The organism is Sphingobium phenoxybenzoativorans (assembly GCF_018286635.1).
Taxonomy (GTDB): Bacteria; Pseudomonadota; Alphaproteobacteria; order Sphingomonadales; family Sphingomonadaceae; genus Sphingobium; species Sphingobium phenoxybenzoativorans.
The window spans coordinates 3108945-3165454 of record NZ_CP073910.1 but is presented as its reverse complement, the minus strand read 5'-3'; the positions used below and the strand labels follow the sequence as shown (position 1 = coordinate 3165454).

Annotated in this window: 55 protein-coding genes and 1 riboswitch (2 of these 56 cut by a window edge); of the genes, 40 read left to right on the top strand and 15 right to left on the bottom strand. The window is 63.8% G+C overall.

The window, feature by feature from the left end; all coding sequences use genetic code 11:
* The 9 genes from KFK14_RS15640 to tatC all read left to right on the top strand — a co-directional run.
* On the top strand, positions 1–314 hold the end of the coding sequence (locus KFK14_RS15640; protein WP_246524659.1) for a hypothetical protein. 328 nt of this gene lie to the left of the window's left edge; only the last 314 of its 642 coding nucleotides appear in the window; its start codon lies beyond the left edge, outside the window; its stop codon occupies positions 312–314.
* A gap of 128 nt (positions 315–442) precedes the next feature.
* On the top strand, positions 443–2170 hold the full coding sequence (argS, locus tag KFK14_RS15635) for an arginine--tRNA ligase (protein ID WP_212608290.1): 1728 nt from the start codon (positions 443–445) through the stop codon (positions 2168–2170).
* Complete coding sequence (locus tag KFK14_RS15630) at positions 2170–2898, top strand: SPOR domain-containing protein (RefSeq protein ID WP_212611181.1); 729 nt, start codon at positions 2170–2172, stop codon at positions 2896–2898. Before argS ends, KFK14_RS15630 begins: the two co-directional genes overlap by 1 nt.
* 575 nt (positions 2899–3473) lie before the next feature.
* The gene (gene nagZ / locus KFK14_RS15625; protein ID WP_212608289.1) at positions 3474–4481 is read left to right on the top strand and encodes a beta-N-acetylhexosaminidase; all 1008 of its coding nucleotides are present in this window, start codon (positions 3474–3476) and stop codon (positions 4479–4481) included.
* A 20-nt stretch (positions 4482–4501) separates the two neighbouring features.
* Positions 4502–5266: a segregation and condensation protein A gene (locus KFK14_RS15620; RefSeq protein WP_212608288.1), complete on the top strand. Its 765-nt coding sequence runs from the start codon at positions 4502–4504 to the stop codon at positions 5264–5266.
* A gap of 53 nt (positions 5267–5319) precedes the next feature.
* Complete coding sequence (gene scpB, locus KFK14_RS15615; protein ID WP_212611180.1) at positions 5320–5916, top strand: SMC-Scp complex subunit ScpB; 597 nt, start codon at positions 5320–5322, stop codon at positions 5914–5916.
* 28 nt (positions 5917–5944) lie between these two features.
* Positions 5945–6193 carry a twin-arginine translocase TatA/TatE family subunit gene (locus tag KFK14_RS15610; protein WP_212608287.1) on the top strand — a complete coding sequence of 83 codons (249 nt, stop codon included), beginning with the start codon at positions 5945–5947 and terminating at the stop codon, positions 6191–6193.
* 25 nt (positions 6194–6218) lie between these two features.
* Positions 6219–6593, top strand: a complete 375-nt coding sequence (gene tatB, locus KFK14_RS15605; RefSeq protein WP_212608286.1) for a Sec-independent protein translocase protein TatB — start codon at positions 6219–6221, stop codon at positions 6591–6593.
* Entirely contained in the window at positions 6590–7372 is a 783-nt protein-coding gene (gene tatC, locus KFK14_RS15600; RefSeq protein ID WP_212608285.1) for a twin-arginine translocase subunit TatC, read from the top strand. Before tatB ends, tatC begins: the two co-directional genes overlap by 4 nt.
* A 50-nt stretch (positions 7373–7422) precedes the next feature.
* On the opposite strand, the gene KFK14_RS15595 is transcribed toward tatC, so the two are convergent.
* Positions 7423–7551, bottom strand: coding sequence for an entericidin A/B family lipoprotein (locus KFK14_RS15595; RefSeq protein WP_070155310.1), 129 nt, complete (start codon positions 7549–7551; stop codon positions 7423–7425).
* Positions 7552–7907: 356 nt separating this feature from the next.
* Positions 7908–8840, bottom strand: a complete 933-nt coding sequence (locus tag KFK14_RS15590; protein WP_425516628.1) for a cell wall hydrolase — start codon at positions 8838–8840, stop codon at positions 7908–7910.
* A 180-nt stretch (positions 8841–9020) separates the two neighbouring features.
* Here KFK14_RS15590 and KFK14_RS15585 point away from each other — a divergent pair, with 180 nt between their 5' ends.
* The 27 genes from KFK14_RS15585 (at position 9021) to KFK14_RS15455 (ending at position 39093) form a co-directional block, all read left to right on the top strand.
* On the top strand, positions 9021–10016 hold the full coding sequence (locus KFK14_RS15585; protein WP_212608283.1) for a cysteine synthase A: 996 nt from the start codon (positions 9021–9023) through the stop codon (positions 10014–10016).
* Positions 10017–10056: 40 nt separating this feature from the next.
* Complete coding sequence (locus KFK14_RS15580) at positions 10057–10377, top strand: hypothetical protein (RefSeq protein ID WP_070155317.1); 321 nt, start codon at positions 10057–10059, stop codon at positions 10375–10377.
* A 12-nt stretch (positions 10378–10389) separates the two neighbouring features.
* Positions 10390–11619 (top strand): Gldg family protein, encoded by a 1230-nt coding sequence (locus tag KFK14_RS24350; protein WP_425516627.1) that lies wholly within the window; start codon positions 10390–10392, stop codon positions 11617–11619.
* 281 nt (positions 11620–11900) lie between these two features.
* Entirely contained in the window at positions 11901–12395 is a 495-nt protein-coding gene (locus tag KFK14_RS15570; protein WP_212608281.1) for a division/cell wall cluster transcriptional repressor MraZ, read from the top strand.
* Complete coding sequence (rsmH, locus tag KFK14_RS15565; RefSeq protein WP_212608280.1) at positions 12392–13339, top strand: 16S rRNA (cytosine(1402)-N(4))-methyltransferase RsmH; 948 nt, start codon at positions 12392–12394, stop codon at positions 13337–13339. The genes KFK14_RS15570 and rsmH overlap by 4 nt, the downstream gene beginning before the upstream one ends.
* A complete protein-coding gene (locus KFK14_RS15560) occupies positions 13336–14031 on the top strand; it encodes a colicin transporter (protein ID WP_212608279.1) in 696 nt (231 codons plus the stop codon). The genes rsmH and KFK14_RS15560 overlap by 4 nt, the downstream gene beginning before the upstream one ends.
* Positions 14031–15728: a peptidoglycan D,D-transpeptidase FtsI family protein gene (locus KFK14_RS15555; RefSeq protein ID WP_212608278.1), complete on the top strand. Its 1698-nt coding sequence runs from the start codon at positions 14031–14033 to the stop codon at positions 15726–15728. Before KFK14_RS15560 ends, KFK14_RS15555 begins: the two co-directional genes overlap by 1 nt.
* Positions 15725–17140, top strand: a complete 1416-nt coding sequence (locus KFK14_RS15550) for a UDP-N-acetylmuramoyl-L-alanyl-D-glutamate--2,6-diaminopimelate ligase (protein ID WP_212608277.1) — start codon at positions 15725–15727, stop codon at positions 17138–17140. The genes KFK14_RS15555 and KFK14_RS15550 overlap by 4 nt, the downstream gene beginning before the upstream one ends.
* A complete protein-coding gene (locus KFK14_RS15545; RefSeq protein WP_212608276.1) occupies positions 17137–18513 on the top strand; it encodes a UDP-N-acetylmuramoyl-tripeptide--D-alanyl-D-alanine ligase in 1377 nt (458 codons plus the stop codon). The genes KFK14_RS15550 and KFK14_RS15545 overlap by 4 nt, the downstream gene beginning before the upstream one ends.
* Positions 18513–19583: a phospho-N-acetylmuramoyl-pentapeptide-transferase gene (gene mraY, locus KFK14_RS15540; protein ID WP_070155333.1), complete on the top strand. Its 1071-nt coding sequence runs from the start codon at positions 18513–18515 to the stop codon at positions 19581–19583. The genes KFK14_RS15545 and mraY overlap by 1 nt, the downstream gene beginning before the upstream one ends.
* The gene (gene murD / locus KFK14_RS15535; RefSeq protein ID WP_212608275.1) at positions 19580–20893 is read left to right on the top strand and encodes a UDP-N-acetylmuramoyl-L-alanine--D-glutamate ligase; all 1314 of its coding nucleotides are present in this window, start codon (positions 19580–19582) and stop codon (positions 20891–20893) included. The genes mraY and murD overlap by 4 nt, the downstream gene beginning before the upstream one ends.
* A 13-nt stretch (positions 20894–20906) precedes the next feature.
* Positions 20907–22136 (top strand): FtsW/RodA/SpoVE family cell cycle protein, encoded by a 1230-nt coding sequence (locus KFK14_RS15530; protein ID WP_425516626.1) that lies wholly within the window; start codon positions 20907–20909, stop codon positions 22134–22136.
* Entirely contained in the window at positions 22133–23302 is a 1170-nt protein-coding gene (gene murG / locus KFK14_RS15525) for an undecaprenyldiphospho-muramoylpentapeptide beta-N-acetylglucosaminyltransferase (protein ID WP_070155337.1), read from the top strand. Before KFK14_RS15530 ends, murG begins: the two co-directional genes overlap by 4 nt.
* On the top strand, positions 23299–24726 hold the full coding sequence (murC, locus tag KFK14_RS15520) for a UDP-N-acetylmuramate--L-alanine ligase (protein ID WP_212608274.1): 1428 nt from the start codon (positions 23299–23301) through the stop codon (positions 24724–24726). Before murG ends, murC begins: the two co-directional genes overlap by 4 nt.
* A complete protein-coding gene (locus KFK14_RS15515) occupies positions 24726–24923 on the top strand; it encodes a hypothetical protein (protein WP_070155341.1) in 198 nt (65 codons plus the stop codon). Before murC ends, KFK14_RS15515 begins: the two co-directional genes overlap by 1 nt.
* Positions 24920–25822, top strand: a complete 903-nt coding sequence (murB, locus tag KFK14_RS15510) for a UDP-N-acetylmuramate dehydrogenase (RefSeq protein ID WP_212611179.1) — start codon at positions 24920–24922, stop codon at positions 25820–25822. Before KFK14_RS15515 ends, murB begins: the two co-directional genes overlap by 4 nt.
* On the top strand, positions 25789–26739 hold the full coding sequence (locus KFK14_RS15505; RefSeq protein ID WP_212608273.1) for a D-alanine--D-alanine ligase: 951 nt from the start codon (positions 25789–25791) through the stop codon (positions 26737–26739). The genes murB and KFK14_RS15505 overlap by 34 nt, the downstream gene beginning before the upstream one ends.
* The gene (locus KFK14_RS15500; protein ID WP_212608272.1) at positions 26736–27692 is read left to right on the top strand and encodes a cell division protein FtsQ/DivIB; all 957 of its coding nucleotides are present in this window, start codon (positions 26736–26738) and stop codon (positions 27690–27692) included. Before KFK14_RS15505 ends, KFK14_RS15500 begins: the two co-directional genes overlap by 4 nt.
* Before the next feature lie 5 nt (positions 27693–27697).
* Positions 27698–28960, top strand: a complete 1263-nt coding sequence (ftsA, locus tag KFK14_RS15495; protein ID WP_212608271.1) for a cell division protein FtsA — start codon at positions 27698–27700, stop codon at positions 28958–28960.
* A gap of 122 nt (positions 28961–29082) precedes the next feature.
* A complete protein-coding gene (ftsZ, locus tag KFK14_RS15490; protein ID WP_212608270.1) occupies positions 29083–30525 on the top strand; it encodes a cell division protein FtsZ in 1443 nt (480 codons plus the stop codon).
* A 67-nt stretch (positions 30526–30592) separates the two neighbouring features.
* A complete protein-coding gene (locus KFK14_RS15485) occupies positions 30593–32380 on the top strand; it encodes an SPOR domain-containing protein (RefSeq protein ID WP_246524658.1) in 1788 nt (595 codons plus the stop codon).
* 58 nt (positions 32381–32438) lie between these two features.
* Positions 32439–33608 (top strand): deoxyguanosinetriphosphate triphosphohydrolase, encoded by a 1170-nt coding sequence (locus tag KFK14_RS15480; protein ID WP_212608269.1) that lies wholly within the window; start codon positions 32439–32441, stop codon positions 33606–33608.
* 55 nt (positions 33609–33663) lie between these two features.
* Positions 33664–33762, top strand: a riboswitch (glycine riboswitch).
* A gap of 184 nt (positions 33763–33946) precedes the next feature.
* Positions 33947–35080, top strand: coding sequence for a glycine cleavage system aminomethyltransferase GcvT (gcvT, locus tag KFK14_RS15475; protein ID WP_212611177.1), 1134 nt, complete (start codon positions 33947–33949; stop codon positions 35078–35080).
* Positions 35081–35093: 13 nt separating this feature from the next.
* Complete coding sequence (gcvH, locus tag KFK14_RS15470) at positions 35094–35465, top strand: glycine cleavage system protein GcvH (protein ID WP_070155355.1); 372 nt, start codon at positions 35094–35096, stop codon at positions 35463–35465.
* A gap of 45 nt (positions 35466–35510) precedes the next feature.
* Entirely contained in the window at positions 35511–36869 is a 1359-nt protein-coding gene (gene gcvPA / locus KFK14_RS15465; RefSeq protein ID WP_070155358.1) for an aminomethyl-transferring glycine dehydrogenase subunit GcvPA, read from the top strand.
* Complete coding sequence (gene gcvPB, locus KFK14_RS15460) at positions 36866–38440, top strand: aminomethyl-transferring glycine dehydrogenase subunit GcvPB (protein WP_212608268.1); 1575 nt, start codon at positions 36866–36868, stop codon at positions 38438–38440. The genes gcvPA and gcvPB overlap by 4 nt, the downstream gene beginning before the upstream one ends.
* Complete coding sequence (locus KFK14_RS15455) at positions 38437–39093, top strand: DUF938 domain-containing protein (protein WP_425516624.1); 657 nt, start codon at positions 38437–38439, stop codon at positions 39091–39093. The genes gcvPB and KFK14_RS15455 overlap by 4 nt, the downstream gene beginning before the upstream one ends.
* 48 nt (positions 39094–39141) lie before the next feature.
* On the opposite strand, the gene KFK14_RS15450 is transcribed toward KFK14_RS15455, so the two are convergent.
* The 4 genes from KFK14_RS15450 to KFK14_RS15435 form a co-directional block, all read right to left on the bottom strand.
* Complete coding sequence (locus KFK14_RS15450; protein WP_212608267.1) at positions 39142–39558, bottom strand: Rap1a/Tai family immunity protein; 417 nt, start codon at positions 39556–39558, stop codon at positions 39142–39144.
* 106 nt (positions 39559–39664) lie between these two features.
* Positions 39665–39868: a hypothetical protein gene (locus tag KFK14_RS15445; RefSeq protein ID WP_212608266.1), complete on the bottom strand. Its 204-nt coding sequence runs from the start codon at positions 39866–39868 to the stop codon at positions 39665–39667.
* 118 nt (positions 39869–39986) lie between these two features.
* Positions 39987–40928 (bottom strand): DMT family transporter, encoded by a 942-nt coding sequence (locus tag KFK14_RS15440; protein ID WP_246524657.1) that lies wholly within the window; start codon positions 40926–40928, stop codon positions 39987–39989.
* A gap of 71 nt (positions 40929–40999) precedes the next feature.
* On the bottom strand, positions 41000–41815 hold the full coding sequence (locus tag KFK14_RS15435; RefSeq protein ID WP_212608265.1) for a class I SAM-dependent methyltransferase: 816 nt from the start codon (positions 41813–41815) through the stop codon (positions 41000–41002).
* A 53-nt stretch (positions 41816–41868) separates the two neighbouring features.
* Here KFK14_RS15435 and KFK14_RS15430 point away from each other — a divergent pair, with 53 nt between their 5' ends.
* Both KFK14_RS15430 and KFK14_RS15425 read left to right on the top strand, forming a co-directional pair.
* Positions 41869–42057 (top strand): hypothetical protein, encoded by a 189-nt coding sequence (locus KFK14_RS15430; RefSeq protein ID WP_070155370.1) that lies wholly within the window; start codon positions 41869–41871, stop codon positions 42055–42057.
* A 712-nt stretch (positions 42058–42769) separates the two neighbouring features.
* A complete protein-coding gene (locus KFK14_RS15425) occupies positions 42770–43273 on the top strand; it encodes a hypothetical protein (RefSeq protein WP_212608264.1) in 504 nt (167 codons plus the stop codon).
* 522 nt (positions 43274–43795) lie between these two features.
* Here the strand turns inward: KFK14_RS15425 and KFK14_RS15420 are convergent.
* The 3 genes from KFK14_RS15420 to KFK14_RS15410 all read right to left on the bottom strand — a co-directional run bounded on the left by KFK14_RS15420 (position 43796) and on the right by KFK14_RS15410 (position 48465).
* On the bottom strand, positions 43796–45322 hold the full coding sequence (locus KFK14_RS15420) for a TadA family conjugal transfer-associated ATPase (RefSeq protein WP_212608263.1): 1527 nt from the start codon (positions 45320–45322) through the stop codon (positions 43796–43798).
* 103 nt (positions 45323–45425) lie between these two features.
* Positions 45426–46943 (bottom strand): integral membrane-like protein, encoded by a 1518-nt coding sequence (locus tag KFK14_RS15415; RefSeq protein WP_212608262.1) that lies wholly within the window; start codon positions 46941–46943, stop codon positions 45426–45428.
* A 1-nt stretch (position 46944) separates the two neighbouring features.
* Positions 46945–48465, bottom strand: coding sequence for a glycosyltransferase family protein (locus KFK14_RS15410; protein WP_212608261.1), 1521 nt, complete (start codon positions 48463–48465; stop codon positions 46945–46947).
* Positions 48466–48663: 198 nt separating this feature from the next.
* Between KFK14_RS15410 and KFK14_RS15405 the strand changes: the two genes are divergently transcribed.
* Together KFK14_RS15405 and KFK14_RS15400 are read left to right on the top strand one after the other, a co-directional pair.
* On the top strand, positions 48664–49668 hold the full coding sequence (locus KFK14_RS15405) for a glycosyltransferase family 2 protein (RefSeq protein WP_212608260.1): 1005 nt from the start codon (positions 48664–48666) through the stop codon (positions 49666–49668).
* Positions 49641–50378, top strand: a complete 738-nt coding sequence (locus KFK14_RS15400; protein WP_212608259.1) for a class I SAM-dependent methyltransferase — start codon at positions 49641–49643, stop codon at positions 50376–50378. The genes KFK14_RS15405 and KFK14_RS15400 overlap by 28 nt, the downstream gene beginning before the upstream one ends.
* Before the next feature lie 123 nt (positions 50379–50501).
* On the opposite strand, the gene KFK14_RS15395 is transcribed toward KFK14_RS15400, so the two are convergent.
* From KFK14_RS15395 to atpA, 6 genes are all read right to left on the bottom strand, one after another.
* Entirely contained in the window at positions 50502–51995 is a 1494-nt protein-coding gene (locus KFK14_RS15395) for a hypothetical protein (RefSeq protein WP_212608258.1), read from the bottom strand.
* Between the two features lie 28 nt (positions 51996–52023).
* The gene (locus KFK14_RS15390; RefSeq protein WP_070155385.1) at positions 52024–52278 is read right to left on the bottom strand and encodes an ATP synthase F1 subunit epsilon; all 255 of its coding nucleotides are present in this window, start codon (positions 52276–52278) and stop codon (positions 52024–52026) included.
* 179 nt (positions 52279–52457) lie between these two features.
* Positions 52458–53918 carry a F0F1 ATP synthase subunit beta gene (atpD, locus tag KFK14_RS15385; protein WP_070155387.1) on the bottom strand — a complete coding sequence of 487 codons (1461 nt, stop codon included), beginning with the start codon at positions 53916–53918 and terminating at the stop codon, positions 52458–52460.
* Between the two features lie 34 nt (positions 53919–53952).
* Positions 53953–54825, bottom strand: a complete 873-nt coding sequence (locus tag KFK14_RS15380; protein ID WP_212608257.1) for a F0F1 ATP synthase subunit gamma — start codon at positions 54823–54825, stop codon at positions 53953–53955.
* Entirely contained in the window at positions 54826–55449 is a 624-nt protein-coding gene (locus KFK14_RS15375; protein WP_212608256.1) for a LysE family translocator, read from the bottom strand.
* A gap of 135 nt (positions 55450–55584) precedes the next feature.
* On the bottom strand, positions 55585–56510 hold the 3' portion of the coding sequence (gene atpA / locus KFK14_RS15370) for a F0F1 ATP synthase subunit alpha (protein WP_070155393.1). Its footprint extends 604 nt past the window's final position; 926 of the gene's 1530 nt are visible here — the last part of the coding sequence; its start codon lies off the right edge, out of view; it ends in the stop codon at positions 55585–55587.

The following is a 56510-nucleotide window of genomic DNA, read 5'->3' as shown; positions in this document are numbered from 1 at the left end:
TCTCGACGATCGTGCGCGGCGGCAACGCAGTGGTGTCGAAGCGGGTCGGGCAGGTGACGCTTAACTTCGCGCCCGGCGAATATCGCGCGTCGGCGAGCGCCAAGGCCGGTTCCTATGTCGACAAGGATGTGGCGACGCTTCCCGCCGACATCCAGAAGCGAATCACGAGCAAGCGCAAGGCGGGCGACGCCGACGCGGCGCTGGACCCGCTGTCGCAGCCTGACGTCAAGGCGGCGCTGGCGCGCACGACCTTCGAACTGCTGATCGGCTTCAATCTTACCCAGGATCAGTTCAAATATAACGTCACCCGATGACGCGCTGAACCCTTGAGCATCCGTACCGCCGAGCCTATCGAAAAGCTGCGCTTTCGCTAAAGAGCGCGTAAGGGGCATCGACCTGGTCGGCTCCGCATAGCTGAATTTCGATAGACTTAGGATTTGCCGTGACCCTTTACGCGCGTTTCGCGACCTATCTCGATACCGTCCTCGACGCGCTGGTCGAGGCGGGGGATCTGCCCGCCGGACTTGACCGCAAGGCCGTGACGGTGGAGCCGCCCCGCGATCCCAGCCATGGCGATCTTGCGACGAACGCCGCAATGGTGCTGGCGAAGCCCGCCGGAACCAATCCCCGCGCCCTGGCGGAGAAGATCGTCGCCGGTCTTGGCGCGCTGGCGGAAGTCTCGGAGGCGGGCATCGCCGGCCCCGGCTTCATCAACCTGCGGCTGACGGACGATACCTGGCGGGCGGAACTGGCGGCGATCCATGCCGATGGCGCGGATTATGGCCGGTCCGACATGGGCAAGGGCCTGCGCGTCAATGTCGAATATGTCTCCGCCAATCCCACAGGTCCGATGCATATGGGACATTGCCGGGGGGCGGTGGTGGGCGATGCGCTGGCGACGCTGCTGGAATATGCCGGGCACCGGGTCACCCGCGAATATTATATCAACGATGCGGGCGGGCAGGTGGATGTGCTCGCCCGGTCCGCGCACCTGCGGTATCGCGAGGCGCTGGGCGAGGATGTCGGCGAGGTTCCGGAGGGTCTATACCCCGGCGATTATCTGGTCCCGGTCGGGCAGGCGCTGGCAAAGGAATATGGCGACCGCTTCGTCGGCGCGCCGGAGAGCGAGTGGCTGGCGACGTTCCGCGCCTTCGCCGTCGATGCGATGATGGAGATGATCCGCGCCGACCTGGCGCTGCTCGGCATTCATCACGACCTGTTTTCGTCGGAGGCGGAATTGCAGGCGGCGGGCAAACCCGAAGCCGCCGAGGCATGGCTGCGCGAACGCGACCTCATTTATGACGGCGTGCTGGAAGCGCCCAAGGGCGAAACGCCGGAGGACTGGGAACCGGTGGAGCTTCCCTTGTTCCGCTCGACGAAATTCGGCGACGATCAGGACCGGCCGATTCGCAAATCGAGCGGCGCCTGGACCTATTTCGGCGCTGACCTCGCCTATCATTTCCAGAAGGCGCAGCTTGCCGACCAGTTGATCGATATCTGGGGCGCGGACCATGCTGGCACCGTCAAGCGCATCCAGGCGGCCGTCGCCGCGCTGACGGAGGGCAAGACGCGCTTTGACGTGAAGCTGATCCAGATGGTCCGCCTGCTGCGCGATGGCGAACCGGTGAAAATGTCGAAGCGGGCGGGCAATTTCGTCACGCTGGCCGACGTCGTGCGGGAAGTCGGCAAGGATGTCGTCCGCTTCACCATGCTGACCCGCAAGGCCGACGCGCAGATGGATTTCGACTTCGCCAAAGTGGTCGAGGCGTCGAAGGATAATCCGGTTTTCTACGTCCAATATGCCCATGCGCGCATAGCCTCGCTGCAGCGGCGGGCGGAGGAGGCCGGGATTGTCCTGCCTGATCCCGATATGTCCCAACTTGGGACAGAGGAGCTGGAGCTGGTCAAGCGCGCAGCCCAGTTTCCACGGGTAGTGGAGGGGGCCGCGCAGGCCCGCGAGCCGCATAGAATTGCATTCTATCTCAATGATTTGGCTGCCGATTTTCACGCATGGTGGAATCTCGGCAATGACCGGCCCGAACGCCGTGTGATCGTGACCGGCGATCCGGCCGCTACATCCGCGAGACTGTTCTTGAGCAGGGGAATCGGGCAGATTATCCGCAACGGGCTGGCGCTGATGGGCGTGGCGGCGCTTACGGAGATGCAATGATGGGTGACTATGTGCGGGACGGTCTCGATCTGGATGACGATGACCGCCTGCCGTGGCTTGAACCCGCCGACGACGATGGCGCCGATGACGGCATTTCGACGCTAAAATTGCTGACCTTCATCATTGCCGGCCTCGCCTTTGTCGGGGCCGTGGTTTTCGGCATCTGGTATGTGAAAAACCGGGAAGCGGCCTCCGGCGGCGAAGGCGCGCTGATCGCTGCGCCCAAGGGCGATTATAAGGTCGCCGCCAAGGAAGCCGATGCCAAGGCGTTCCAAGGAGAGGGCGACGCCAGCTTCCCGGTCAGCGAAGGCGAAGATCGCGGCAGCCGCATCGATCCGTCGCGTATGCCGGAAGTGCCCGTCAGCGGCGGCGCTGCGCCCGTGGACACGACAAAGCCGGGATCAAAGCCCGCGGCCAAGTTCAGCGCCCCGGTGGTCAACGCCACGAACGCGCAGGGTAAGACCGCAGCGCCCTCCGTCGCGACGCCATCGGGCGCGGCGATGATCCAGCTTGGCGCTTATGGCAGCGAAGCGGTGGCGAAGGATGCGTGGAGCCGGCTGTCCAAGCGGTTCGCCTATCTGGCGCCGCTTGGCACATCGATTGAGAAGGCGACGGTGGGAAGCGGCACATTCTATCGCCTGCGTGCCAGCGCGCCGAGCGTTGCGGAGGCCAACACCCTGTGCGGTAAGCTGAAGGTGGCGGGCGAAAGCTGCATCGTCGTCCGCTGACCGCGTGGGTTGTTAGCGGCCGGAGGCTGCGATGAGTAGTAAGCGAGATCTTGCCTCGGTCATCAGCCCGGACTTGATCCGGGGACCCGGCTTTTCTTCAGGGTCAGTGTAGTCAAAGGCAGCGGGATCCCGGATCAAGTCCGGGATGACGGGAATTGGCGTACACCCCCGCATCCCTGTCCTACACCAGCCATGTCATGCTCTATTCCCGCGCATGAAATGGCGCTCTCGATCCACTGGCCAGTGCGACCCAACCGCGACCCGCATGAGACTCATCTGCGACCTGGATGAGACCAACATGCGACGTAAGTGCGACGCGGGTGAGACTCAGGTGCGACGCATCTGCGACCTACATGCGACGTGGATGAGACGCACATGAGACCTAAGTGAGACGCAGGTGCGACGCACATGAGACCAACATGGGACTTTTGTGAGACCTACATGCGACGTTCCGGCCAAAATCGCTCGCAACCCGCAACTTCCGCAACTTCGGTGGGACGCTTTTGCTGGGATGATGCCGGGAATCGCGATAACAGGGGGCCATTGCAGATGACATCAGCCAGGTGACCCAACCCATGAAACCCGTCATCTTCGGCCTTGCGGGCGAAACCCTGACAAGCGACGAGCGCGCTTTCTTCCGGGAGGCGGAGCCTGCGGGCTACATCCTGTTCCGCCGCAACGTCGCGGACAAGGCGCAGTTGCGCGCGCTGACCGACGAACTGCGGGCGCTGCATGGCCGGGACGATCTGCTGATCATGATCGATCAGGAAGGCGGGCGGGTGGCGCGGATGCCGCCGCCGGTGTGGCCAGCCTTTCCTCCGGGGGCGGTGTTCGACGCGCTCTATGATGTCGCCCCGGCCAGCGCCATTGTCGCTGCCCGGACAAACGCGCAGGCGATCGCCGTCACCCTGCGTGAATGCGGCATCAATGTGGATGCCTTGCCTTTGCTGGACGTGCGTCAGCCGGGCGCGAGCGACATTATGGGCGACAGGACGCTGGGCGCGGAGCCGCTGCGCGTAGCGGCGCTGGGCCGGGCGGTGCTGGACGGGCTGAAGCAGGGCGGGGTGGTCGGCATCGTCAAACATATGCCGGGGCATGGCCGGGCGATGGTCGACAGCCATCATGAGCTGCCGCATGTCGAGGCCAGCGAGGCGGAACTGGAAACCGATATCGCGCCGTTCAGGGCGCTTAACCGGGCGCCGATGGGGATGACCGCGCATATCGTCTACACCGCCTGGGATGCAGAACGGCCCGCAAGCCTGTCGCCGGCGGTCATCGCCAACATCATCCGCAACCGTATCGGCTTTGACGGGCTGCTGATGTCCGACGACCTCGATATGAAGGCGCTGAAAGGCGACATCCCGTCGCTGGCGGCTGGCGTGGTCGCCGCGGGGTGCGACATCGCGCTCAATTGCTGGGGCCGGATGGAGGAGATGGTGGGCATCGCCGACGCCCTGCCGGACATCACGGCGGAGGGCCGGCGGCGCCTTGACCGGGCCATGGCTACGGTTGGCGATGGCGGGAATGCGGAGCCCCTGGGCGATCTGCTGGCCCGGCGCGACGAATTGCTGGCCCTGGCGTGACGGTTCAGGGGCGCTGAACCATGGAGGAGGATCTCTTTTTCTCTCCGCCGTCGGTTGGCCCGGAAACCCTGACGCTGACATTTGATGCGTGGGAAGGGCCGCTGGACCTGCTGCTCGCCCTGGCCCGCACGCAGAAGGTCGATCTGCGGGAGATATCGATCCTTGAGCTGGTCGAACAATATCTGGCCTTCATTGAGGATGCGCAGGACCTGAAGCTGGAGCTGGCCGCCGACTATCTGGTGATGGCGGCATGGCTGGCCTATCTCAAATCCGGCCTGTTGCTGCCGCGAGACGAGCAGCAGGACCCGTCGCCGGAGGAATTGGCGCTGCGTCTGCAATTGCGGCTGCAGCGCCTAAGCGCGATGCGCGACGCGGGCGCGCGGCTGATGGCGCGGGACCGCATAGGCCGCGACGTGTTCGTCCGGCCCGCGCCAGAGGGGCTGCGCACCGTCCGCAGCATCCAATGGAGGGCGTCTCTATTCGATCTGATCCAGGCCTATGGGCAGGTCCGCGCCCGGACCCAGCCGATGGTGCATGTCGTGTCGCGCCGTCCGGTGATGACGCTGGATGCGGCGATTGAGCGCGTGGGCATGCTGGTCGGCGGCCGGATCGACTGGACAGTGCTGGAGGCCTTTCTGCCGGAGCAGGTGAGCGGGGAGATGCGGCGGTCTGCGCTTGCCAGCAGCTTCGTCGCGGCGCTGGAACTGGCGCGGCAGGGGAAGGTCGATATCCGGCAGGACGAGATTTTTTCCCCCATCTATTTGCGTGCGGCGGGCAATGCATGAGCGATGAGATGGAAGAAGCGGGCGCCGATGACGAGCCGGATATGGTGAACGGAATGGCGGCGAACCGGGAGCCGGACGATTTCCGGCGCGCTGTGGAGGCCGCGCTGTTCGCATCCGACCAGCCGCTCGCCCTTGCGGAGTTGCGCCAGCATGTCGGCAATGGCGATATCGGCGCGGCGCTGGCGGCGCTCGCCGATGATTATGCCGGGCGCGGCGTCAATCTGGTGGAGCGGGGCGGGCGGTGGCATTTCCAGACCGCGCCGGACCTGGCCCATATTCTGCGCCGGGAGCGGGACGAGCCGCGCAAGCTGTCCCGCGCGGGCATGGAGACTCTGGCGATCATCGCTTATCATGAGCCGGTCAGCCGCGCGGAAATAGAGGCGATCCGGGGCGTGCAGGTCGCCAAGGGGACGATCGACGTGCTGATGGAAGCGGGCTGGATTCGTCCGGCGGGGCGGCGCGAAGTTCCGGGGAGGCCGCTAATTTATGCGACCACGCCCGACTTTCTGTCACATTTCGGCCTTACCAGCCGCCGCGACCTGCCGGGAATCGACGATCTGAAAGCGGCGGGGCTGCTTGACCCTGTCGATATGGCGATGGCGGGCCTGGACGGGCAATCCGTTCTGGAAAATGACCCCGATGGCGACTAGATAGAGCCTTCGGATTGGGAGAATATCAATGGGTTCCTTTTCAATGATGCACTGGGTCCTCGTGATCCTCGTGATCGTCCTGCTGTTTGGCGGCGGACGGATCTCAGGTCTCATGGGTGATGTTGCCAAGGGCATCAAGAGCTTCAAGAAGGGCATGGAGGACGACGAGGACGACCTGCCCAAGGCGCGGCCCGCAGCCCCCGCCGCCAAGATCGAGTCTCAGCGCGCGCCGGAGCAGAGCGCTGCGGGCGTGACCGAAGACAGCAAGCAGGTCTGATCCGAAAACCGGCAGAGCCAGTTGCATGTTCGATATCGGATCGTCCGAATTTCTGCTGATCGTCATTGTGGCCGTGATCGTGATCGGCCCCAAGGACTTGCCGCGCGCGCTCTATAAAGTCGGGCAGGTCGTCGGCAAGGCGCGCGGCATGGCCCGTCATTTCCGCACCGGCATCGACGCTATGGTCCGCGAGGTGGAACTTGAGGAGTTGGAAAAGAAATGGGCGGCCCAGAACCAGCGGATTTTGGACGAGCATCCGGCTGAACCGGAAGCGGAACCGGCGTCGCTTCCTGCGCCCGCTGCAGCGTCTGCCGCAGTCGTTGAGCCGGCCAGCGCTGTGCCGGGTTATGGCGGGGAGGCGGAGGCCGATGCCGCGCCAAAAGGCGGCGCGCAGGCATGAGCGAGATCGACGACAGCAAGGCGCCGCTCCTCGACCATCTGATCGAACTGCGCGGCCGTCTGCTCAAATGCGTTTATGGTCTCGCAGTCTGTTTCGCGATCTGTTTCTATTTTTCGGACCAGCTTTTCGCCATTCTTGTGCATCCGCTGAAGGAGGCCTTTGGCGACGCCGGAGGGCGGCTGGTCTACACCAAGCTGTATGAAGCCTTTTTCGTGCAGCTCAAGGTTGCCATTTTCGGGGCCTCCTGCCTGTCCTTCCCGATTATCGCGAACCAGCTCTGGGCCTTCGTCGCGCCGGGATTATACGCCAAGGAAAAGCGGGCGCTGCTGCCTTTCATATTCGCCACGCCCATCCTGTTCGCCATGGGGGCGTCGCTGGCCTATTTCGTGGTGATGCCAACGGCGTTCCATTTTTTCCTTGGGTTTCAGGGGAATAGCGGCGGCTTGAAGGTTGAGGCGCTGCCCAGCACGGACGCCTATCTGACCCTGGTGATGCAGTTCATCCTGGCGTTCGGCATCAGCTTTCTAATGCCCGTGCTGCTGATGCTGCTCAACCGCGCCGGGATCGTCAGCCGGGCGCAGCTTATCGGGCTTCGGCGCTACATGGTCGTGGCCGCATTCATTGTCGCCGCCGTACTGACCCCGCCCGACGTCGTGTCGCAGCTCATGCTCGCGATACCGCTGATCCTGCTGTACGAGATCACGATCGTCGCGATTTGGTTCACCGACCGGCGCGCGGCCAAGGCCGACGCCACGGAAAAGCGGGCGGAAGCGGCCTGAACGGAAACGGCCCGCTCCACTGGGAACGGGCCGCATTCCTGGGGAAAGCTTTAGTCCGCTGCGTTTTCCACGGCCTTGCCGGCGCTCTGAACATCCTTGCCCGCGCCTTCGACCGTATTGCAGGCGCTGAGAACCAGGGCGCTGGAAAGCAGAAGTGCTGCGACAATTTTCTTTGACATGTTGGACTCCTCTTGAAAGGTTCGCCCGCCGCGCCCCTGACGGACGAGCGACATGATAAATAACCCGGAGCTTTGGAAAGCGTTCCGGTCGCGAAACCTTCATTGTGGAAATGCCGGGGAGGCCAAGCAGTTTACGCCAGATGCAATTTGAGCCCGGAACGCTGTCGGGGGGGGAGAAGCGTTCCGGGCCCATGAGTGGATAGCAAGAGCGGGGGGCAAAAGATTTACTATCCGAATGCTATAACCCAGAAGGCCGATAGAGGTTCCCGCTGTTCCAAAAAAATTTTAAGTTTTTTTCTGTTTAAAAACAGATAATTAGATAGTTAACTATCGGCTAACTTTAACTTTTTTGGCTTTCATGGGACGAGCGGACGGCCGCTGGACCGATATTCGGGGCGAATATTGCTGTTCCAGATATCCGGCGGCGGCTGGACAGCGCCCGGTCCCGGCGCAGGCACAGGATCGACCGGCGGCGTTATCGCGAGCGCTGGCGCGGAAAGCAGCGCCGCACGCGGGGCGGGGCCGGACTGAAATTCGAAACGGGCGTAGCGGTCGCTGAAGGCGGCGGGCTGACCGGCCGCTCCTTTCCACCGGTAGAAGATATGCGCGCCGATCACCGCCACAGGCTGCAGGTCGGCCGACCAGGGAGGGCTCACAGCCAGCGTATGATAATAAGTGGCAAGGCCGACGGGCGTAAACGCCTTGCCCGCCAACGCTTCTGCAGCGATCCTTCTGGCCCGGCCCCAGGCGGTGGCGTTCGGCGTGCGTGCCATTGCGCCATCGCAACTGAAGCTGAACTGGCATTTGAGGTCGCTGCGTTCCGAGCCTTGGTAGACGACGGCGCACACGCTGTTCGGCCATGCCGGGTGACGGACCCGGTTGAGCACCACCTGCGCCACGGCGCGCTGGCCATCCTCAGTTTCATTGCCCGCTTCATAATAAATTGCAGCGGCGAGGCAGTTGGCGGCGCGATACCGGTCCACCGGCGTCATCCCGCGAAAGGTGACGGAGGGGGCGGCGGGACCGTTATCGAGCCTGTAGATATATGGATCGTTGTGCCCGACCGTCAGGTTCCGGATAGGCGTGAACGCACCTTCCGCCAGGAAATAGGCCGATCCCGGAAAATTGTCGGCTGCCACGCCAGCCAGGATGATGGGCGGTTTTGCTTCCGCGCTGTCCAGCGGCTGCGTCCAGCCGGAAGGCAAAAGCCGGGGGAGCAGGACAATGGCGGCGGCGAACAGCACAGCACGCAGCAGCGTTGCAAGCTTCCCAGTTTCTGTTCTGGCCATGCCCATGCCGCTCCCGTCGCTGGCCCTTAGCCTAGAGGCCCTTTATATTCTCCTTCGATTTCGGCGCTGTACCCGGATGGGACGGCGGGAAAATTGGCGGCACGGCGCGCAATACGCTCTTTCAGGGATAGTGAAATCGCTTGCTTGGCAAAGGCGTGCGCACTCCGCTATCGAAGCGGCATGCTTCTACAACAGGATACGCTCGCACTGATTGGCAACACCCCCATGGTGCGGCTGAAAGGGCCTTCAGAGGCCACAGGCTGCGACATTTTCGCCAAGTGCGAGTTCGCCAATCCCGGCGCATCGGTAAAGGATCGCGCCGCCCTTTTCATCGTCAATGATGCGGAGGAAAAGGGGCTGCTCAAGCCCGGCGGGATCATCGTTGAGGGGACGGCGGGCAATACCGGCATCGGTCTTGCCCTGGTCGCCAACGCCAAGGGGTATCGCACAGTCATCGTCATGCCGGAAACGCAGAGCCGGGAGAAGATGGACACGCTGCGTGCGCTGGGCGCGGAACTGGTGACGGTGCCGGCCGCGCCCTATTCGAACCCCGGCCATTTCGTCCATACATCCCGCCGGATCGCCGAGGAGACGGAAGGCGCGATCTGGGCCAATCAGTTTGACAATATCGCCAACCGCAAGGCGCACATCGTCGGTACGGCCGAGGAAATCTGGGCGCAGATGGACGGGCGGATCGATGGCTTCACCTGTTCCGCAGGCACGGGCGGCACAATCGCCGGGGTCGGCATGGGTTTGAAGGCGAAGGATGAGAATATCACCATCGCCCTGACCGACCCGCATGGCGCGGCGCTTTACGCCTATTACGCGCATGGCGAACTCAAGTCGGAAGGCGAATCCGTGGCGGAGGGCATTGGCCAGGGCCGGATTACCGCCAATCTGGAAGGCGCGCCCATCGACACCCAGTTCCGCATTTCCGATGCCGAGGGGCTGGAATGGGTCCGCCGCCTGCTGTCGGAGGAAGGGCTTTGCCTGGGCCTGTCGTCCGGCATAAATGTCGCTGGCGCGGTGGCGCTGGCGCGGCAAGTCGGGCCGGGCAAGCGCATTGTGACGATCCTGTGCGATACGGGCTTCCGCTATCTGTCGACCCTCTACAATCGCGAATGGCTGAAATCCAAGGGGTTGACGGTGTTCCCCTGGCTGGCGCAGAATGGTTGACCTCTAACGGGTCGTAGAGCGCAGAAAAAAGGGACCAGCTATGGTCGACAGTCCTCGCAAGCAGGAGGGTCTGCAACGTGTGCAGATCGGCCTGACCGGGCTGGCCGGTGTTGTGCTCCTTGTGGGGCTGGCCAATATCGTCATTGAAAAGGCGCGTATCGACGAGCGCGCAGCGCCGCCGCCGGTCGTTCCGACGCTCAATAATGGCGCGGATGTTAATGCGGTGCAGCCGGAAGACCCGCTGGCCAGGCTGGGGGTGGCGCCGTCGGCGGATCCTGGCGCTGCGCAGGTTGTGCCGGACCTGCAGCCTGACCCCAATCTGCGCAAGCCCATGGATCGCGACCCCCAGCAGCAGCCCTGAGGCGCAAGCGCAATGCGCTCTGCGGCATGGTCTGGCGCGACCATATTCCTTGCGATTCTTGCGAGCCTGATCGGCGGACTCGCCTTGGGCGGGCCGCTGTCGACTGGACAGGCTGACCCGCTTTTCTGGGCCAAGGCGCAAGCGATATGCATGATGGCCTTGGCCGCCCTAGTCCGCTGGAGACGAAAACAGGGGCCGGGCGCGCGAGCATTCTCGTGGCAAATGTGCGCCGGGGCTGGTTCCTTATCCGCAATCGCCCTTTTTTGCGGGGTGTCGGCGTCGGCCCTGTCGCTGGCAGCCATGTTTGTTCTGCTGGCGATTACTGTCCTGGCGCTTTCCGCCATTTGGTTTCTTCCACGACTGAAAGGCTTTGTCTGCCTGTTGTTGCTCATTGGCGGGGTCGCTGGCGCAGATATGTGGATGAGGAAGCCTGCTCCCAAATCTTCATCCAGGCCGGAGCTTGCGATTCTTTCGGCCCTGCCGATCTTCGGACCTGCGGGCGAGTTGATGGGAAAGCATGCGCCGCTCATTGATCGTTTGGCGCTTGATTTCAAAATAAGGCCGGTTGATTCCGTGACGGCCGCGCCTCTGCGGCAGGGCGGCCGGTTGCTTGTCGCGCATCCCAGGGCTTTGCCGCCAGCCGACCTGGCCTTCATTGATGCATGGGTGCGCGGGGGAGGGACGGCGGTCATTCTTGCGGACCCCTTGCTTCTTTGGCCAATGGCATTGCCGCCTGGCGATCGCCGCCGTCCTCCGGTGACCAGCCTGCTCGACCCCCTCCTGTCGCATTGGGGCCTGGAACTTCTACCATCGGAAGGGCGGGGGGTCGAAAGGCGGTTCCTTTCCAGCGGTGCGCTATTGCCGATCGCCGGTGCGTCGTCATTCAAGACCAGGGGTGGCTGCCGTCTTGCAGAGCAGGGCCTTTTTGCTTTGTGCCGTATCGGCAAGGGGAGGGTGCGCCTGATCGCTGACGCCGATATGGCGGACGACCGGCTGTGGCTTGCCGACCCTGACCATCCCTTGTCCCCAGCGTCGCTTTCTGGCGATACGCCTGCCTTGTTGAGCGATTGGCTGCGCGATCCCATGTCTTCCCGTCCGATCCCGCCGTCGAGACCCTGGATCGGCAATGATGCGGCGATGATTGAGGCAATGCGTTGGGCTTTGCTGGCTGGGATGGCCTGGGCAATTCTGGGTGCGGGAGTCGTTTTCGTCCGGGAAAAGCCGGGACGGCATGGAAAATGACGAAAAATCTACGACAAAAGTCTGGGAGTGCCGGAACGAATTAAGAACAATTACTTCACGCCATCTATGGAAACCCATCAAAACCAAGGAAAACCCGATCTGAACGAAGATTCCCAGCTCTACCCAAGATTTCCCCTTCCATCCCGATGCTTCCCTTGGTATTCATGCTGTTACTGGGGCAGTTCAAGCCGATGCGATTCCTGTGAACGGAGCGACGTAGCGCATGCGTTTCTCCGCACGGGAAGGCTTTGCCCCGAAGGCAAAGGGCGGACTGTCGAAGGGTGTCGGGCGTTAATCTCTTTTCGGGCAATGCCTTCAGCGTCGCGGACAGCAAGGGCCGCTTCGTATTGCCTCTCGACATGCGCAAGATGGTCAAGGCCGCCAGTGGCGGCGATAATCGCCTTTGCATCGACCTCCTCGAAAAACATCGCTGCGCCAAGGGTTTCGGCACGTCTCACAAGGCGGAGATGGAGGACGAGATCGTCAAGAATGCGGAGGCCGCCCGCAATCGCGGCGAGGCCTATGACGCGGACACTGCCCGCGAACTGGCCTTCTCGTCGCTGGAGGAGCTGAACTTCGATGATGGCGGCCGTTTCTTTCCGCCTGCCGACATCAAGGAGTTTTGCGGGATTGACGACGCCATCATGTTCCTGGGCGTCGGCCGCTTCATCCAGATGTGGAAGCCTGAAGCCTATCTGGAATATCCCGCCGCCCGCGAAGTCATAAAAGCGCGCGTCGTCAAATTTCTTGCTGAGCGGGAGGCCGTCGGAAAATGACTGTGCCCGCTCCCCATATTCCCGTCCTGCTTGATGAAGTGCTCGACGCCCTCGCCATCGCCCCCGGCGAAGTCCATGTCGACGGCACTTTTGGCGCTGGCGGCTACAGCAAGGCGATGGCCGCCAAGGGCGCGCGCGTCTTTGCTTTTGACCGCGACCCTGATGCGATTGCCGCCGGTCAAACGGTCGTTGCGGCGAGTGACGGCGCGATCACCCTGATCGAAGGCGAGTTTTCTCGCATGGAAGCTTTGCTGGCCGATGCGGGGGTACGGAAGGCGTCGGGCGTGACGCTGGATATCGGCGTATCGTCCATGCAGCTTGATCAGGCCGATCGCGGTTTCTCCTTTCAGGCGGATGGACCGCTGGACATGCGGATGAGCCGCGCGGGGACCAGCGCTGCAGATTTCCTGAACACCGCGCCGGAGGAAGAGATCGCCGATGTCCTCTACCTCTATGGCGAGGAGCCGCGGTCGCGGCGGGTAGCGCGCGCGATCGTCGCGGCGCGCCCGCTGGAACGGACCGGCCAGCTTGCTACCGTGGTGCGCAAGGCGCTGGGCCACAAGCCCCATGACAAGAAGGACCCGGCCACTCGCAGCTTTCAGGCGATCCGTATCCATCTGAACCGGGAGTTGGAGGAGCTGGAGCGCGGGCTGGAGGCAGCGGAAGCGTTGCTGGAGGCTGGCGGACGGCTGGCGGTGGTCACATTCCACAGTCTTGAGGACCGGATAGTGAAGCAGTTTCTGCGTCGCCGCAGCGGCGCGGAATCCGGCGGCTCGCGCCATCGTCCCCAGCAGGAGGCGGCTGTCGCGCCGACTTTCGAGCGCCCGTCAAAGGCGATCCGGCCGGGTGATCGGGAACTTGCAGCCAATCCGCGCGCGCGGTCAGCGACTTTGCGCAGTGCGGTGCGGACACAGGCCCCGGCCTGGGAAGGGGTGCGGTCATGATCGCCGTCAAGCGCCTTCAAAGCGTGCTATGGGTGATGCTGGTGACGCTTGGCGCTTTGTGCGCTTATCTGGTGTCCCTGCGGGTCGGGGCCGAGCAGAATGAACTTGCCCGCGTGCGCGCGCAGATCGCGTCGACCAAGGGGGAAATCCGCTATCTGGAAACGGAATTCGGCGCGCGATCCAGCCTCCGGCAGCTTGAGCGCTGGAACCAGGAGGATTTCCGCTATTCCGCGCCGACAGCGCAGCAATATCTGAATGGCGAGCGCGCGCTGGCTAATCTGGATGGCGTGGAGCCTAATGGGCCGGTCTATGTCGCGCCGCCGGTAATGGTTGCGATGGCCGATGCGCAGGAGGAACTGCAGGCGGCTAAGCCGACCGCGCCGGCCAGTCCCGCGCCGGCGCAGATCCGCACCGATGCCGCGACTCGCGCTCCTGCGCAAACGCACGCTCCGGCAGCCCCCCGCGCGCCCGAAATCAGCGTGATCAAGGTGGCCCAGGCGGCCGACCGGGTGGAAAAGCTGCCCACGCCCAAGAAAAAGCTGAAGCTTGATCTGGGCGACAAGCCGGAAACGACGCCCACAGCGCGCAATGCCGCGCGCGTGGCCATGCTCGACGCGAAGCTGCTCGATGACAGCACACTCGGCGATCTTACGGCCAAGGCGGCCCGCGAACGCAAGAAGGGAGCGCGCTGATGGCCACGATCGTCGTCAGGTCGGATAGGCCAGCGCCCAGTAGCGGGCGGGTCAATGTCACGGCGCTTGCCCATCAGCGGTTGATGCTCCTGCTCGTGCTGTTCATTGCGATTACGGGGCTGATTGGATTGCGGCTCTGCTGGATGGGCGTGGTTTCCGGCGGCCGCGACGGCAATATCGGTTCCGCCTCGCTGCCGCCCCGCGCGGACATCGTCGACCGCAACGGTTTCCCGCTGGCGCGCACGATGGATGCCTATTCCATCGCGATTCAGCCCAAAAAGCTGATTGGCGACCGGGATGAGCTTGCCCGGAAGCTGGCGGAGATATTCCCCGACGAGCATTATGATGTCCTGTTGGCGAAGCTTTCCGGCAAGCGCTGGACCTATCTGCGCCGCCGCGCCTTGCCGGAGCAGGTGGCGGCGGTGAATGCGCTGGGCGAACCGGGCATTGAGTTCCCGCGCGAGAAGGAGCGCATCTATCCGCAGCGCACATTGGCCGCCCATGTGCTGGGCTTCGCGCCGGTCGATGGCGTAGGCGGCATGGGCGCTGAGGCTGCCTTCAATGACCGCCTTATCGACCCCGCGCGCCGGGGTGAGCCGTTTATGCTGTCCATCGACGGCCGCGTCCAGGCGGCGCTGGAAAGCGAACTTTACGCGCAGATGATGCAGCAGCAGGCGCGTGGTGCGGCGGGCATAATTCTGGACGCGAATACGGGCGAGGTCATTGCAATGGCGTCCCTGCCGGTGTTCGACCCGAACAAGCTTGGCAAGGACGATCGCGGCCGGGGCAATGACGTGGTGCAGTCGCGCTATGAACTTGGTTCGACCTTCAAGCCTATTTCCATCGCCGCAGCGATGGATGCCGGCGTCGTGACGTCCATGAGCAAGCGCTATGACGCAACCGCGCCGCTGCAGGTCGGCGGCTTCAAGATCAAGGATGACCATCCGCTCAAGCGCTGGCTGAACGTGCCGGAAACGCTGGTGCACAGCTCCAACATCGCCACGGCGCGGATCGCCGACGAAATGGGGCCGGGGCCGATCCAGAAAATCTATCGTGAACTGGAGTTTGACCGCCGCCCGACCATCGAACTGCATGAACGCGCCCGCACCCTGTGGCCGGTCAATTGGGGACGGATCACGACGATGACCGTTTCCTATGGCCATGGCATCGCTGTGACCCCGCTGCATCTCGCCAGCGCCTATGCAGCGCTGGTCAATGGCGGCATCTGGCGTCCGGCGACCCTGCAGAAAATCAAGCCCGGCCAGGCGCCCGAAGGTCGCCGCGTATTCTCCGCCGCGACCAGCGCGCGCATGCGGCAACTGTTGCGCATGATCGTCTCGGCCGGTACAGGCAGGAGCGCCGATGCCAAAGGTTATCGTGTGGGCGGGAAAACCGGCTCGGCGGAAAAGCCCTTCGAGGGCGGATATGCTCATACCTCACTTGTGACGACCTTTGCCGCAGCCTTTCCCATGGACAATCCGAAATATGTCGTGCTCGCGATGATGGACGAGCCAAAGGGAAGCCCGGAAACTTTCGGCCTGCGCACGGCCGCCTGGACCGCCGCGCCGGTCGTCAAGCGCGTGATTGAGCGTACGGGACCGATGCTGGGCGTGATTCCCGATGAGCGGCGCGACGTGGATATTTCCGAGCTGATGCCGCTGCTGTGGAAGGCTCCGGGGGAAAGCGACAAGGAATGAAGCTGTCCGATCTTGCCTCCGTTGACTCCGATGCCCAGGTCACTGGCTTTGCGATTGACAATCGCAAGGTTGCGCCCGGAACGATTTTCGGCGCGTTTCAGGGCCTTAGGGTCAATGGCGAAGATTTTATCGCTGACGCCGTGGCAGCCGGAGCGGTTGCTGTCGTTGCCCGCCCGGAGGCAAAGGTCGAGGGTGCGGTGCACATTGCCGACGCCAATCCCCGCCGCCTGTTCGCGCAGATAGCCGCGCGTTTCTTTTCGCCTTTTCCCGATGTGACGGTCGCGGTCACGGGCACCAACGGCAAGACTTCCACTGTGGAACTGACGCGCCAGTTGTGGCGGATGATGGGCGAGAAGTCGGCGTCGATCGGGACGCTTGGTGTTACCACATCGGTCGATCAGGTATCCACGGGGCTTACCACGCCCGACATCGTTACATTTTTGTCGAACATGTCCGGGTTGCGCCGCGAGGGCATTACCCATGCGGCGTTCGAGGCGTCGAGCCACGGTCTTGCGCAGTACCGGACCGAGGGTCTGCCTGTGCTGGCGGGCGCCTTCACCAATCTCAGCCGTGACCATCTCGACTATCATGGCGACATGGACAGCTATTTCGACGCCAAGATGCGCCTGTTCGATGAAGTGGTCGCCGGTGATGGCGCGGCCGTGGTCTGGGCGGATGACGAATGGTCGGACAAGGTCAAGGAACGCGTTGCGAGGCGGGGGCTTCGCCTGCTGAGCGTCGGCGTGCGGGGAGAGGCTTTGCGCCTCACAAACCGGACGCCGACCCAGCTTGGACAGACGCTGACCGTTGAAGCCGATGGCGCGACGCACAAGATCAATCTGCCGCTGATCGGCGCTTATCAGGCGGCGAATGCGCTGACGGCGGCTGGCCTGGTCATTGCAACGTGCGGCGAGACGAAGAAGGTTCTGGAGCTGCTTGGCCGGGTGCAGCCGGTGCGCGGGCGGCTGGAGCGGGCGGTCATCACCAAGACGGGTGCGCCGGTCTATGTCGATTATGCCCATACGCCGGACGGTCTGCGCGCTGCGATAGAGGCTTTGCGCCCGCACACCAAGGGTCGGCTGATCACCTTGTTCGGCGCTGGTGGAGACAGGGACGCAGGCAAGCGCCCGCAAATGGGCAAGGTCGCTGTAGACCTGTCCGATCATGTCATCGTGACGGACGATAATCCGCGGTCAGAGGAACCGTCATCCATCCGCTCCGCCATCATGGCTGGCGCACAGGGCGCGCAGGAGATTGGCGGCCGCCGCCCCGCCATTGCGGCGGCGATCGCAATGGCGGGCGCGGACGACATCGTTCTGCTGGCTGGCAAGGGGCATGAGCAGGGGCAGATCATCGGCGACCGCGTGTTACCGTTCGACGATGTAACCGTAGCGCGGGAATGCGCGACATGATGCCGCTATGGACCTCCGAAGAAATTGCGAAGGCGACGGGCGGTGAAGCGTCCGCCGCCTTTGACGTTGCAGGCGTCGCGTTCGACAGCCGAGAGATCGGACCCGGCGACCTGTTCGTCGCGCTTAAGGGCGAGCATGCCGACGGGCATGATTTTGTCGGGAAGGCCTTTGCTGCGGGTGCGGCCGGTGCGATTGTCAGCGCGCCGATCGACCAGCCGCATGTGCTGGTCGCCGACACGATGATTGCGCTGGAGGATCTGGCGCGGGCGTCCCGGCAGCGGTCTTCGGCCAAGATCGTGGGCGTGACGGGGTCGGTCGGCAAAACCGGCACCAAGGAAGCGCTGTTCGCCGCCCTGGACCGGGCCAATCCGGGCAAGGTGCACCGGTCGGTCAAGAGCTATAATAATCATGTCGGGGTTCCGCTGAGCCTTGCGCGAATGCCCCGCGATGCGACGTTCGGCGTGTTTGAGATGGGCATGAACCATTCGGGCGAGCTGTCTGTCCTCACCCGCCTGGTGCGGCCGCATATTGCGGTGATCACCGCAATCGCGCCCGCCCATATCGAATTTTTCGGCAGCGAAGCGGCAATAGCTGAGGCCAAGGCCGAGATTTTCGAAGGGCTGGAGCCAAAGGGCGTCGCCATCATTCCTTTCGACAGTCCGCATCTCTCGGCGTTGCGCATGCGGGCTGCGCGCTACACGGGGCGCATCATGACGTTCGGCATCGGCAAGGGCGCGGATGTCAGGGCCGTGGAGACGGTTCCAGCCAGCAATGGCGGAACATTGATCACCGCACGCTTCCCCGAAGCGGAACTGTGCTGCACCATCGCGCCGCCAGGTGAGCATTGGGTGTCCAATGCGCTTGCCGTGTTGGGAGTCGTTGAGGCGCTGGGCGGCGATCTGGCGGCGGCCGGACTGGCCTTGGCCGAAATGGCGGGCCTTCCCGGCCGCGGCGCGCGGGCAATTGTGCCGGTCGAGGGCGGCGAGGCGCTGCTGATCGACGAAAGCTACAACGCCAACCCGCTGTCGATGACGGCGACGCTCAACCAGTTGGGCAAGGAACGCGCCGCGCGCCGCATTGCTGTTCTGGGCGCGATGAAGGAACTGGGCACGCGCAGCGCGGAACTGCACGCGCGCCTTGCCGAGCCGATTGCGGCGGGCAAGATCGACTATGCCATCCTGGTGGGCGCTGAAATGGCGCCGCTCGCCGATGCGCTGGACGACATATCCCACGCGCATGTCGCCGATGCGAAGGCCGCTACCGATCTTCTCGAAGCGGAAATGCGGGCGGGTGACGCCATTCTGGTCAAGGGTTCCAATAGTGTCGGCCTGTCACGGCTGGTGGCTGCGGTGACGGGTGGAGATAAGGACTGATGCTGTATTGGCTGGCGCAGACGCTGGATTTCCATGGGATATTCAATCTTGTCCGCTATCTGAGTTTCCGGGCTGGCGCGGCGATCGCTACGGCGCTCATCATTGGGCTGATCATCGGCCCGCGCTTCATCGGCTGGCTCCGCGTCCGGCAGGGTAAGGGGCAGCCGATTCGCGACGATGGTCCCCAAAGCCACCTCACGAAGCGCGGCACCCCGACCATGGGCGGCCTGATGATCCTGACATCAGTGATTGTGTCGGTTCTGCTGTGGATGAATCTGGCGTCGATCTATGTCTGGGCGTGCATCTTCGTGACGCTTGGTTTCGGCGCGATCGGCTTCCTGGACGACTATGACAAGGTGACGAAAGCGAGCCATAAGGGCCTGTCGGGAAAGCTGCGCCTGCTGTGTGAATTCGTCATCGCCGGGGTCGCTGCATGGCTTATCGTCGGGCAGAATGGCACGGCGCTCTATGTCCCATTCTGGAACGGTCCTGCGATCGACCTTGGACCCTTCTATTTCCTGTTCGCCGCCTTCGTTATCGTTTCCTTCGGCAATGCGGTGAACCTGACGGACGGTCTCGACGGCCTCGCGACCATGCCTGTCATCATCGCCTGCATGGCCTTCATGGCGATCGTTTATCTGGTGGGACGCGCGGACTACGCCAATTATCTGGGCATTCCGCATGTGCCGGGCGCGGGGGATCTGACGATATTGTGCGGGGCGATCATCGGCGCGGGCCTTGCCTTCCTCTGGTTCAACGCGCCGCCTGCTGCCGTGTTCATGGGAGATACTGGAAGCCTGGCCCTGGGCGGTGCGATCGGCGTCATCGCGGTGTCGGCGCATCATGAAATCGTCCTGGGGGTGATCGGCGGGCTGTTCGTGGTTGAGGCGCTTTCCGTCATCATCCAGGTGTTCTTCTACAAGCGGACCGGCAAACGCGTGTTCCGCATGGCGCCCATCCATCATCATTTCGAGCAGCTTGGCTGGTCTGAGCCGACCGTCGTCATCCGCTTCTGGATCGTGGCGTTCGTTCTGGCGCTTGCCGGTCTTGCGACGCTCAAGCTGCGGTGATCGTCTCCGAAGCCTTTGCGGGAAAGACCTATGCCGTGCTTGGCCTCGCCCGGTCCGGACTGGCGACGGTGGAGACGCTGGCCGCCAGCGGCGCGCGCGTAGTGGCCTGGGATGCGCGGGAGGAAGCGCGGGAGGCTGTTCGTGACAAGGCCGAGCTGGCCGATCCGCTGGAGATCGACCTAACCGGGTTCGACGGCATCGTGGTTTCGCCGGGCGTACCGCTTAACCGGCATCCTATCGCCCAGAAGGCTCGGGTGGCCGGCGTGCCGATCATCGGCGATATCGAACTGTTCGCGCTGGCCCGGCCGACCCTGCCGCCGCACAAGGTGGTCGGCATTACCGGCACCAACGGCAAGTCGACGACCACCGCATTGATCCACCATATCGTCGAGCAGGCGGGTTTCCCGGCCCGGATGGGCGGCAATATCGGCCTGCCGATCTTGGGGCAGGAGCCGCTGGAGCCGAACCTGAAGGGCGTCGGCATTTATGTGCTGGAGCTTTCCAGCTATCAGATCGACCTGACCCACAGTCTCGATTGCGATGTCGCGGTGCTGCTCAACATCACGCCCGACCATCTCGACCGTTATGATGGTTTCCCCGGATATGTCGCGTCGAAGGCGCGCCTTTTCGCTATGCAGACGCCTGGGCACGCCGCCGTGATCGCCACGGACGATGAGCCGAGCCTGGGCATCGCCGCGAAGGCGGTGGCGCAGCTTCGCACCGTGTCGGCCGCCAACATCCTGCCCATGGAACAGGCCGCCTGGCCCGCCTTGCAGGGGCCGCATAATGCGCAGAATGTCGCAGTCGCCATTGCCGTGGCCGATGCGCTGGATATTTCCCGCGACGATACGCTTCCTGCGCTCGCAACCTACGCCAGCCTGCCCCACCGGATGCAGCGCGTCGGCGAGGTGGGCGGCGTTCTCTATGTCAATGACAGCAAGGCGACCAATCCGGCATCGACGGCGCCTGCGCTTGCCGCCTATCCGGCGGTTGGAGGGCGTCCGCGCATCCACTGGATCGTCGGCGGCCTGGCCAAGACCGACAATCTGGACGAGTGCGCCGCCCAGTTCGGCAATATCAAACATGCCTATACGATCGGGGAGGCGGGGCACATGTTTGCGGATATCCTGCGCCCGCACATGCCCGTGGACGATTCGGAAATGCTGCTGACCGCGGTGAGACGGGCGGCGCGCGTGGCCGAGCCGGGCGATATCGTGCTGCTGTCGCCCGCCTGTGCGTCATTCGACCAGTTTCGCGACTTTGAGGCGCGCGGTGACGCCTTTGCGGCCGCTGTCGCGGCGTTGGGCTGAAAGGGGGCGGGCCGTGCAGGGGGATCGATTGGGCATCGACCGGTTCAGGCCGGCGAAGATCGCCAAGGGTTTTGGCGGCAGGACCGTGCCCCGCGAACGGACGGCGCTCGCCATCTGGTTCTGGGAGATTGATCGCGTTCTGTTGTCGCTGATCGTTGCCTTGATCGCGATCGGTCTTGTCGCCGTCGCCGCTGCTTCGCCTGTGGCGGCCATCGACCGGTCGACTGACGCCGTTTCCGTAACGCCGCTCATCTATTTCTATCGCCAGCTCATGTGGGTGGCGATCGGCCTGCCAGTCATGCTGGTGGTATCGATGCTGCCGCGCACGCAGGCGCGCAGGCTGGCCCTGATTGCGGCGGTGATATTCTTCGTGGCGCTGATGCTCGTCCCGGTGCTGGGTGAGGTCAAGAATGGCGCAAAACGGTGGATTCACCTGCCGGGCATGCGGTTCCAGCCGTCGGAATTTCTGAAGCCTGCCTATGTCGTATCGATTGCGTGGCTCCTGTCACTGCGGGCAAAAGACAAGACTCTGCCAGTCATTCCGTTGAGCTTCGGCGTTACGGCGATGATCGCGCTGCTGCTGATGCGGCAGCCGGATTTCGGGCAGACCGTGGTGTTCTGCGCCTGCTGGGCGGCGTTGCTGCTGCTGTCGGGTGTAGCGATGCGTTATATCGGGCTGCTGTGCGGTGCGGCGCTGGGCCTGTTTGTGCTGACCTATATGTTTTATGAAAATGGGCGGCAGCGTATCAACGACTTTCTGGGCATCGGTCACGATCCGATGACCGGACCGGATCAGGCGGATCTGGCGCACCGGACGATCACCAATGGCGGATTCACTGGCGTTGGGCCTGGCGGCGGCCAGGCGAAATTCCATCTGCCAGAGGCGCATACCGACTATATCTTTTCCGTGATCGGCGAGGAATTCGGGCTATTGGCCTGTATCGCGATCGCCTGTGTCTATCTCGCGATTGTCGTCCGCGTGCTGCTGCGGCTGCTCGATGAGGAGGACAGCTTCACCATTCTCGCCGCTGCGGGCCTGACGACCGAATTCGGATTGCAGGCGATTATCAATATGGGCGTCAACGCGCAGATATTTCCGTCGAAAGGCATGACGCTGCCCTTTATCAGCTATGGTGGCTCCTCTATGCTGGCGCTCTGTTTCGGGGTCGGCCTGCTTCTCGCCTTCACGCGGCGAAATCCATTCATGGACCGCACCCCAGTCGTCAAATGGAGCGGTCGATGAGTATTTCCCGTCATTTTGTTCTCGCTGCTGGCGGTACCGGGGGACATATGGTCCCGGCGCATGCCGTGGCGGAGGAACTGATCGCGCGGGGGCACAGGGTAGCGCTGGTCACTGACGAGCGCGGCGCGAAAATTCCCAACCTATTCAAGAATGCGCAGGTGCATGTGTTACCGGCCGGCCGTCTGACGGGCAATCCGCGTGGCTGGGTCAAAGGGATCAAGGCGATCCTGGAGGGCAGGGCGATGGCCCGCCGCCTTTATGAGACGTTCGAACCCACGGCAGTTGTCGGCTTTGGCGGCTATCCGGCGCTGCCCGCGCTTCTGGCGGCATTGAAGGACGGCATTCCGACGGCGGTGCATGAGCAGAACGCCGTGCTTGGCCGCGTCAATCGTCTGCTGGCGCGCAAGGTTAGCGCCATCGCGACTGCCTATCCCGTGGTGGAAAGACTGCCGGATCGCTTTGCCGAGAAGGTGCATCTGGTCGGCAACCCGGTCCGCGAGGAAGTGCTGGCCCTGCGTGACGAGGAATTTCCGGCGCTGACCGATGAAAGCGTGTTCCGGGTTCTCGTAACCGGCGGCAGCCAGGGTGCAACCGTTCTGTCCAGCGTGGTGCCAAGCGGTCTTGCCTTGCTCCCGCTAAGCCTGCGCCGCCGCTTGCAGGTTACGCAGCAGTGCCGGGAGGAGGATATCGAGAAGGTGCGCGCCACCTATGCCGAGATGGAGATCCCGGCGGATCTGTCGACCTATATTAGCGACATGCCGGAAAAGCTGAGCTGGGCGCATCTCGTCATCGGGCGCGCGGGCGCATCGACGCTGGCGGAGCTGACCACGGCTGGCCGCCCCGCAATCCTGGTGCCTCTGCCGAGCGCGATGGATGATCATCAAACGGCCAATGTCCGGGAAATGGTTGCTTGCGGCGGCGCACGGTCGATTCCGCAATCGCAGTTCACGCCCGTCGAACTGGCCAAGCAGATGCAGAAAATGGCGATGGAGCCGGGCGCCATGCAGAATGCCGCGCGACGCGCGCGCTCCTGCGGGCGGCCCAACGCTGCGCGCGACATGGCCGATCTCCTGGAAAGCATTGGATATGCGCCCATAATGAATGACCCGCTTCCCGTTTCCTCGCCCATGCCCACCAGCCTGAACCTGCAGGGTGTTCCGGCATGAAGGGTGTTGCGACCGACATCGGCACGATTCATTTTATCGGCATTGGCGGCATCGGCATGTCCGGCATCGCCGAGGTGATGCATAATCTGGGCTACAAGGTGCAAGGCTCCGACGTGGCTGAGGGCTATGTCGTCGAGGGGCTGCGCAAGAAGGGCATCACGGTGATGATCGGCCACAAGGCCGAGAATCTGGGCGACGCCGCGGTGGTCGTCACGTCGACCGCCATCAAGCGCGGCAACCCGGAGGTGGAGCTGGCGCTGGAAAAGCGGGTGCCGGTGGTTCGCCGGGCAGAGATGTTGGCCGAGCTGATGCGCCTGAAATCCACGGTCGCCGTGGCGGGAACGCACGGAAAGACCACGACTACGTCGATGGTTGCCGCGCTGCTGGACGCAGGGGGCATCGACCCGACGGTCATCAATGGCGGCATCATCAACAGCTATGGCTCCAACGCCCGCCTGGGCGCGAGCGACTGGATGGTGGTGGAAGCTGACGAGAGCGATGGCAGCTTCCTGCGGCTCGACGGCACGATCGCGGTCGTCACCAATATCGATCCCGAACATCTCGATCATTATGGCGACTTTGACGCGGTGAAGGACGCCTTCGTCGAGTTTGTCGAGAATGTGCCCTTCTACGGCGCGGCGATCCTATGCCTCGATCATCCTGAGGTGCAGGCGATCCTGCCGCGTGTTCAGGACCGGCGGATCGTCACCTACGGCTTTTCGGCGCAGGCCGACATCAGGGGCGAGAATGTCCAGCCTGTGCTGGGCGGCAACCGCTTCGATGTGCAGATCAGGGAGCGGGATGGGTCGATCCGCAAGATTGAAGGCATAGAGATGCCGATGCCGGGCCGCCATAATGTATTGAACGCCATGGCGGCGATCGGCGTGGCGCTGCAGATGGGAATCGACGATCGCACCATCCAGACGGGCTTCGCCAAGTTTGGCGGCGTGAAGCGGCGTTTCACCAAGGTCGGCGAAATCCCGGTGAGCGGCGGCGTGGCGACCGTTATCGACGATTATGGGCATCATCCCGTGGAAATCCGGGCCGTGCTGGCCGCGGCGCGCGAGGGCGCGAAGGGCAGGGTGATCGCAGTTGTCCAGCCGCATCGCTACACGCGGTTGCGCGACCTGATGGATGAGTTCCAGCAAGCCTTCAATGACGCTGATATCGTCTATGCCGCGCCGGTATATCCGGCCGGCGAACAGCCGATAGAGGGCGTGGACAGCGCTGCGCTGGTGGCTGGCCTCAAAGGGCGCGGCCATCGGGCTGCATCAACCATTGAGGGGGCGGATGCGCTGGCGGGCGTGTTAGCGGCGGATTTGCAGCCGGACGACATGATCATCTGCCTTGGTGCGGGCGACATTACCAAATGGGCGGCCGCCCTGGCGGGAGAAGTTGCCGGGAAGGCGAAGGTCGCGGCCTGATGATCGAGTTCATCGACCTTGGCTTGGAAATGCAGAAGCGCGTGATCGAGGCGCATGAAAAGAGCCTCGACGCGGCCAAGAAGTCTATGGACGGCGCGAAGGCGGCGGTGGCCATGCAACAGGCCATGGCCGACGCGACTAAGGCGAACATGGATATGTGGAGCAAGTGGCTGTCGCTGTGGGGGCTGCGCAAATGACGGTGCTGGAGGTTGCTCTCCCGTCGGTTCGCGGGCGCCTGACCGCGCAGGCGCCTTTGGCCCCGCTCGTCTGGTTCAAGGCGGGCGGCGCGGCGCAATGGCTGTTCGAGCCGAAGGATGTGGACGATCTTGCCGGGTTCCTGCGCGATCTTGATCGGGCAATACCGGTGATGGCGCTCGGCCTTGGATCGAACCTGATTGTCCGCGACGGCGGCGTTCCGGGCGTCGTCGTGCGTCTTGGCAAGGCATTCGCCAAGGTGGAGGCTGTTGACGAGACGGCGCTCTATTGCGGCGGCGGCGCTTCGGGCATCCTCGTTTCGTCTACCGCCCGCGATGCGGGGATAGGCGGACTGGAGTTTCTCCGCTCGATTCCGGGCACTGTTGGCGGTTTCGTGCGGATGAACGGCGGCGCCTATGGCCGCGAAACATGCGATATATTGGTGGATTGCAAGGCTGTGCTGCGATCGGGTGAACGGGTGAGCCTGACGCGCGACCAACTCGGCTATACATACCGGCACAGCGCATTGCCGGAGGGGGCGGTGGTCGTGGGCGCGACTTTCCGTGGGCATAGGGCTGATCCGGCCGCCATTCAGGCGGAGATGGACCGGATCGCCAGCGCGCGCGAGGAAAGCCAGCCGCTACGCAGCAAGACCGGCGGATCGACATTCAAGAATCCCGAAGGACATAAGGCCTGGCAACTGGTCGATGCGGCGGGATGCCGGGGATTGAAGATCGGCGACGCGCAGGTTTCGGAAAAGCACACCAACTTCCTGCTCAATCTGGGCAATGCGAGCAGCGCTGACATTGAGGCGCTGGGCGAGGAAGTCCGGCGGCGGGTGAAAGAGAAAAGCGGCGTGACGCTTGAATGGGAAATACAGCGCATAGGGGTGGACAAGTGAGGGGGCCTTGGCATGTCGCCGTCCTGATGGGCGGCTGGTCGGCGGAGCGGCCGGTTTCGCTGATGAGCGGTGAAGGCGTCGCCAAGGCGCTGGAAGGGCGCGGGCACAAAGTCACGCGCATCGACATGGATCGTGACATCCCCATGAAGATTGCCGAAGCCCGGCCGGACATCGTGTTCAATGCGCTTCATGGCGTTCCGGGCGAAGACGGCACTGTGCAGGGGCTTATGGACCTGATGGGCGTCAAATATACCCATTCCGGCCTTGCGACCTCCGTTATCGCAATCGACAAGCAGTTGACCAAACAGGCGCTGGTTCCTCACGGTATCCCGATGCCCGGCGGGCAGGTGGTGGAGAGCGCGGCGCTGTTCGAACGCGACCCGCTGCCGCGCCCCTATGTGGTGAAGCCGGTCAATGAGGGCAGCTCGGTCGGCGTGGCCATCGTCACTGAACAGGGCAATTACGGATCACCGATCGGCCGGGATGTCGAAGGGCCGTGGCAGCATTTCACCGAACTGCTGGCGGAACCCTATATCAGGGGCCGTGAATTGACCACCGCCGTTCTGGGCGATGAAGCCCTGCTGGTCACGGAATTGCGCCCGAAAAGCGGCTTTTACGATTTCGATTCCAAATATACCGATGGGCTTACGGAGCATATCTGCCCCGCCGACATTCCTGATGACATTGCAGAACAGTGCAAGGCGATCGCCCTGCGCGCGCACCAGTTGCTTGGCTGCAAGGGTACCTCGCGGTCCGATTTCCGGTGGGATGATACGCAAGGGGTCGAGGGCCTGTTCCTGTTGGAGGTCAACACCCAGCCGGGAATGACGCCGCTCAGCCTTGTGCCGGAGCAGGCGGCGAAATTGGGCATCGATTATGCCGAACTGGTCGAACGTATCGTCGAGGAGGCGCTATGAGTGACGCACGGATAAGACGTGGCAGCACCAGCCGGCTTTCGCCGCCCCGGCGCAAGAGCGGGACGAAGGTTACGTCGCGGCGCGGTGGCCGGACCCTGAAGCGGCAGAGTTTCGCGGATCGCGTCATCTCCGCCATCCCGGTCAGCGAGACGACGATGCAGCGCATGGCGACATGGGGCATTGTCGGGGCGGTGATAGTCGCGGCCGTCGGCGGCGCGGGCTATTTCGGACTGCCCGGCATGATGCGGATGGAATTTGCGCAGGCCGCCGCTCATGCTGGGTTCGAGGTCGACAAGGTTGAAGTGCGCGGCGTTGAGCGCATGGACGAGCTGCAAGTCTATAATATCGCGTTGGGCCAGGTCGACCGGTCTATGGTCAATGTCGACCTGCCGAAGCTGCGCGGCGATCTGATGAAGCTGGGCTGGGTCAAGGATGCGCGCGTGTCGCGCCGCCTGCCCGATACGCTGGTGGTCGATATTGTCGAGCGTCAGCCGGTGGCGGTGTGGCAGCATGGCGGCAATCTGGCCCTGATCGATGTCACTGGCGCGGTGCTGCAGCCAGTGTCGCAGCAGACCATGCCTGATCTCCCGCTGGTGGTGGGGCCAAGCGCCAATCTGCAGACGGCGAACCTTGGCAAGTTGATGGATGCGGCGCCCGCGCTCAAGCCCATGCTGGCCGGCGCAACATGGGTTGGCGATCGCCGCTGGGACCTGCGGTTCCAGTCGGGCGAAACGCTCTCCCTGCCGGAGGGAGAAAAACCGGCATCCGCTGCGTTGTTGAACTTCGCGCGGTTGGATGGCGTCAACCATCTGCTGGGTCGCGGGATTGTGCGTTTCGACATGCGCGACCCCTCGAAATTTGTGCTGAGATTGCCCAAGGATCGTGGCCCCAAGCCGGAAGAAAAGACGGAGACGAAGGCGGCTGAGGCCGCCTCCAAAGACGGGGAGGTCTGAAGGCCATGCCGCCGCCCAAGGTCGAGAAAGTCATCACTGCGGTCGATATCGGATCGTGGAAGGTCTCCGCGCTTATCGCTGGCAAGACCGATACGGGCGAACTCGTCATCCTGGGTACTGGGCAACGCGAGAGCCGGGGGGTGAGGCGCGGCTTCATCGTTGACATGGAACGCACGGAAATGGCCGTGCGGGAAACCGTCGAGCAGGCCGAGCGGGTCGCCGGCATGAATATCGAGGATGTCTGGGTCAGCTTCTCCGGCGGAAGCCTGGTGAGCGACGTGGTGACGGTGGAGCGGGAGCTTGGCGGCATCCGTGTCGAGCAGGGCGACATTGACGATTTGCTGCATACCGGACGCCAGAGCATCGATCCTGACGGCCGTGTCGTTTTGCACGCGCAGCCGACCTGTTTCAGCGTCAACGGGTCGGATGGGGTCAAGCGGCCCCTGGGCATGCATGCCGACCGGCTGGGCGTAGACATCCATGTGGTGCTGGCCGATGGCGCGCCGCTCGCCAATCTGGAGATGTGCGTGCGTGGCGCCTATCTGGACGTCAACGCTATTGTCGCGGCGCCCATCGCCACCGGCTTCGCCTGCCTGTCGGAGGAGGAGCGGGATCTGGGCGTGGCGCTGGTCGAGATTGGCGCAGGCGTGACAAATATCTCGCTTTACGCGGGTGGCATGCTCGTCGGACTGCACAGCATTCCCATTGGCGCAGCCGACATTACGGACGACATTGCGTCGGCATTCGGCATCCGGCGAAGTCAGGCCGAACGTATGAAGTGCTTCTATGGCTCGGCGATGCAGTCGCGCCGCGACTTTCGCGACATGATCGAGATCGCACCTGTGGCGAGCGACGGAGAGAGCGCCGACAGCGGGCGCATTACCCGCGCCGCGTTAGTCGGTGTGATCTGCGAGCGGCTCAATCAACTCATGGCGGAGGTGAACGCGTCGCTGAAGGGCATGGGTTTCCACAGTCCTGTCGGGCGGCAGGTCGTCCTGACCGGCGGCGGGGCCGAGATGAAGGGTATTGCCGACTATGCCCAGACGGCGCTCGGCCGTGCTGTGCGTATCGGCCGTCCGCGCGGTCTTGCAGCCTTGCCGGAGGCGCATAGCGGACCGGCGTTCACGACCCTTGTGGGTCTTGCGCTGTATGGCGCCAGCAATCCGGTTGACTTGCGCAGCATGGCGCCTGCCGCGCAAACCGTGCATCGGCTGGGCGTTCCGCTATGGTGGCAGCGCATGTTGCGTGCGCTGAAGGCGAATTATTAGATGTTGCCAAGTCGAGAGGGCGCCAAAGGTTAAAAAAGGTGATGAATTGCCTTAACAACTGGTGCATGAAGTCCTTTGTGACGGTTCCGCTTCGCCGCAAAGAAGCTTAGGGAGCGAAAAGTATGAGCATCGATATCGGCCCGCCCCATGTGGATGAGCTAAAGCCGCGCATCGCGGTCATCGGCGTTGGGGGCGCTGGTGGAAACGCCATCGCCAACATGATCGCCGCGGCCGTGGAGGGCGTCGATTTCATAGTAGCCAACACCGATGCGCAGGCGCTGAACGCGTCGCCTGCCGAACGGCGCATTCAGCTTGGCCCGCACATTACCGAGGGTCTGGGCGCGGGATCGCGGCCGGAAATCGGTCGCGCCGCGGCGGAGGAGACGATCTCTACCGTCGATGAGGCGCTGCAGGGCGCGCATATGTGCTTCATTGCCGCGGGCATGGGCGGCGGCACTGGCACAGGCGCTGCTCCGGTTATTGCCAAGGCGGCGCGGGAGAAGGGCATCCTGACCGTTGGCGTCGTGACCAAGCCGTTCACCTTCGAAGGCTCCCGCCGCGCCCGCTCCGCAGAAGCGGGCATTGAGGAGCTGCAGAAGCATGTCGATACGCTGATCGTCATTCCGAACCAGAACCTGTTCCTGATCGCGAACCCGAACACCACCTTCAAAGAAGCCTTCCAGATGGCCGACGAGGTGCTGCAGCAGGGCGTTCGCGGCATCACCGACCTGATGGTCATGCCGGGCCTCATCAACCTGGACTTTGCTGACGTCCGCTCCGTGATGAGCGAGATGGGCAAGGCGATGATGGGTACGGGTGAGGCGGAAGGCGATGGCCGCGCACTGCAGGCCGCCGAAAAGGCGATCGCCAATCCGCTGCTCGACGGCGTGTCGATGCGCGGGGCCAAGGGCGTCATCGTGTCGATCACCGGCGGCGAGGACATGCGCCTGATGGAAGTCGACGAGGCCGCCAACCATATCCGTGAGCTGGTGGACCCCGATGCGAACATCATCTGGGGCTCGGCGTTCAACGACGATCTGAATGGCAAGATCCGCGTTTCCGTGGTCGCCACCGGCATCGACAATGAAGCCTCGGCGAAGGCCGCCCCGGCCAGCCAGCCGTTCACCTTCGCCAATCGTCCGACGGTGGTGACGCCAGCCGCTCCGGCGCCAGCGCCCGCCGCTGAGCCGGTAACGCTGGAGCCGCCGGTTGCGGAAACAGCAGAGGAGCCGGAAGCGAAAGCCGAACCCGAAACCGTACAGGCCGCGCCTGAACCGCCCGCGCCGCCAGCGCCCTTTGCTCCGCCGCGTCCTGTTCCAGTGATTTCGGACTTCGATGACCAGGAGGATGAGTTGATCCTGGGCGCGGAAAGCGCGGAACCCGCTCCGGCGGAACCGGAGCGTCCGGCTCCCGCCGCCCCGCGTGTCGCGGTTGCTGGCGGAACGCTGTTCGAGCGCATGTCTGGCCTGTCGCGCGGCATCGGCAAGACGGCCGATGATGAGGCGGACGAGAATAAGGGCGGACTGGATATTCCCCGCTTCCTAAACCGCCAGAACAACCAGTAGGGCGTTTCGTCGCATCGACGATCGCGATACATTTCCCATTCACGCAGCCGCTTGCTAGAGCGGCTGCGTGATTGCTTTCAGACACGCGACTCTCGCCGCCGCTCTCCTCTTCGCCAGCCTTGGGGCAGGCCAGCCTCACCGCGCCGTCGCGCAGGACCAGACGGTGTCGCAACTGGATCTGCAGCGCCCGCAGGACGTCAATACATTGAACGGCCATCTTGCGCGGCTGGCGGAAAATCCGCGCGATGTCACGGCGCTGATCGGCGCTGGCGAAGCGGCGCTGGCGCTGGATGATGCGCGCGCGGCGACGGGCTTCCTTGCGCGCGCCAATGAAATCAGCCCGAATAACGGGCGGATCAAGGCAGGGCTTGGCCATGCCATGCTCGACATGCAGAATCCTGGCGAAGCGCTGAAACTCTTTGGCGAAGCATCCCGTCTGGGCTTTCCCGATACGGGGTTTCTTTCGGATCGCGGCCTTGCGCGCGATCTGACGGGGGATACGGCGGGCGCGCAGAAGGACTATCAGGCGGCCTTGCGGGCCGCGCCGGAGGATGCGGAATTGATCCGCCGCTACGCCGTGTCGCTCGGCATATCCGGTCAACTCGATGCATCGGAGAAGGTCTTGAAGCCCTTGCTCTATAAGGGCGACCGCGGCGCATGGCGGGACCGGGCCTTCATATTGGCGATGAACGGCAGGCGCGACGAGGCGCGGGATATTGCGGGCAGGACAATGCCCGCCAGGCTTGCCGTGGCGATTCAGCCCTATCTGGACAGGATGCAGGCATTGACCCCGGCGCAGCGCGCGGCGGCCGTGCAGTTCGGCAATTTCCCCTCGGAAGTCAGGATGGCGGCGGTGCAGCCGCAGCAGCCGGTCGTCCAGCCTGTCGCGCCGCAGAAGCCGGTGGCGGAGACTGCCGCGGATCAGCGCGCCGCGCGCAAGGCGGAAAAGCGCAAGCAACAGGAAGCGCGGAAGGCCGCCGAGGCCGCAGCGCGGACTGCTGCGACAGCGCCAAGGCAGCCGCAAAAGACAGCGATCGCCGCTGCAACGCCCGCCGCGTCCCCATCCGCCCGGATCGAGCCGCAACCGGTTCCGCCTGCGCCGCCGCCAATGGCTCCGAATCCCGCGCCGCCGCTGGTTGCAAAGGCGGCAGACCCCGCTCCGCAAGCGCAACCCACCCCGCAAGCGCAGCCCGCGCAGCAACTGGCGGCGGCCGATGCGCCGCGACCTATCCAGGGACCGCCCGCGCCCGAACCCGCACTGGTATCCGCCACTCCGACAGCAGCTTCGGAGAGTCGCGCGCCGGCGGTCCCGCCGCCCGCATCATCGCCACCACCCGCACCGCCGACGCAGATTGCGGCGCGGACGCTGGCCGACATCATGCGTGAATTGCAGGTTCCCGATGCGGAAAAGCAGGCGAATGCGGAGGCGGTGAACCTTGCCGAGCTGGAAATGATCCAGCAGCAGCGCAAGACCGCCAAAGCTGTGGCGGCCGAAAAGGCGCGTGCTGACGCAACCGCGAAGGCAAAAGCGGCCGCCGATGCAAAGGCCAAGGCGGAGGCCGCGGAAAAAGCCAGACTGGCCAAGAACCCTTCCCGCAACTGGGTGCAGGTCGGCACGGGGCGCAATCTGTCCGCACTCGCCTTTACGATGAAGGGGCTGCGCAAGAAATATGAGTCGCTGGCCGCGAAGGACGCCTGGACGGCATCATGGGGACAGACCAACCGGCTGATCGTCGGGCCGTTCGGCAGTTTCGACAAGGCGAAGGAATATGAGGAGCGGCTGAAAAAAGCGGGCGCGGATGCGTTCGCCTGGCGCAGCGACGCGGGCGAGGCCGTGGACAAGCTGGCCAACTGACAGGCGCGCAATGGCCGGCCCGCTCGACGCATCCGGTCAACTCGGCTAGGGCGCGGGCATGAGTCAGACCCTTGCGCCTTATGCCTGTCAGCCGGAACGGACGCGTGGGCGTTTGCATGCCGAACCGGGCGGCGAAACGCGGGGGCCACGGGATGCCTTTCAGCGTGACAGGGACCGGATCATCCATTCGATCGCCTTCCGAAGGTTGCGGCACAAGACCCAGGTCTTTGTCGCGCCGGATGGCGACCATTATCGCGTCCGCCTGACCCATAGCCTGGAGGTGGCGCAGATCGGGCGCACCATCGCGCGGGCGCTTGGGCTTAACGAGGATCTGACCGAGGCGCTGTGCCTGGCCCATGACATTGGTCATCCGCCTTTCGGACATGCCGGAGAGGATGCATTGGAAGCCGCGATGGAGGGGCAGGGCGGGTTCGACCATAATGCCCATACGCTGCGCGTGCTGATGCTGCTGGAATCGCCCTATCCGCGTTGGCCGGGGCTGAACCTGACATGGGATATGCTGGAGGGGCTGGCCAAGCATAATGGACCGGTCGACAATCCGGGATGGGCGATGCGGGAACTGGATGCGCTGTTCCCGCTGGAACTCGGCCACTGGCCCAGCCTGGAGGCGCAGGTGGCGGCGATCTCCGACGATATCGCCTATGACAATCATGATATCGATGACGGGTTGCGGGCGGGATTGCTGACGCTCGACCAGATATTGGAAGTCCCGATGGTTGCGGCGTGCTGGGACCGGGTCCAGGCGCGTCATCCCGGCGTGGCACCCGAACGGCTGCTCCGGGAACTGGTGCGGGACCAGATTGGCGGGATGGTCAATGACGTCATAGAAACCACGCGCAAGGCGATAACGGACGCGGGCGTGCGGGACGTGGCCGATGTGCGCAGCGCGGGTAAGGCATTGTCGGGATTCTCGCCCGGCCTCGCCGAGGATGAGCGCGTGTTGAAGCGCTTCATGTATGCGACGCTCTATCATCATCCCGAACAGCTTGCCGCGGCGGAAAAAGCCCGGCGCATAGTCAGCGATCTGTTTGCCGCCTACCGCTCCGACCCCGGCCTGATGACCGAAAACTGGTCCGGTCAGTGCAGCGTGGCGGAACCGGCGCGCAGCCGCCATATCGCCGATTACATCGCCGGGATGACCGACCGTTTCGCGCAGAAGCGGCATGAGGAGATTTTCGGCAGGGCGATCGCCGACACGGTGGATTGACGCCGCGAAGTCTTTGCGCGATGCAGCAAGAGTCTCCGGTTCGAGGATTCGATCCGGTCATGACGCGGGAGAGCGTAGCGGGGTTTCGGCCTTGCTGCCGCCGAAGGAGCAACCGCCCCGGAATCTCTCAGGCCCGAAGGACCGCGTCATGGGCAGGCACTCTGGAAAGCGGGCGGCCGCAAGACCGCCCCACCGAAGGGGTAAGCTGTGTGGAATGTTCCACCGGTCAAAGCTCTCAGGTTTCCGTGACAGAGGGGGTGATGGCGCGAAAGGGGCGGTGAGTGTCCACGTGCCGTCGCTTGACGTCCCCTTGTTACCGGAAGGCCAGATCCTTGAGCATATCCACAGACGATGTAGCAGAGTTTGAAGCGGAGATTCCGTTGGGCAAGCTGCCGCTCGATGCCTGGCATCGCGCGCAGGGCGGGCGGATGGTCGGTTTCGCAGGCTATGAAATGCCCATCCAATATGAAGGCATCATGGCCGAACATGCGTGGACCCGCGAACATGCGGGGCTGTTCGATGTCAGCCATATGGGCCAGCTCAGCTTCACCGGAGAGGGCGCGGATGCGGCCCTCGAAGCCCTGCTCCCCGGAGACATCACCGGCCTGAAAACCTTCCGCCAGCGTTATTCGCTGCTGCTGGATGAGGATGGCGGGATTCTGGACGACCTGATGGTCAGCAGGCGGCCGGACGACATCTATATGGTCGTCAACGGTGCCACAAAATATGACGATATCGGCTGGATCATCGAGCATCTGCCCGATGAAATCACCATGAACCATATGGATGATCAGGCGCTACTGGCGCTGCAGGGGCCGGAAGCTGGCGCTGCATTGGCGAGCCTGATCCCCGGCACGGCCGATCTGTTTTTCATGCAGTGCGGCCCCTTTAGCTGGGATGGCGTCGACCTGTGGGTCAGCCGGTCGGGCTATACGGGCGAGGACGGGTTCGAGATCAGCCTGCCGGGCGATGCCGCGGTGCGGTTCGCGGACGCGCTTTGCGCGCTGGACGCGGTGAAGCCGATCGGCCTTGGCGCGCGGGATTCGCTGCGGCTGGAGGCCGGTCTGCCGCTTTATGGCCATGACATCGATACGCAGGCCGGGCCGATTGGCGCTGACCTGGGTTTCGCCGTTCCCAAGAAGCGCCGGGAGGCTGGCGGCTTCTTCGGGCATGCGCGCATCGTGCGGGAGCTTGCCGAGGGCGCGCCCTCGCGCCGGGTCGGCCTGGCGATAGAAGGACGGTTGCCTGCGCGTGAGGGCGCCGTGATCCTGGCGGGCGGCAAGCCGGCCGGCAAGGTGACATCAGGCGGATTCGCGCCCACGGTCGGCGCGCCGATCGCCATGGGCTGGGTTGATGCCGGGCATGCCGCTATCGGCACCGCGCTGGAGATCGAGGTGCGGGGCAAGCGCCTTGCGGCCACGGTCGCGCCGATGCCGTTCGTTCCCCACCGCTATCATCGTCAAAAGATTTAACAGGGAGTATCTCATGAGCCGCTACTTCACCGACGAACATGAATGGATCGACGTAGAGGGCGAGATCGCCACCGTCGGGATTACGGATTATGCGCAGGAGCAGCTTGGCGACATCGTGTTCGTCGAGTTGCCTGCCGAGGGCGCTACCTTTGAGAAGGGCGACGATGCCGCCGTCGTCGAGTCCGTCAAGGCCGCTTCGGACGTCTATGCGCCTATCTCCGGCGAGGTTGTCGAGTCGAACGGCGCTCTGGAGGATGAGCCTGCCCTGGTGAACAGCGACCCGGAGGAGGATGGCTGGTTCTTCAAGCTGCGCATCACCGACGCCTCCGAGCTTGAGGGACTGATGAACGAGAAAGCCTACAAGGCATTCGTCGCCGGTTTGTGATTTAAGAAAAGCCCCTCCCTGAACAGGGAGGAGGGAGATCCATGAATGCGTTACCTTCCCCTGACCGATATTGACCGGAGCGCGATGCTCGATGTGGTCGGCGCGTCCTCCATTGACGACCTGTTCGTCGATGTCCCTGCCGAGGCGCGGCTGTCCGCCAAGATTGCCGGCCTGCCAGACCATGCCAGCGAACTGGCGGTCGAACGGCATATGGGGAAGCTGGCGCGGCAGAATCTGTCGGCCGGGGATGCGCCCTTCTTCCTGGGGGCCGGGGCGTACCGGCACCATGTGCCGGCGAGTGTCGATCATCTGATCCAGCGCGGCGAGTTCCTGACGGCCTACACGCCCTATCAGCCGGAAATCGCGCAAGGGACGCTACAGGTTCTGTTCGAATTTCAGACGCAGGTGGCGCGGCTGTTCGGGTGCGATGTCGCCAATGCGTCAATGTATGACGGGTCGACGGCGTGCTGGGAAGCGATCGGCATGGCGCGGCGGATCACCAAGCGGGGCAAGGCGCTGCTGTCGAACGGACTGCACCCGCATTACGTCTCGGTCGCCAGAACGATGGCCAAATTCACCGGCGATGATCTGGTCTATCGCACGCCCGAATGCGACGGGGAAAGCGACGGTGTAGAGCTTTTGCGCGAGATTGACCGCGATACGAGTTGTGTGGTGGTGCAGTACCCCGACATATTGGGCCGGATCAGTGATTTATCGAGCATTGCTGAGAAAGCGCATGAAGCCGGAGCACTGCTGATTGTGGTGGTTACCGAACCGGTTGCGTTGGGCGCTTTGAAATCGCCCGGAGAGATGGGCGCGGATATCGTTGTGGGCGAAGGACAGTCGATCGGCGTCGGCCTGCAATTTGGCGGTCCGTATCTTGGCCTGTTCGCCTGCAAGAGCAAATATGTGCGGCAAATGCCGGGACGGCTGTGCGGGGAGACGGTCGATGCCGCGGGCCAGCGCGGGTTCGTGCTGACGCTTTCGACCCGTGAGCAGCATATCCGCCGCGAGAAGGCGACATCGAACATCTGCACCAATAGCGGCCTGTGTGCGCTGGCCTTCTCCATCCACATGACCTTGCTGGGCGAGGCGGGGCTGCGCGAACTGGCGGAGATCAACCACGCCAGGGCATGCGAGGCGGCGGACATATTGTCGGCGGTGCCGGGGGTCAGGCTCCTCAATGAGAGCTTTTTTAACGAGTTCACGCTGGTCCTGAGCAAGGATGCGCGGGAAGTGGCGCGCACCTTGGCGGAGCGCGGCATATTGGGCGGCGTGTCGCTTGGGCGGTTGATGCCAGACGCGCCGGAACTGGCCAATGGCCTGATCGTCGCGGTGACGGAGATGACGACCAGCGAGGATATCCGGGCGCTGGCCGATGCGCTGAAGGAGGTGCTGGCATGACCATGTTGAAGGAAGGCCGCCCGACCGCGCCGGCGCATGTGAACAAGGAACATCCCGATCCCGCCACGGCGACCCGCAACCGGGCGCTGATGCTGGAGGAGCCGCTGATCTTCGAGATCGGGTCGACGGAGACGACGGGCGTCGACTTCACCCCGGTCGACAAGCCAGCGTCGCGCCTTGGCGGGCTGGAGCGCAAGCGGTCCATTGGCCTACCGGGCCTGTCCGAGCAGGAGACAGTGCGGCACTATACGCGCCTCTCGCGGCAGAATTACGCCATCGATCTTGGCCTGTTCCCGCTCGGCTCCTGCACGATGAAGCATAATCCGCGCCTGAACGAGAAGGTGGCGCGGATGCCGGGCTTCGCGGACATCCATCCGCTCGCCCCGGTGGCGACGGTGCAGGGCGCGCTGGCGGTGATCCATGAACTGGCCGAATGGCTTAAGACGCTGACCGGCATGGCGGCGGTGGCGATGAGCCCGAAGGCCGGCGCGCATGGCGAACTGTGCGGCCTGCTGGCGATCCGTGCGGCTCTGGAGGCGCGGGGCGATGCGCGGTCGGTGATCCTGGTGCCGGAAAGCGCGCATGGGACGAACCCGGCAACGGCGGCCTTCTGCGGCTACAAGGTCGAGGATATTCCGGCAACGCCGGACGGGCGCGTCGATCTGGCGGCGCTGAAGGCGCGGCTGGGACCGGATGTGGCGGCGGTGATGATCACCAATCCTAACACATGCGGCCTGTTCGAGCGCGACATGAAGGCGATTTCGGACGCCGTGCATGCGGCGGGCGCGTTGGTCTATTGCGATGGCGCGAACTTCAACGCCATTGTCGGCCGGGTGCGGCCCGGCGACCTGGGCGTCGACGCCATGCACATCAACCTGCACAAGACCTTCTCCACCCCGCATGGCGGCGGCGGTCCCGGCTCCGGTCCGGTCGTGCTGTCCGAGGCGCTGGCGCCCTATGCGCCCTTGCCGTTCGTCGAGAAACTGCCGGACGGCAGCTTCGCGCTGGTCGAGGAGGAGACGGCGGGCGAACATCATGCGGGCAGCTTCGGCCGCATGGTCGCCTTCCACGGGCAGATGGGCATGTTCACCCGCGCGCTGACCTATATCCTGAGCCATGGCGCGGATGGGCTGCGGCAGGTGTCGGGCGATGCGGTGCTGAACGCCAATTATATCCTGCGCAGCCTGGACGGCGTGCTGGATGCGCCGTTCGGTGGCAGCGGGCCGTGCATGCATGAGGCGCTGTTCAGCGACAAGGGACTGGCCGAGGGCTTCACCACGCTCGACATCGCCAAGGGCCTGATCGACGAAGGCTTCCACCCGATGACCATGTATTTCCCGCTGGTGGTGCATGGCGCGATGCTGATCGAGCCGACCGAGACGGAGAGCAAGGCGGCGCTGGACCAGTTCATCATGGCGCTGCGCTCGCTGGCCGAACGGGCCAAGGCAGGCGACGAGGCATTGAAGGGCGCGCCCTATCATGCGCCCCGGCGGCGGCTGGACGAGACGCTGGCGGCGCGCAAGCCGGTGCTGGTGTGGATCGAGGAGGCTCTGGCGGAAGCAGCGGAGTGAGCGAGGCATCTGGCCCCTGGGTGCCGGCTATGGCGGAAACAGGGGCCGGGAGCGAAGCGGACAAGCGCTACGCGCCCGCGACGCTGCGTAACCGGGACGCCATTGTCGAGGTGTTGCGGGCGATATTGCCCGATCGCGGCCTGGTGCTGGAAGTCGCCAGCGGCAGCGGCGAGCATGCGGTGCATTTCGCCCGCGCTTTCCCGGCATTGGACTGGCAGCCGAGCGATCCTGACCCGGCTGCGCTTGCCTCCATTGCGGCGTGGAGCGGGGAGGCGGGGCTGTCGAATCTGCGGTCGCCCCTCAAGATCGATGCTTCTACCGGAATTTGGCAAGTGGATCGCGCGGACGCCGTGCTTTGCATCAACATGATTCATATAAGCCCCTGGGCTGCGACCGCCGGGTTGATGCGAGGCGCAGGCGCTGTCTTGCCGCCCGGAGGGGTTCTGTATCTCTATGGCCCCTTTATCAGAACCGGCGTGCCGACAGCGCCGAGCAATATGGATTTCGACCAGTCATTGCGGGAGCGCGATCCGGCGTGGGGACTTCGCGATCTGGATGCAGTGATTGGGATTGCGACAGAGGCCGGGCTGGCGTGCGTGACGGTTGTGGACATGCCCGCAAATAATCTGTCGGTCATGTTCCGGCGCAAATGACGGATTTTATTGGTTTAGAGATTGGCAGCTCCTCAGGAGCCTGCCGGATTATTTCCTCTTTTTCTTAACGGCGCTCTTAGCCTTGGTCGTTGGCTTGCCCGCGCTTTCGCTGCACGGCCAGGCCTTGCGCGTTGCGGCGAAGACCTGGGAGGAGGCGGATTTGGCGCGGTCGATGGGGTTGTTGCCCAGATATTTGACCGTGACATCCTTGAGCTGGCTGATCGTCACGTCCGGCGGGATGCAGCTCTTGAGATTATTGGCCTCTCGCGTGGTGTTGAACGCATCGACGGCGCCAGTGACATAAGCGACGCATTCATAGGTCTTTTCGACATAGGTCTTGCTCTCGCGCTCCACCGTGCAGATCTCGTAAAGGTCGTTGCCGCTGTAGAAACCGGCGCTGGCGGCTGTCGCGAAAAGCCCGAATGCGGCCGCGCCGCCAAGATAGCCCCATGTCCGCAACGTCATCCCGAATCCTTCCAGCCTGCGCCAGCGACAATTGGGACAAGCGGCGCGCGCGTCAATGATTGCCGTCCGTCAGGCTTGAACGAGGGGAAGCGGCTGTCCGGCGCGTTCAGGGCTTAGGTGCGTCGGGGCGCGCGTCCGGGAGCGCGGTCGCGGTGACGACCATGCGTTTCAGGAGGATAGGCTTCCCGTCGGCCGTGACCGAGATTGTGCGGACGGCGGCGGGCTTTCCGGCATTCGCCCCGGCGGCGTTGACGACGACCAGCGCTGTCGTGACGCCCAGCGCGGCGAGGGTGTAGAAAAGATATTTCATGCCTGACTCATCCCGTTCATGTTCCGATGAAGAGCGGAATAGGGATTGTCTGTCGCAGAGATGTGCCGATTGGCGTCGGCAATTGTCAGAAAGTGTAACAGCGCCGGTGCATGGAGCCTCAGACAGATGAGGCGTCCGCGGCTTCCCTGATCCGCTTTGTGCGGACATGCTCGCGCCATGCGATGTAGAGGCCGCTCGCAATGATCAGCGCGCCGCCCATGAAAGTGGTGGGCAGGGGCCACTGGTTCCAGATCAGCCAGCCGAAAGCCGTCGCCCACAATATTGCGCTATAATCCATCGGCAGCACGACCGAGACCGGCGCCCATCGTAGCGCGCCGGTCAGGAAAAGCTGCGAAATCCCGCCGAACATGCCCATCAGAGCCAGCAACATCCATGTCACGCCATCATGGGGCTGGGCGAAGAAAAGCATCCCTATGCTGAGAGGCGGCATGGAAAGCAGGGTGAACCAGAAAACCGTGACGGCGGCGCCCTCCGTCCGGCCGAGTTCCCGCAGCAGGATAGCGATCACGGCGGTCACGATCGCAGCGCTGAGCGCCACGGCGACGCCCATGAGCGGGAAATGGCCGGCGTCCGGCCGCACCATGATGAGCACGCCGACAAAACCCAGGATCACAGCGCTCCAGCGGTGAATGCCGGTCATCTCGCGCAGCAGCAGGGCGGAGAGGATCGTGCCGAAGATCGGCATGGTGAAGCCGATCGTGGTCGCTTCCGTCAGGGGCAGCAGGATATAGGAGCTGAAGTTCAGCGCCATGCCGATCAGGCCGAGCGCCATGCGGCTGAAATGCGTGCCGATCCGCCGGGTGCGGATAGCGCCTGCGCCCTCCGCGAACATGATCCAGCCGAATACGAAGGGCAGGGCAAGCGCCTGCCGGTAGAACAGGGATTCGGCGAGGTGGACTCCGCGGGTGTCGAGCAGCTTCACCAGCGCGAACATGATGGAAATGGAAAACATCGCCGCCAGACGCAGGCCGATGGCGAAAAACGGGCGCTCCTCCCGCACGGGCGGCGCGGGAGGAGCGGGCATGGTTTCCGATGTCATGGACGGCATTTCCATGCCGCCGCTTTAGACCGATCGGCGCTGTGCGCAACCAATGGCCGCGCCGGAAAGCCTTATTTCGGCTTCACGAACTTCAGCGTCATCCGGTCGCTTTCGCCAATGGCGAGATATTTCGCGCGGTCGGGATCGGCTTCTCCGGTCGTGAGCGTCGGGGGCAGGGTCCATACGCCCTTCGCCCAGTCGGCCGAGTCCTTCGGATTGGCGTTGATCTCCGACGCTTCGACGAAGGTGAAGCCCGCGCCCGCCGCCAACGCCTTGATCGTCGAGACCTTGAGATAACCGCTGCTCTTTTCCAGCGCGGAATCGCGATCTTCGGGCAGGCGATGGTCGACGATGCCCAGCGTGCCGCCGGGCTTCAACAGGCCGTAAAAAGCCTTGAACGTCGCGTCCGCCGTGCCGTTCATCACCATATTGTGGACATTGCGGAAGGTCAGGAGCGTGTCCACGCTGCCCGCCGGAATGCTGCCCGTGGTGTCGGGCCAGGGGATCAGCTTGACCTTGCCATAGGTCGCGGCGTCAGCGTCCATCTTCGCCTTCAGCGTGTCGAAGCCCCTGCCGCTGGCCTGGGCCTCATAGAGCGTGCCCTTGTCCTTCAGCAGCGGAGCGAGGATTTCCGTGTACCAGCCGCCGCCGCCGGGGGAATATTCGACGACCGTCTGGCCCGGTTTCACGCCGAAAAAGGTCAGCGTTTCAACAGGATGGCGATATTTGTCGCGGGCGGTGTTGGCGGGCGTGCGGCTCGGCGCGGCGGCTGCGGCGGCAATCGGGCTGGACGCGGCCGCTTCCTTCTTCGCAAAGGCGCCGGACAGGGGGATGGCGACAATAGCCGTCAATGCGGCGGCGCTTGCAAGCGCATGGGGGATACGCATAGGGGGAGGCTCCTCTCGGTTGGCGGGGGGAGTGTGGAGAATGGTCCCAGCCGATGCAAGCGACCTTTGCCATTCTTGGCGCGGCGGCCGTCGGCCTTGCTGCGCTGGCGCATGTGGCGGACCGGCGCAGACTGGCCCGGCATGACCCGGACAAGGTGGGGTTCATGCCCTGGCCGGCGCTGTCGCTGATCGGCACGGCGGGCGCGATGTTCCTGTTCGCGCTGGCGTTGCTGGCGCGGTAGGCGGCCGGGCTGAGGTTGCCGCCGAAATATGGGCGATAATCGGCCGAATTTGCGGAAGTTGCGGGTTGTGAGCGGTTTTCGCCCGGAAGTCGCATGTAGGTCGCGCAAAAGTCGCATGTTGGTCTCATGTACGTCTCACTTGCGTCGCATGCAGGTCTCATCTGAGTCCCATGTGCGTCGCATGTGCGTCTCACATGCGTCTCATCCACGTCGCACTTGAGTCTCATCTGCGTCTCACCAGAGTCGCATGTAGGTCTCAGGCAAGTCTCGCTTGGGTCGCATCCTGCTATTGACCGGATCATTGACATGGCGGCTTGCGCGGCAAGCGCGGGATACTGTTCCATGTGGAGAAGTAGAGCATGGCTCCCGGCGTGTAGGACAGGGATTAGGCGTCGCTACGGCGGTTCGACATGGCAGGCTGAAATATGCAGCCGGTTTCGACCAAAAGTGCAAAGTCCCACTCTGCTATTGGCCGTCATCCCGGCGAAAGCCGGGACCCATATCTCCCCCTTGCCGTCTGCCTGCCGAAGGCGGGATGGGTCCCGGCTTTCGCCGGGATGACGAATAACAGTGCCATCTTTCGACCACTTCCGGTCGTCCAAACCGGATATTTGCCGACCCGAAAGCCGCCGCGCATGCAGCCTTGTCTAACATCATCTGAATTTAACCAGTGTGATCACATGGTGACGCTTCCGCACAATAGAGAGCGTGTATGATCCTGAGATATCGCCCCGCCCGCATGATTTGGGCTGCAGGAATCACTGCAACCGCTGCTGTAGCTTGTGGCTGGTTCGGATTGCATGTTCCGGTGCCGCATCACGGGGGACGTTATTCGCTTATGTATGGCTTGTTGGGCCATAATGGCATGACGGCTTTTTTCTTAATCGCTACAGCTATTCTGATCTACTTAGCGCTCAAGCTCGTTCTTCCAATTGCTTCGGGCTATGTGGTTGCCGAGAGCAACGAGGTTGGCGTTCGACTGCGCACTGCCGGACATCCCATAGCGCTGAAGTGGAACGAAATTCATTCGATCGAGCGGAAAGAGATCGGCACAAGGCACAAGGTTCCAATTGTGGTGCTGCACCACGAGCCAAAAAAGGCGGGGATCCTCGGCAGCAAGCGCACTAGCACCCTAGTCCCGGAACTTCTGACGGTCGATGAAGACGTTTTTGAGAATTGGCTAGGGCAGGTCCAGGCTCGAATTCGGCAATCGTAGCGGAGTGGCAGTTTATCCTATCGAACGACCGATTTTCATCGTTCGCAACCAATTGCGGCCGTTCCCTTAACCACCCTTTTCGTCATCCCCGCGCCGTCATCCCCGCGCAGGCGGGGACCCACGGGCCTTGGGCATGCAAGGCGTAAGAAGGGGAGATGGGTTCCCGCCTGCGCGGGAATGACGAGCGTTGGGGCGGCGCGTAATGCTTTTCCGCATTCCACCCCTTCGTCATCCCGCACGTGATGCGGGATCTATTGGCTCCGCCCTGGCGTGAATGCACAAGCACGTACGCTCATGGATCCCCGGATCACGTCCGGGATGACGGCAGTGTATTGCGGTGAGCAATGGCAGCTATCCACCCTTATCGTCATGCCGGGCTTGACCCGGCATCCATTGGCTCTGCTGCAGAGCATTCACGCATCGATTGAGGCTTATCGATCCCGGATCAAGTCCGGGATGGCGAAATTAGGCTAACCACCAACTCCGTCGCTATGACGGGGAATGGCGGTCCGGGACGTGCCCTTACAGGCACGCCTCAAGGAATGGCTGGTCGAAGCCGTACTGCCGCGCCTTGTCCAGCGTGTAGGGGCGCAGGCCCATCGCGCGATATTCGCCGATGATCTTGCCGTCGGCATCTTCCTCCAGATATTCGAACTTGAACAGTTCCTGGGTGACGATGACGTCGCCTTCCATGCCGATGACCTCGGTAATGTTGGTCACGCGGCGCGAACCGTCGCGCAGGCGCTTCACCTGAACGATCAGGTCGACCGAGTCGGCGATCTGCTTGGAAATGGCTTCCTTGGGGATCTTGATGTCGCCCATCAGGATCATGTTTTCCATACGGCCCAGACATTCGCGCGGGGAGTTGGAGTGAAGCGTACACATGGAGCCGTCATGGCCCGTGTTCATCGCCGCCAGAAGGTCGAAACACTCCGCGCCACGAATTTCGCCCAGGATGATGCGGTCAGGGCGCATACGCAGGGCGTTCTTGACAAGATCGCCGATGGTGATCGCGCCTTGCCCTTCCAGGTTCGCCGGACGGGTTTCGAGCGGCAGCCAGTGCGGCTGCTGCAGGCGGAGTTCGGCCGCGTCCTCAATGGTCAGCACGCGCTCGCCCGGATCGATCATCTTCGACAGGGCGTTGAGCATCGTGGTCTTGCCCGAACCCGTACCGCCGGAGATGACGATGTTCATGCGGCAGGCGCCGGCGATCTTCAGCGCGGTCGCCATCTTCGGGCTCATCGCGCCCCATCCCGCCAGCATGTCGATGGTGATCGGCTTGGCGGAGAATTTACGGATGGAGATGGCGGTGCCGCGCAGCGAGAGCGGCGGCACGATGACGTTCACACGAGAGCCGTCGGGCAGGCGGGCGTCGGCAAGCGGCGTCGTCTGGTCGACGCGGCGGCCGACCTTGTTCACGATCCGCTGGGCGATCTGGAACAGATGCTCCTCGTCCCGGAACTGGATCGGCGCGATCTGCAGCTTGCCCTTCTTTTCGATGTAGGTCTGTTCCGGGCCGTTGACCATGATATCGGAGATGTCCGGATCGTTGATCAGCTCCTCAAGCGGACCGAGACCGAGAAGCTCGTCGACCAGCACCTTTTCCAGCGCGAACTGTTCGCGGCGGTTGAGGGTGAGTTTCAGCTCCGCCAGCACTTCCATGATGATCGGGCGAAATTCCTCCGCCAGCTCATCCTTGGTCAGCGTGGCCGCGGCTTCCGGGTCGACTCGCTCCAGAAGGCGGGGGAGCACCTGCTCCTTGATCTTGTGGACCGACGCCTCAAAGCCTTCAGGCGCGCTGGAGGCGGTATGGTCGGTGTTGGCGCGATCGGTAAGGCGCGCCATCGCATCGGCATTGCGCTGCATCGCCGCGGTCGGCGCGGACAGCGGGTCCGCTGCGGCGGGAAGGGCCTCCGGCTCGATCGGCGGGAACTGTTCGCCACCGCGCGCTTCCACCTCACGGCTGCCCGCCGGTCCCTGCATGGGCCGTGCGACGCCAAAAGCGGGTCGAATACCGCTGGGTCCGTTTTTCCGTCCGAAAGCGCTCATAGGTCTCCGCCGATATGTTCGGGCTCTAGGTGCCAACAAGATATGGCTGAAAAAGGTGAATAAGACGGAAACTTTGACAAAAGGATAATGCAGCGCCTCATAGTCAGGCGGTTCGTCGCAAGGATGCTGACAAAGGCATGCGCGAACGGGGCAGCGCGGCGGAGCCGGGGCGGCGCCCGAAGGCGAGGAGCGCCAGGGCGGCCATGGCGAGCAGGCTGACGATTGCGCCTGCACTCTCCTGCCAGATGCGCACGCGCTCCAGCCGGTAATGGCCGGGCTGCGCCTGAAAGCTGATGAGGGGACCGGTCGAGGCGACCTCATGCCCGTCCCGCGTCACGCGCCAGATCGGGAAGGCGAAGCGCCGGAAGGATGCAGGCCCCGCCTGTTGCACGTCCATTTCCATCGCCCTAGGCAGCGTGCGATAGGGGGTGAGGTCGGCCAACCTGTCCTTTTCCATCACGGCGGACATGGGAAAGCCGGCGGGGAGATATTCAACGGCGTCCGGCATGGACCGGGCCATCTGCGCATAGTCGACGTCGCGGGTCATGTAGACGCCCGCCTGCGCGCCCGCATAGATATAGGGCGGCATCAGCAGGGCCGCGCCGATCCCGGCGATCCATATGTTCGCCCGCCCGGCCATGAGCGAGGTGATCGCGGCAAATTCGGCGATGCACATCAGCCGCCAGGGGAACTGGGCCTTGTCCAGCGGCGGCATGTCCCAGAGATAGGGGATGAGGTTCAGCCCGGCGATGCAGGCCAGGAGCGTTATGCCGGTCCAGATCGACCGCGTGGCGAAGGACAGCACAGCGGTTGCGAGCGCGATGCAGGGCACGATCGCGAAATACATGGTCCCGACCGTCCAGGTGGAGGGCCGGTAGCGGCCGCCCCAGAGCAGGGCGGAGGAAATCCGATCCTGAAGCGTGAGCGCGGGGAGCAGGTAGAAGGCCGCGAGGCCGATGGCGAGCGCGCCCGCGATCACCGCAGGCCACAGGATCGTCCGGTCCTGCCAGTAGCGATGGGCGACGAGCGGCGCGATCAGGAACAGGCCGGTCAGCATGGCGACGGGCAGATGGGTGATGCTGAGGCCGCCATAGGACAGGGCGAGCAGGACTATGCCGCGCCGTTCCGGCAGGCGGGAAATGCCCAGCGCGATCAGCGGCAGCGAGATGAACGCCCCCAGCTCCGCCAGCGCGCCGCGGGTGTAGAAATCCAGGAGATGATAGGGGAGAACCATATAGAGCAGCGCGCCGGTCAGCGGCCGCGTGCCCCGTGCGGCCAGCCAGATATGCATCGTGACGCCGGACAGGAAAATCAGCGTCAGTCCCGTGATATTGATCGCCTGGAGCGTTGTCGCGCCCAGCGCGTCGATGCCGCCCGCAATCCAGTAGACAAGGGGCGGGTAGAAATAGAAAGCGGGGCTTCCCAGACCTTCGAAACTGCCGGGGAGCCAGCGGGGATAGAGATCGCCTTGCGCCATCGCCTCGCCAAACTGGCGGATCCAGACGAAATTATAGCTGGCCGAGTGCGTTTCCCCCGGCCCGAACAGGAAGCTGGGCAGCATCGCCGCCACGGCGGCCAGCGCCAGGACGATATAGGGATGGACGGAGCGCAGGCGGTTCATGTCAGGCCGTCGCCGGCGTCAGAGGGTGGCGGCGGCGGGCGGGCAGTCCCGGCAGACGGCCAAGACCGGCGAGCAGGGCTAGCAGCGCGGCGGCGAGGGTGCAGAGTGCGCCGGCGGCTTCCTGCCAGATCATGACGCGCTCCACGCGATAGAGGCCAGGCTGCGCGGCAAAGGTAATGACGGGGCCGGTGGAGGGCACCTCCCGCCCATCGCGCGTCACGCGCCAGATGGGGAAGGCGGCGCGATGCAGCGATACGCTGCCCGCCTGTTTCACTTCGATCTCAGGCCCTTTGGGCAAGTCGCGATATTGGCTGAGATTGGCGATGCGCCCCTCGCCGATCAGCGCGCGGTCGAACCCTGCGGGCAGATATTCGGCCGCATCGGGCATCTGCCGCGCCATTTTCGCATAGTCGACCGGCCGGTCCATATTGGCGATCGCGACGCCGGTGACGTAGATATAGGGGGGGATCAGCAGCGCCGCCGCGATCCCGGCGCGGACGATGCTGGGATAATAGCTCATGAGCGCCGTCACCGCCGCAAACTCCACGATGCTAAGCAGTCGCCACGGGAATTGCGCGCGGCCGAGCGGCGGGATGTCCCAGAGGAAGGGGATGAGGTTAAGCGCCGCCATGCCGCCCGCGACCACGATCACCGCCCAGACCGAGCGGGTTGGCCAGGCGAGAGCCGCCAGCGCCAGCGCGATGCAAGGCATCAGGCCGGGGCTGAGCGTCCAGATTGTCCAGGCGGCGGGCTGATAGCCGGGAGTCCAGAGCATCTGGGACGAAATGGCGTCCTGCAGCGTCAGGGCAGGAACGAGGTAGAAACCGGCGAGCGCGATGGCGAGCGCGCCTGCCGAGGCGGCGGAGAGCAGGATGGCACGATCCGGCCAGGCCCGCACGGCGACAAACGGCGTGATCAGGAAAAAGCCCGCCAGCATCGCCGTGGGCAGGTGGGTGATGAGCAGTCCGGCATAGGAGAGCGCAAGCAGTAACACGCCCCGCCGGTGCGGCAGGCGGTCAATGGCGAGGGCGATCAGAGGAATCCAGACGAAGGCGGCGAACTCCGCCAGCGCGCCGCGCACCCAGAAATCGAGCTGATGATAGGGGAGCAGCATATAGATGAGCGACCCCACCAGCGGGTGCGTCCCCCGGTGCGTCAGCCACATATGCATGGTGACGCCGGACGCGGCTAGAAGCAGGAACGCGCCCATATTGATCGCCTGAAGCGTGGACAGGCCAAGCGCATCGAGGCCGCCCGTCAGCCAATAGGCGAGCGGGGGATAGAAGAAGAAGGCGGGGCTGCCCAGGCCTTCGAAACTGTCCGGCAGCCAGCGGGGGTAGAGATCGCCCTGCTGCATCGCCGCGCCGAACTGGCTGGTCCAGATATAGTTGAAGCTGACGGAATGGGTCGCGCCGGGACCGTAGAGGAAGCTGGGCAGCATCACGACAAGCGCGAAAAGGGTCAGCAGGCCGTAATGAGGCCAGTGTTGAGGCCCGTATTGAGGAATCACCCCGCGGTTCATGCGCCTGTTTTTCCCCAGCCCCGGTAAATCTGCGAACAGGAGCCGGTTCATGTACGAAAATGGTGAATGGACCGTAAATTTCGGGTCGCTGGCGCGGCCGGAACCCCTCCGCCTTTTACCGGCTGTTAACCATTCTGACCGATAGATTACCCTTCATCCGGGACCTTTCCCGGTCAAGGACCCAAGGTACGCCGCATCATGCCGGAACGCACATCGCTGTCGATCGTGATTCCCGTGTTCAACGAACAGGAGTCGATCTCCCTGTTCCTCGACCATGCGCGGCCCGCAGTGGCAGAGGCTCTGGCCCTGATGGGACCGGGCGCACGGGCAGAATATCTGTTCGTCGACGATGGCAGCACCGACCGGACGGGGGATATCCTTGCCGTGCTGGCGCGCCTCAATCCCGATGTCCGCCATGTCTCGCTGTCGCGCAATTTCGGGAAGGAGGCGGCGCTGGCCGCCGGTATCGATCATGCGACCGGCGATGCGGTAATCCCCATCGATGTGGATCTGCAAGACCCGCCCGAAGTCATTGTCGCGCTGGTGAAGGAGTGGCTGGCGGGCGCGCAGGTCGTCAACGCGCGGCGCGCCGACCGGTCGAGCGATGGGTGGTTCAAGCGGTGGAGCGCCCATGCCTTCTACCGCGTCATCAACCGGCTATCCGATTTCCCGATCCCCGAAAATGTCGGCGACTTCCGCTTGCTGGACCGGCAGGCGGTGGACGTCATCAAGCAATTGGGCGAGCAGTCGCGCTTCACCAAGGGGCTGTTCTCCTGGATAGGCTTTCGCGTGGCGACGGTCGATTATGAGCGGGCGACGCGTGGTGCTGGCCAGACAAAGTGGCGGCTGCGCAAGCTGTGGGCGCTGGCGATTGACGGGATAACCTCCTCGACCACGATGCCGCTGCGCATCTGGTCCTATATTGGCGGCGCCATCGCCATGTGCGCCTTCGCCTATGCCTTCTTCCTGGTCGGGCTGACGATCTTCACCGGTAACAGTACGCCTGGTTACGCATCGATCATGGTGGTGACGCTGATGCTGGGCGGGCTCAACCTGCTGAGCCTTGGCATCATGGGGGAATATCTGGGCCGCGTGGCCCATGAGGTGAGAAGCAGGCCCATCTATGTGGTCGACCGTGAGATCGGTCAGGCCCCGGACGACGAGAGAGAGATAGAATGGATCGATCCGCGTATGCGAGCATGAGTGCGCAGGAGGCGGACCATTGGTGGTTCGTCGCCCGGCGCATGATCATCGATGAATTGATCCGCAGCCATGTGCCGCTGAAGGACGGCGCGCGGGTGCTGGAGGCGGGATGCGGCACTGGCGGCAATCTGGCGCTGCTGGCGGGTCATGGAACGCTGGATGCGTTCGAATATGATGGCGAGGCGCGGGGACTGGCGCAGGCGCAGGCGGATGCGCTGGGCATCGGGACGATCGCGGCGGGCGCGCTGCCGGATGGCATCGGCTTTGGCGATACGCGCTATGACATGATCGCGCTGCTCGACGTGCTGGAGCATGTGGACGAGGATGCGGCGTCGCTCTCCGCGCTTGGCGGGCGGCTGAACGATGACGGGCGGTTGCTGGTGACAGTGCCCGCCGCGCCATGGCTGTGGTCCGAGCATGACGAGCTGCATCATCACAAGCGGCGCTATACGCGCGCGGGGTTCTGCGCGGTGGCGGAGCAGGCGGGGTTGACCGTGCAGGCGGCGGGCTATTTCAACAGCCTGCTGTTCCCGGTGGCGGTGGTGCAGCGGATCGCACACCAGGTGCTGAAATCCAAGACGGCGCTGGACGCGCGGCCCTCGCCGATGGTGAACGGGCTGCTTCAGTCGATCTTCGCGGCGGAGCGGCATGTGCTGGGCAAGGTACCGTTTCCGGTGGGGCTGTCGCTGTACGCGGTGCTTTCCAGATAGGTTTATTTCCGTTCGGGCTGAGCGAAGTCGAAGCCTTCTACTGAACGCAGTGAGGTGACTTCGCCTGCGGCTCAGTTGAACCCTTCGACTTCGCTCAGGGTGAACGGAGATGGTGACCGAATCTCAGCGCGTCTGCATCCATTTGCCGGGCCAGCATTTCTCCGGCTCGTTCGCGCTGGCGCGGGCGGGGGTTTCCGGGCGGAGCCATGACGGCATGTCCGGCAGGGGGGCGAGGTAGGAGCCTTTCGGGAATTTCGCGAAACTCTGGTCCCAGGCCTTAAAGAAAGTGCAGGCGCCGCGTGGTGACGGTTCGTTGATGAGCGCCCGGCGGATCTGGATGATGCCGGTCGCCGAACCCAGCAGCAATATGATCACCAGCCACAGCTTTGCAGGCGCCATGCCGGGCTGAAACAGGCGGTGGATGACGAGCAGCGCGAGGATGGTGAGCGCGGGGATGCTGGCGCGCATCATGAAGTCCAGCGACCAGCCGATCTGCACGAAGGGCATCAGGACCAGGCACGCGGCGACGACCAGCAGCAGGGCGATGTCGGCGCGCTGGCGGATGGCCCAGACCAACACCGGCACGAGCAGGGGCAGAACCTCCACAGCCTCGAAGAAGGCGTAGCGTATCCAGGGGATGGGGTAGAAGCGGATGCCGACATCATCGCCCGCCGCCGCAAGATAGAGAAGGGTGGGGATAACCAGCAGGGTCGCCAGAGCGGGAATGGCGATGTCGGAAGGGACTATCCGGCGGCTGCGCAGGTCCTGAAACGCTGCGAGGGCGGCGAAGGGCAGGCCGCCGAGCAGGCCGAAGGGCGACCAGAGCGCCGTCAGCGGCAGGAGCGCGAGAAATGCTCCCAGCGGAATGCGCCGGGCGCGCCAGAGCAGGAACAGCAGCGCCGCGATCCAGCCGGCCAGCGCATGTTGCGGCACCCAGAATGCGAGGGTGATGTTGGAGGAATATTGCAGGCCTGACCAGATTTCGATGCGGTCGTTGACGGTGCCCCAGATGCTATATTGGCCGACAATATCCGGGCCGCTGAAGAAAATGAGGATGAGGAGGGCGGCGGCTTTCTGCCAGCGGTGCGCGAAGAGCTGCGATCCGAGCGCCAGAAGGATCGAGAGCAGGGCGGCGTTCTGAAGGAGCAGGGCGATGTCGGCCGCCCGTGGCCCGGCCGCTTTCCAGGCAAGGGCGGGGACGAAGAACATGCCGATGGGCGCTCGCAGCACGTCCGGGACGGCGCGGGCGGTGTAGACGAAAGGCCAGGGATTGACCGCCATGTCGCGCAGGACGGCGTCGCGCACCTGCCAGTCGATGTTGGAATAGAAGAAGCGGCCCTCACCGCCGAGGATGAGCAGCAGCAGCGCGACGGCGAAGCAGATCAGCAGCGCGCCGGGCGCCGGGCCTGTCTGTTCAGGGGCGGGCAGGCGCGCGGTCGTGCGGATCAGGCCCCAGACCAGCGCGCCAAGCAATAGCAGGCCGAGGGGATAGGCCCAGACGGGCATGACATTGAGGAAGCGCCACAGAAGAAGCTGGCTGAGGCCAAGCCATGTGGCGAGAATGCCGATCAGCCACCCCGTGGGGATATGACCCCGTGGGATAGCCGGGCGCGTCACCGGGGGGAAAGTCCCGCGGCGGCTGTCCTCAACCGGCCTTCTCCGCGAGGACGGTCAGGCCCTTTTCATTGACTTCGGCGAAACCGCCGACGACGGGAATGCTCTCCGGCGCGGCGGTGGCGCTGGAAAAGACCTGAATCTCGCCGTCGCGAACGGTCGACATGAAGGGGGCATGCCCTTCAAGCACGCCGAAATCGCCCTCGCTGCCGGGGACGACGACCATATAGACGCTCTCCGAACGGACGAGCTTTTCCGGGGTCACGAGTTCGAAATGCAGTGCCATCAACAATCTCCTCCCTCCCTTTCAAGGGAGGGTTGACCAGAGTCACGTGCCTCTGGTCAAGGGTGGGTGCCATTGCGATGCAATGGCTGGCGAAGCCAACTCAACGTAGGAGCAGGCTCGCTTCGCTCGCCACCCACCCCTCAATCCCCTCCCTTGAAAGGGAGGGGAGGCTCTAAAATTTACGCCGCTTCCGCAGCCAGCTTCTTGCCCTTTTCGACGGCTTCGTCGATGCCGCCGACCATGTAGAAGGCGGCTTCGGGCAGGTGGTCATATTCGCCGTCGACGACAGCCTTGAACGACTTCACCGTGTCCTCGATCTGGACGAACTTGCCGGGGATGCCGGTGAAGACTTCGGCGACGTGGAAGGGCTGCGACAGGAACTTCTGGATCTTGCGCGCGCGGGCGACGGTCAGCTTGTCCTCTTCGGACAGCTCGTCCATGCCCAGAATGGCGATGATGTCCTGCAGCGACTTATACTTCTGCAGGATCGCCTGGACGGCGCGGGCGGTCTCATAATGCTCCTGACCGACGATGCGCGGCTCCAGAACGCGGCTGGTGGAGTCGAGCGGGTCGACGGCCGGGTAGATGCCGAGTTCGGAAATGGCGCGGTTCAGCGTCGTCGTTGCGTCCAAGTGCGCGAAGGAGGTGGCCGGCGCAGGGTCGGTCAAGTCGTCCGCGGGAACGTAGATCGCCTGAACCGAGGTGATCGACCCCTTGTTGGTGGAGGTGATGCGCTCCTGCAGCGCGCCCATGTCGGTCGACAGGGTCGGCTGATAGCCCACGGCCGAAGGAATACGGCCGAGCAGCGCCGACACTTCCGAACCCGCCTGGGTGAAGCGGAAGATGTTGTCGACGAAGAACAGCACGTCCTGGCCTTCCTGATCGCGGAAATATTCAGCGATGGTCAGACCCGACAGGGCGACGCGCGCGCGGGCGCCCGGCGGCTCGTTCATCTGGCCATAGACCAGGGCAACCTTGGAGCCTTCGGAAATGGCGTTGCCGTCGGCGTCCTTGGCGATAACGCCGGCGTCGAGGAATTCGTGATAGAGATCGTTGCCTTCACGCGTGCGCTCACCGACGCCCGCGAACACCGAGGTGCCGCCATGGCCCTTCGCGATGTTGTTGATCAGCTCCTGAATGAGCACGGTCTTGCCGACACCCGCGCCGCCGAACAGGCCGATCTTGCCGCCCTTTGCATAAGGAGCGATCAGGTCGATGACCTTGATGCCGGTGACGAGAATGCCCGCCTCGGTCGACTGGTCGATAAATTCCGGGGCCTTGGCGTGGATCGGCGCCTTCAGGTCAGTCGCGATCGGGCCGCGCTCGTCGATCGGCTCGCCGACGACGTTGAGGATGCGGCCGAGCGTGGCGGGGCCGACCGGTACCGAGATCTGCGCGCCGGTGTCGGTGACTTCCTGGCCGCGGGTCAGACCGTCGGTCGAGTCCATCGCGATCGTGCGGACAGTGTTCTCGCCGAGGTGCTGGGCAACCTCAAGGACGAGGCGCTGGCCGTTGTTGCTGGTCTCCAGCGCCGAAAGAATGGCGGGGAGGGCGTCCGGGAAGGTCACGTCGACGACGGCGCCGATAACCTGCGAAATGTTGCCTACATTGTTGGTGCCGGCACTCTTGGTTCTTGCCATGACTAGTTTCCTTGCCTTCTTGTCTTTCGCGAAATTACAGCGCCTCTGCGCCCGCGATGATTTCGATCAGTTCGGTGGTGATCGCGGCCTGGCGGCTGCGGTTATACTGGATGGTGAGTTTGTTGATCAGCTCGCCCGCATTGCGCGTGGCGTTGTCCATCGCGCTCATCGACGCGCCCTGTTCCGACGCCTGGTTTTCCAGAAGCGCCTTGAAAAGCTGGATCGAGATGTTGCGGGGGAGCAGGTCAGCGAGGATGGTCTCCTCGTCCGGCTCATATTCCACCGCGGTGTTGCTGGGACCGGCATTGGCGGGAACGAGCACCGGGATAAGCTGCTGCTCGGTCGGGATCTGCGCCAGCGCCGACTTGAAGGTCGAGAAGAACAGGGTCGCGACGTCGAACTTGCCCGCGAAGAACAGGTCGCTGATTTCCTTGGCGATCGCCTGCGCCTCGGTGAAGCCGGGGGTGCGGACCTCGGTCGTGTCAAACTGGCCGATGATCTTGCCGGGGAAGGTGCGGTTGATGACCGCGCGACCCTTGCGCCCGACGAGGTAGAACTGCACCGTCTTGCCGGCGGCGATCAGCTCGCGCGCCTTCTGGACGGCGGCCTTGACGATGTTGGCGTTGAATGCGCCAGCCAGACCCTTATCGCCATTGGCGACGACGAGAAGCTGGACATCGTCCTTGCCAGTGCCGGCGAGGATCTTCGGGCTGGATTCGCTGACCGTGACCTTCGAGGCGAGGGAGGCGACGACACCCTCCAGCCGCTGGGCGTAGGGGCGGGCGGCTTCCGCCGCTGCCTGCGCCTTGCGCAGCTTCGCCGCGGCGACCATCTGCTTGGCCTTCGTAATCTTCTGGGTCGACTTGACCGAGGCGATACGACCCTTGAGTTCCTTCAGACTTGCCATTTATGCGTTCCGAGCCAGGGCCAGACGGCCCGCCAAACCAATGAATGCGACGCCAAGGGCGCCTTCGAACCAGCGCATCGCGCTGCTTTGCCCGACCTTGCGGCCGGCATGTGTCGCCAGAGCCGCCAGCGCAACGCACCAGACAAGCCCAAGGCCGTAAACGATCGCGATCAGCAGCACGCCATGCAGCGGCGCGTCCGGGCCAGTGCCAACGAACTGCGGCAGGGCGGCCAGGAAGAACACCGCGACCTTCGGATTGAGGACGGTGCTGATGAAACCCTGACGGAAAGGCGCGCCGACCGGCATAACCTTCGCCTCACCGGCAGGCGCCGGACGGACAGCGCCGCGCAGCATCTGCACGCCCAGCCACAGCAGATAGATCGCACCGGCGATCTTCACCGTCATGAACAGGCCCGGCACCGCGTTCAGCACCGACAGGAAGCCGAAGCCGCAAAGCGCCATGTAGAGGAGACCGCCAAGCTGGATGCCGCCAATCGCCGCCATACCCGCCTTGAACCCGCGCCGCGCCGCATGACCCGCCACCAGCATGGTGTCAGGCCCCGGAAGCAGCACCAGACCGATCGAAAGGATCGTCCAGGCAAGGAGGGACTGTTGGGTCAGCATCGTAACTTGGTTCGTCTTCTTTCCTCTTTCGTCATCCCGGACTTGATCCGGGACCCATTTCGCCTTCGGCAGGATAGCCGCCTGGTCGAGAGATGGGTCCCGGCTTTCGCCGGGATGACGATATGGTGTTAGGCGTTACGCGAACGACTTCCCGAAGGTGTCGAGCGCGGCCTTCAGCTTTTCCTTGGGACCATCGCCCAGATCCTTGCTGTCGCGGATATCCTTCAGCAGGTCGGCATGGTCGTGACGCAGGAAGGAAAGCATCGCCTCCTCATAGCGGTTCACGTCCGACACAGCGATATTGTCCAGATAGCCGTTGGTGCCCGCGAAGATCGACGCGGTCTGCTCCTCGAAGGGCAGCGGCGAGAACTGGGGCTGCTTGAGCAGCTCGGTCAGGCGCGCGCCACGGTTCAGCAGCTTCTGCGTCGAGGCATCGAGGTCCGAACCGAACTGGGCGAAGGCGGCCATTTCGCGATACTGGGCCAGCTCCAGCTTGATCGAGCCGGACACCTTCTTCATCGCCTTGGTCTGCGCGGCGGAGCCGACGCGCGACACCGACAGACCCACGTTAATGGCCGGACGGATGCCCTGATAGAAGAGGTTGGTTTCGAGGAAGATCTGGCCATCGGTGATCGAGATCACGTTGGTCGGGATGTAGGCCGACACGTCGCCCGCCTGCGTTTCAATGATCGGCAGCGCGGTCAGCGAACCGGAGCCATTGTCGCTGTTCATCTTCGCAGCGCGCTCAAGCAGGCGGCTGTGGAGATAGAACACGTCGCCCGGATAGGCTTCGCGGCCCGGAGGACGGCGCAGCAGCAGGGACATCTGGCGATAGGCGACGGCCTGCTTCGACAGATCGTCATAAACGATCAGGGCGTGCATGCCGTTGTCGCGGAAATATTCGCCCATGGTGACGCCGGTGTAGGGCGCGAGATACTGGAGCGGAGCGGGTTCCGAAGCGGTCGCGGCGACAACGATGGAATATTCCATCGCGCCATTTTCTTCGAGCTGCTTCACGATCTGCGCGACGGTCGAGCGCTTCTGGCCGATGGCGACATAGA

What these genes read in the sequence shown, in the direction of transcription:
- KFK14_RS15630 (WP_212611181.1), top strand. Translation starts at nt 2,170, where the DNA reads ATGGGTGACTATGTGCGGGACGGTCTCGATCTGGATGACGATGACCGC.
- nagZ (WP_212608289.1), top strand. Translation starts at nt 3,474, where the DNA reads ATGAAACCCGTCATCTTCGGCCTTGCGGGCGAAACCCTGACAAGCGAC.
- KFK14_RS15620 (WP_212608288.1), top strand. Translation starts at nt 4,502, where the DNA reads ATGGAGGAGGATCTCTTTTTCTCTCCGCCGTCGGTTGGCCCGGAAACC.
- scpB (WP_212611180.1), top strand. Translation starts at nt 5,320, where the DNA reads ATGGCGGCGAACCGGGAGCCGGACGATTTCCGGCGCGCTGTGGAGGCC.
- KFK14_RS15610 (WP_212608287.1), top strand. Translation starts at nt 5,945, where the DNA reads ATGGGTTCCTTTTCAATGATGCACTGGGTCCTCGTGATCCTCGTGATC.
- tatB (WP_212608286.1), top strand. Translation starts at nt 6,219, where the DNA reads ATGTTCGATATCGGATCGTCCGAATTTCTGCTGATCGTCATTGTGGCC.
- tatC (WP_212608285.1), top strand. Translation starts at nt 6,590, where the DNA reads ATGAGCGAGATCGACGACAGCAAGGCGCCGCTCCTCGACCATCTGATC.
- KFK14_RS15595 (WP_070155310.1), bottom strand. Translation starts at nt 7,551, where the DNA reads ATGTCAAAGAAAATTGTCGCAGCACTTCTGCTTTCCAGCGCCCTGGTT.
- KFK14_RS15590 (WP_425516628.1), bottom strand. Translation starts at nt 8,840, where the DNA reads ATGGCCAGAACAGAAACTGGGAAGCTTGCAACGCTGCTGCGTGCTGTG.
- KFK14_RS15585 (WP_212608283.1), top strand. Translation starts at nt 9,021, where the DNA reads ATGCTTCTACAACAGGATACGCTCGCACTGATTGGCAACACCCCCATG.
- KFK14_RS15580 (WP_070155317.1), top strand. Translation starts at nt 10,057, where the DNA reads ATGGTCGACAGTCCTCGCAAGCAGGAGGGTCTGCAACGTGTGCAGATC.
- KFK14_RS24350 (WP_425516627.1), top strand. Translation starts at nt 10,390, where the DNA reads ATGCGCTCTGCGGCATGGTCTGGCGCGACCATATTCCTTGCGATTCTT.
- rsmH (WP_212608280.1), top strand. Translation starts at nt 12,392, where the DNA reads ATGACTGTGCCCGCTCCCCATATTCCCGTCCTGCTTGATGAAGTGCTC.
- KFK14_RS15560 (WP_212608279.1), top strand. Translation starts at nt 13,336, where the DNA reads ATGATCGCCGTCAAGCGCCTTCAAAGCGTGCTATGGGTGATGCTGGTG.
- KFK14_RS15555 (WP_212608278.1), top strand. Translation starts at nt 14,031, where the DNA reads ATGGCCACGATCGTCGTCAGGTCGGATAGGCCAGCGCCCAGTAGCGGG.
- KFK14_RS15550 (WP_212608277.1), top strand. Translation starts at nt 15,725, where the DNA reads ATGAAGCTGTCCGATCTTGCCTCCGTTGACTCCGATGCCCAGGTCACT.
- KFK14_RS15545 (WP_212608276.1), top strand. Translation starts at nt 17,137, where the DNA reads ATGATGCCGCTATGGACCTCCGAAGAAATTGCGAAGGCGACGGGCGGT.
- mraY (WP_070155333.1), top strand. Translation starts at nt 18,513, where the DNA reads ATGCTGTATTGGCTGGCGCAGACGCTGGATTTCCATGGGATATTCAAT.
- murG (WP_070155337.1), top strand. Translation starts at nt 22,133, where the DNA reads ATGAGTATTTCCCGTCATTTTGTTCTCGCTGCTGGCGGTACCGGGGGA.
- murC (WP_212608274.1), top strand. Translation starts at nt 23,299, where the DNA reads ATGAAGGGTGTTGCGACCGACATCGGCACGATTCATTTTATCGGCATT.
- KFK14_RS15515 (WP_070155341.1), top strand. Translation starts at nt 24,726, where the DNA reads ATGATCGAGTTCATCGACCTTGGCTTGGAAATGCAGAAGCGCGTGATC.
- murB (WP_212611179.1), top strand. Translation starts at nt 24,920, where the DNA reads ATGACGGTGCTGGAGGTTGCTCTCCCGTCGGTTCGCGGGCGCCTGACC.
- KFK14_RS15505 (WP_212608273.1), top strand. Translation starts at nt 25,789, where the DNA reads ATGGGAAATACAGCGCATAGGGGTGGACAAGTGAGGGGGCCTTGGCAT.
- KFK14_RS15500 (WP_212608272.1), top strand. Translation starts at nt 26,736, where the DNA reads ATGAGTGACGCACGGATAAGACGTGGCAGCACCAGCCGGCTTTCGCCG.
- ftsA (WP_212608271.1), top strand. Translation starts at nt 27,698, where the DNA reads ATGCCGCCGCCCAAGGTCGAGAAAGTCATCACTGCGGTCGATATCGGA.
- ftsZ (WP_212608270.1), top strand. Translation starts at nt 29,083, where the DNA reads ATGAGCATCGATATCGGCCCGCCCCATGTGGATGAGCTAAAGCCGCGC.
- KFK14_RS15480 (WP_212608269.1), top strand. Translation starts at nt 32,439, where the DNA reads ATGAGTCAGACCCTTGCGCCTTATGCCTGTCAGCCGGAACGGACGCGT.
- gcvH (WP_070155355.1), top strand. Translation starts at nt 35,094, where the DNA reads ATGAGCCGCTACTTCACCGACGAACATGAATGGATCGACGTAGAGGGC.
- gcvPA (WP_070155358.1), top strand. Translation starts at nt 35,511, where the DNA reads ATGCGTTACCTTCCCCTGACCGATATTGACCGGAGCGCGATGCTCGAT.
- gcvPB (WP_212608268.1), top strand. Translation starts at nt 36,866, where the DNA reads ATGACCATGTTGAAGGAAGGCCGCCCGACCGCGCCGGCGCATGTGAAC.
- KFK14_RS15450 (WP_212608267.1), bottom strand. Translation starts at nt 39,558, where the DNA reads ATGACGTTGCGGACATGGGGCTATCTTGGCGGCGCGGCCGCATTCGGG.
- KFK14_RS15445 (WP_212608266.1), bottom strand. Translation starts at nt 39,868, where the DNA reads ATGAAATATCTTTTCTACACCCTCGCCGCGCTGGGCGTCACGACAGCG.
- KFK14_RS15440 (WP_246524657.1), bottom strand. Translation starts at nt 40,928, where the DNA reads ATGACATCGGAAACCATGCCCGCTCCTCCCGCGCCGCCCGTGCGGGAG.
- KFK14_RS15435 (WP_212608265.1), bottom strand. Translation starts at nt 41,815, where the DNA reads ATGCGTATCCCCCATGCGCTTGCAAGCGCCGCCGCATTGACGGCTATT.
- KFK14_RS15430 (WP_070155370.1), top strand. Translation starts at nt 41,869, where the DNA reads ATGCAAGCGACCTTTGCCATTCTTGGCGCGGCGGCCGTCGGCCTTGCT.
- KFK14_RS15425 (WP_212608264.1), top strand. Translation starts at nt 42,770, where the DNA reads ATGATCCTGAGATATCGCCCCGCCCGCATGATTTGGGCTGCAGGAATC.
- KFK14_RS15420 (WP_212608263.1), bottom strand. Translation starts at nt 45,322, where the DNA reads ATGAGCGCTTTCGGACGGAAAAACGGACCCAGCGGTATTCGACCCGCT.
- KFK14_RS15415 (WP_212608262.1), bottom strand. Translation starts at nt 46,943, where the DNA reads ATGAACCGCCTGCGCTCCGTCCATCCCTATATCGTCCTGGCGCTGGCC.
- KFK14_RS15410 (WP_212608261.1), bottom strand. Translation starts at nt 48,465, where the DNA reads ATGAACCGCGGGGTGATTCCTCAATACGGGCCTCAACACTGGCCTCAT.
- KFK14_RS15405 (WP_212608260.1), top strand. Translation starts at nt 48,664, where the DNA reads ATGCCGGAACGCACATCGCTGTCGATCGTGATTCCCGTGTTCAACGAA.
- KFK14_RS15400 (WP_212608259.1), top strand. Translation starts at nt 49,641, where the DNA reads ATGGATCGATCCGCGTATGCGAGCATGAGTGCGCAGGAGGCGGACCAT.
- KFK14_RS15390 (WP_070155385.1), bottom strand. Translation starts at nt 52,278, where the DNA reads ATGGCACTGCATTTCGAACTCGTGACCCCGGAAAAGCTCGTCCGTTCG.
- atpD (WP_070155387.1), bottom strand. Translation starts at nt 53,918, where the DNA reads ATGGCAAGAACCAAGAGTGCCGGCACCAACAATGTAGGCAACATTTCG.
- KFK14_RS15380 (WP_212608257.1), bottom strand. Translation starts at nt 54,825, where the DNA reads ATGGCAAGTCTGAAGGAACTCAAGGGTCGTATCGCCTCGGTCAAGTCG.
- KFK14_RS15375 (WP_212608256.1), bottom strand. Translation starts at nt 55,449, where the DNA reads ATGCTGACCCAACAGTCCCTCCTTGCCTGGACGATCCTTTCGATCGGT.